The sequence below is a fragment of the Candidatus Phycorickettsia trachydisci genome, from assembly GCF_003015145.1.
GTDB classification, from domain to species: domain Bacteria; phylum Pseudomonadota; class Alphaproteobacteria; order Rickettsiales; family Rickettsiaceae; genus Phycorickettsia; species Phycorickettsia trachydisci.
Genome location: NZ_CP027845.1, coordinates 1,425,515 through 1,472,411, shown reverse-complemented (window position 1 = coordinate 1,472,411; position 46,897 = coordinate 1,425,515). Strand labels below are relative to the sequence as shown.

31 protein-coding genes and 2 pseudogenes (1 of these 33 only partly in view) are annotated in these 46,897 nt (G+C 34.0%); 19 read left to right on the top strand and 14 right to left on the bottom strand.

Translation table 11 applies throughout. The features are described from left to right. The first annotated feature begins 286 nt into the window (after positions 1–286). Positions 287–2,416 carry an ankyrin repeat domain-containing protein gene (locus phytr_RS06355; protein WP_106875020.1) on the top strand — a complete coding sequence of 710 codons (2,130 nt, stop codon included), beginning with the start codon at positions 287–289 and terminating at the stop codon, positions 2,414–2,416. A 65-nt stretch (positions 2,417–2,481) separates the two neighbouring features. Here the strand turns inward: phytr_RS06355 and phytr_RS06350 are convergent, their stop codons facing one another. The 3 genes from phytr_RS06350 to phytr_RS06340 form a co-directional block, all read right to left on the bottom strand. Continuing rightward, entirely contained in the window at positions 2,482–7,353 is a 4,872-nt protein-coding gene (locus phytr_RS06350) for an ankyrin repeat domain-containing protein (RefSeq protein WP_106875019.1), read from the bottom strand. 133 nt (positions 7,354–7,486) lie between these two features. Continuing rightward, a complete protein-coding gene (locus phytr_RS06345) occupies positions 7,487–9,253 on the bottom strand; it encodes an ankyrin repeat domain-containing protein (RefSeq protein WP_106875018.1) in 1,767 nt (588 codons plus the stop codon). Positions 9,254–9,319: 66 nt separating this feature from the next. Beyond that, positions 9,320–10,138, bottom strand: coding sequence for an ankyrin repeat domain-containing protein (locus phytr_RS06340; protein WP_106875017.1), 819 nt, complete (start codon positions 10,136–10,138; stop codon positions 9,320–9,322). A gap of 190 nt (positions 10,139–10,328) precedes the next feature. Between phytr_RS06340 and phytr_RS06335 the strand changes: the two genes are divergently transcribed. Next, the gene (locus tag phytr_RS06335) at positions 10,329–12,848 is read left to right on the top strand and encodes an ankyrin repeat domain-containing protein (protein ID WP_106875016.1); all 2,520 of its coding nucleotides are present in this window, start codon (positions 10,329–10,331) and stop codon (positions 12,846–12,848) included. A 794-nt stretch (positions 12,849–13,642) separates the two neighbouring features. Here the strand turns inward: phytr_RS06335 and phytr_RS06325 are convergent. Both phytr_RS06325 and ltrA read right to left on the bottom strand, forming a co-directional pair. Beyond that, on the bottom strand, positions 13,643–13,894 hold the full coding sequence (locus phytr_RS06325; RefSeq protein ID WP_106875015.1) for a hypothetical protein: 252 nt from the start codon (positions 13,892–13,894) through the stop codon (positions 13,643–13,645). Positions 13,895–14,069: 175 nt separating this feature from the next. Then, entirely contained in the window at positions 14,070–15,308 is a 1,239-nt protein-coding gene (gene ltrA, locus phytr_RS06320; protein WP_106874743.1) for a group II intron reverse transcriptase/maturase, read from the bottom strand. A gap of 723 nt (positions 15,309–16,031) precedes the next feature. Between ltrA and phytr_RS06315 the strand changes: the two genes are divergently transcribed. From phytr_RS06315 to phytr_RS06265, 10 genes are all read left to right on the top strand, one after another. Next, on the top strand, positions 16,032–16,658 hold the full coding sequence (locus tag phytr_RS06315) for a recombinase family protein (RefSeq protein WP_106874744.1): 627 nt from the start codon (positions 16,032–16,034) through the stop codon (positions 16,656–16,658). 1 nt (position 16,659) lies between these two features. After that, positions 16,660–16,968, top strand: a complete 309-nt coding sequence (locus tag phytr_RS06310; RefSeq protein WP_106875014.1) for a hypothetical protein — start codon at positions 16,660–16,662, stop codon at positions 16,966–16,968. 277 nt (positions 16,969–17,245) lie between these two features. Then, entirely contained in the window at positions 17,246–17,659 is a 414-nt protein-coding gene (locus phytr_RS06300) for a hypothetical protein (protein WP_234352493.1), read from the top strand. Between the two features lie 212 nt (positions 17,660–17,871). Then, positions 17,872–18,993, top strand: a complete 1,122-nt coding sequence (locus phytr_RS06295) for a PD-(D/E)XK nuclease family transposase (RefSeq protein WP_158706906.1) — start codon at positions 17,872–17,874, stop codon at positions 18,991–18,993. A gap of 451 nt (positions 18,994–19,444) precedes the next feature. Then, positions 19,445–19,972: a hypothetical protein gene (locus phytr_RS06290; RefSeq protein ID WP_106875010.1), complete on the top strand. Its 528-nt coding sequence runs from the start codon at positions 19,445–19,447 to the stop codon at positions 19,970–19,972. An 80-nt stretch (positions 19,973–20,052) separates the two neighbouring features. Further along, complete coding sequence (locus phytr_RS06285) at positions 20,053–20,643, top strand: hypothetical protein (protein WP_106875009.1); 591 nt, start codon at positions 20,053–20,055, stop codon at positions 20,641–20,643. Further along, entirely contained in the window at positions 20,640–21,746 is a 1,107-nt protein-coding gene (locus tag phytr_RS06280; protein ID WP_106875008.1) for a hypothetical protein, read from the top strand. The genes phytr_RS06285 and phytr_RS06280 overlap by 4 nt, the downstream gene beginning before the upstream one ends. A gap of 204 nt (positions 21,747–21,950) precedes the next feature. Continuing rightward, the gene (locus phytr_RS06555) at positions 21,951–22,055 is read left to right on the top strand and encodes a helix-turn-helix domain-containing protein (protein WP_410519430.1); all 105 of its coding nucleotides are present in this window, start codon (positions 21,951–21,953) and stop codon (positions 22,053–22,055) included. A 75-nt stretch (positions 22,056–22,130) separates the two neighbouring features. Continuing rightward, entirely contained in the window at positions 22,131–22,379 is a 249-nt protein-coding gene (locus phytr_RS06270) for a type II toxin-antitoxin system Phd/YefM family antitoxin (protein ID WP_106875006.1), read from the top strand. Continuing rightward, on the top strand, positions 22,372–22,632 hold the full coding sequence (locus phytr_RS06265; protein WP_106875005.1) for a Txe/YoeB family addiction module toxin: 261 nt from the start codon (positions 22,372–22,374) through the stop codon (positions 22,630–22,632). The genes phytr_RS06270 and phytr_RS06265 overlap by 8 nt, the downstream gene beginning before the upstream one ends. 273 nt (positions 22,633–22,905) lie before the next feature. On the opposite strand, the gene phytr_RS06260 is transcribed toward phytr_RS06265, so the two are convergent. Together phytr_RS06260 and phytr_RS06255 are read right to left on the bottom strand one after the other, a co-directional pair. Then, on the bottom strand, positions 22,906–23,295 hold the full coding sequence (locus phytr_RS06260) for a PIN domain-containing protein (protein ID WP_106875004.1): 390 nt from the start codon (positions 23,293–23,295) through the stop codon (positions 22,906–22,908). After that, positions 23,288–23,557 (bottom strand): AbrB/MazE/SpoVT family DNA-binding domain-containing protein, encoded by a 270-nt coding sequence (locus phytr_RS06255; RefSeq protein WP_106875003.1) that lies wholly within the window; start codon positions 23,555–23,557, stop codon positions 23,288–23,290. The genes phytr_RS06260 and phytr_RS06255 overlap by 8 nt, the downstream gene beginning before the upstream one ends. A gap of 281 nt (positions 23,558–23,838) precedes the next feature. Between phytr_RS06255 and phytr_RS06250 the strand changes: the two genes are divergently transcribed. After that, a complete protein-coding gene (locus phytr_RS06250; protein ID WP_106875002.1) occupies positions 23,839–24,120 on the top strand; it encodes a hypothetical protein in 282 nt (93 codons plus the stop codon). Positions 24,121–24,137: 17 nt separating this feature from the next. Continuing rightward, positions 24,138–24,470 (top strand): ATP-binding cassette domain-containing protein, encoded by a 333-nt coding sequence (locus phytr_RS06245; RefSeq protein ID WP_106875001.1) that lies wholly within the window; start codon positions 24,138–24,140, stop codon positions 24,468–24,470. Between the two features lie 60 nt (positions 24,471–24,530). Here the strand turns inward: phytr_RS06245 and phytr_RS06240 are convergent, their stop codons facing one another. From phytr_RS06240 to phytr_RS06230, 3 genes are all read right to left on the bottom strand, one after another. Continuing rightward, positions 24,531–27,434, bottom strand: a complete 2,904-nt coding sequence (locus phytr_RS06240) for a hypothetical protein (protein WP_106875000.1) — start codon at positions 27,432–27,434, stop codon at positions 24,531–24,533. Positions 27,435–27,609: 175 nt separating this feature from the next. After that, positions 27,610–30,648 (bottom strand): ankyrin repeat domain-containing protein, encoded by a 3,039-nt coding sequence (locus phytr_RS06235; protein WP_106874999.1) that lies wholly within the window; start codon positions 30,646–30,648, stop codon positions 27,610–27,612. 649 nt (positions 30,649–31,297) lie between these two features. Beyond that, positions 31,298–38,551 carry an ankyrin repeat domain-containing protein gene (locus tag phytr_RS06230; RefSeq protein WP_106874998.1) on the bottom strand — a complete coding sequence of 2,418 codons (7,254 nt, stop codon included), beginning with the start codon at positions 38,549–38,551 and terminating at the stop codon, positions 31,298–31,300. A gap of 501 nt (positions 38,552–39,052) precedes the next feature. Between phytr_RS06230 and abiEi the strand changes: the two genes are divergently transcribed. Together abiEi and phytr_RS06220 are read left to right on the top strand one after the other, a co-directional pair. Then, positions 39,053–39,604: a type IV toxin-antitoxin system AbiEi family antitoxin gene (gene abiEi, locus phytr_RS06225; RefSeq protein WP_106874997.1), complete on the top strand. Its 552-nt coding sequence runs from the start codon at positions 39,053–39,055 to the stop codon at positions 39,602–39,604. After that, positions 39,591–40,475, top strand: a complete 885-nt coding sequence (locus tag phytr_RS06220; RefSeq protein WP_106874996.1) for a nucleotidyl transferase AbiEii/AbiGii toxin family protein — start codon at positions 39,591–39,593, stop codon at positions 40,473–40,475. The genes abiEi and phytr_RS06220 overlap by 14 nt, the downstream gene beginning before the upstream one ends. A gap of 35 nt (positions 40,476–40,510) precedes the next feature. Here the strand turns inward: phytr_RS06220 and phytr_RS06215 are convergent, their stop codons facing one another. From phytr_RS06215 to phytr_RS06445, 4 genes and pseudogenes are all read right to left on the bottom strand, one after another. Further along, the gene (locus tag phytr_RS06215) at positions 40,511–40,975 is read right to left on the bottom strand and encodes a methylated-DNA--[protein]-cysteine S-methyltransferase (protein ID WP_234352509.1); all 465 of its coding nucleotides are present in this window, start codon (positions 40,973–40,975) and stop codon (positions 40,511–40,513) included. 349 nt (positions 40,976–41,324) lie between these two features. Continuing rightward, positions 41,325–41,773, bottom strand: a pseudogene (locus tag phytr_RS06210) (recombinase family protein). A gap of 208 nt (positions 41,774–41,981) precedes the next feature. Then, the gene (locus phytr_RS06205; RefSeq protein ID WP_338140608.1) at positions 41,982–44,279 is read right to left on the bottom strand and encodes an ankyrin repeat domain-containing protein; all 2,298 of its coding nucleotides are present in this window, start codon (positions 44,277–44,279) and stop codon (positions 41,982–41,984) included. Positions 44,280–44,299: 20 nt separating this feature from the next. Continuing rightward, positions 44,300–44,440 (bottom strand): hypothetical protein, encoded by a 141-nt coding sequence (locus tag phytr_RS06445; RefSeq protein ID WP_158706905.1) that lies wholly within the window; start codon positions 44,438–44,440, stop codon positions 44,300–44,302. 489 nt (positions 44,441–44,929) lie between these two features. On the opposite strand from phytr_RS06445, the pseudogene phytr_RS06200 reads away from it, so the two are divergent. The 3 genes and pseudogenes from phytr_RS06200 to phytr_RS06190 form a co-directional block, all read left to right on the top strand. After that, positions 44,930–45,640 (top strand): annotated as a pseudogene (locus phytr_RS06200) (IS6 family transposase). Between the two features lie 437 nt (positions 45,641–46,077). Further along, entirely contained in the window at positions 46,078–46,404 is a 327-nt protein-coding gene (locus tag phytr_RS06195) for a PD-(D/E)XK nuclease family transposase (protein WP_106874993.1), read from the top strand. Further along, positions 46,388–46,897, top strand: partial view of a hypothetical protein gene (locus phytr_RS06190; RefSeq protein WP_106874992.1) — the beginning only. It continues 2,223 nt past the right edge of the window; the window shows 510 of its 2,733 coding nt (coding positions 1–510); it begins with the start codon at positions 46,388–46,390; the stop codon falls past the right edge of the window. Before phytr_RS06195 ends, phytr_RS06190 begins: the two co-directional genes overlap by 17 nt.

Below are 46,897 nucleotides of genomic sequence, written 5' to 3'. Positions count from 1 at the left end.
GCCTCTAAGCCCAAAGTTTCTCATATTTTAGCTTTACCTGGTATAACAAATAGCATAATTTTCAAAGTATAATAGTTCTTTAAAGCTAGCGAATAAATATACTACACAATAAATCAACTCCAACTAAGCCTGCATTATTCTAATGCCCCTCCGCTTTATCCAGGACAAAATTTTTCGAACCAAAATTTTGACTGCACGTAACCAGAGTTGCTCTGTAACTTTTCATCGTAGCAACTACCTAATACATTATTCCTCAAAATTGCAGTTTCTTTAATTAGGTGTTATTATGGTCATAAAAGTCATAAACCTAAATGCATTAATACAAAATAAATTAAATATGACAGAAGAAATGAAAAATTTTATCCTCGCTGTGAAAGATGGAAATATAGAAGAGGTACAAAGGCTGCTAGAAGAAGATAACGATTTTATAGCTGCAGAACCTCTAATTGAAAAAGATGAAGATACACAAAATCTGTTAGCAGAAGGTGTTGATATAAGACCAAGCAGTGGATGTCCTTTTTATTTAGCAGCACAATATGGACACCAAAATATCATAGAAGATCTTATAGGCAGAGACATACATAAAGAAGATAACTTTAAAAATGCGTTAACACGAGCATTAATTCCAGCGGTGAAAAATAACTATATAGGGATAGTAAAATATTTAATACAAAATGGTGCTGCATTCAATAAGTATAACCCTTTATTGCCTTTAGCAGCAAAAAACAATAATCTGGACATGTTGAAATACTTACTTAGTCAAGGAGCTGATATGGAGATGCAATTAGATGGTATGGATACGCCATATATCTTTCAAAAATTCAATTTTTCTGCTCTATCCGAACCAATACAGCAATATTTAGAGCAGGTTGAATCTTTTTGCAAGAGTGTATATAAAGGAGATTTAGAAGCTGTTCAAAGTTTTTTAGCAGAAGGTTTTAATCCTAATATTAGTATTATTTACCGAAAAGAAAATCAAACATATAAAAAAAACTTTTATGAAGAGAAAGTCACACCTTTATACTTAGCAGCAGAGCAAGGGGATATAAGTTTAGTAAAGATCCTGATAGGCAATCATGCTGATATTAACTTGAGATTCCCTGGTAGAGATACACCAAATCCCTTACATGGAGCAGCAGAGAAGGGGTATTCTGAGGTAGTAAGACATTTGGTAAAGCAAGGTGCGGACTTTCAACGTACAATTACAATAGAATCATCTGAAAATTTTGAGCCCAGAGAAGTACCTTATCAACCATTGCATTTAGCAGCAATAAATGGGCATTTGAGTATAGTAAAATATTTACATGAAGAAAAAGGAGCTAGATTAGACTTTGATGATGAGTTTGTTAAAGAGCATGGTAGTATAGTTAATGAAATAGCTAAAACAGACCATGTAAATGTAATGCGGTACATGGATCAAAAAGGCTTAAATTGCCAATTAAAGGACTCAAGTGGTTTGACACCCATATTTACATCTATAGATTGTGGTAAAGTAAATATGTTTAAATTTTTGGCAGAATTAGAAGGAAATATTCAGACTAAAATAAATTATTATGGTGATGAAGTAACAATCCTAGATTTGGCTTTAAAGAGAGGTCAAATAGATGTAATATTTGAATTATTAAAGCAAAAATGGTTGAAGCATTTTATCCAGAACCAAGAAGAACTATCTGAGAGAATAGTACATCACGTTCCCAATATAGCATCGAAGATTATTATAATACTGAAGTGTATAGACAATGCTATTGAAATCGAAATGCAGAATCAAAAAGACAAAGATCAATCTTATTATTCTCCCATTTCAGAATATTCTGAATCACGAAGCGATATAGTCCATCAAACAATCCAAAAAGATTATATTCAGGAATTAATAAAAATCTTTAAAGAAACGATTTCCAAGGTTAACGATAATTATAAAAATGTTATTGAAAATCAAAATGAATTACATCAATCACGTTCTTTTGAATCAGAAAGAGTTTTGAATGAATTTTATGACACCTTGAAATCGAAAATGCAGTACATCAAGTACTTAAGATATACAAAAGAATTTCAGCATATACTTAGTGGCTTACTAAGCAAAATAGACAAATTACACTGTCCTCCTAAATATTTTAAAACTGACATTGAAGAATTGGAAGCAGAGCTGAATATAGTTGATACAATAGAACAAGCAGACCAACTAAATACGTCCATTCTACCTGAAAAACGTAGTGCCGACGATTCAAATACAGAAGCTTCAGCATCAAAAAAACAACATACCTCTTCTTCAACAGAATCAGAAAAAGATGATGAGGTAGAAGTATCATATGAAACTGTTTTGGGTGCAGAGCCCTATATAGATGGTGCCTTACCTTTAAACAACGAGTCTCAAGAAACTGGTAATGCGTCGTCTTCAATAAGTGACGATATGGTCTAACGTTGGAAAAAAAATAATTAAAAAAGCTATTGCTATTTCAAACTGTATCTTTGTGTCGTTGGAACCTATTGAGGCGAAGACTCTATAATTTTTGACTCGGTATTGCATCCTACTAATTCAGCTGAAACTCCATCCATTTTGTGGCAATTAATAGGTGCTTCATTTAAAGATTCTTCTAGGTTATAATCATTTTGTTGGTAAGTTGTTGCTTGAGGCGGTCTATTAGCTTTAGCTTGGTCTCCTTCATAACAACCACTATCATTTGTCTGATTAATGACACTGCTATCCTTCTGCACTTGAGCTTGATCTAGTTTATAAGCTTTAAACTCGTCTTCTTTATTGCTATTTACCTCCTGCTGATAGTCTTTTTTGGAATCTGATAAGCTGTCTTTATCTATTTTTTTAACCTGAGATAACAGTTGTAGTATTTCTTGATTACCATTTTTTTCAGCCAATTGCATAGGAGTATTACCATCAGCATCTTTAATTTCTTCTAGATTAAGTTCTTTATCTAAGAAAAGTTTAACCAAATCTATGTTGTTGCTTGATACTGCTAGATGTAAAGTTGTGTCTTGATGTTTAGTAATAGCTTTACAGTCAGCATTGTTGTCCAGTAGTTTTTGCACAACATTAAAGTGGCCTCTTCTCGTAGCTATAAGAAGAGGAGTCCAGCAATCCCTAAGTACAGCTTCGATTTTAGCCTCTTTGCTCAAGAGATACTCGACTACTTCAAGGTGACCCTGTTGTGCTGCAATATGTAATGGAGTATATCCACCTTGAGCCGTAGCCTCAATGTCAGCTTTCTCGTCTACTAGGTATTTTACTACTTCAAGCTGACCCTGGTCTGCTGCAATATGTAAAGGAGTAGCGCCCTTGTAACTTGTAGCCTCAATCTTAGCACCTTTGTCTATTAGGTATTCTACTACTTCAAGCTGACCCTGGTTTGCTGCAATATGCAAAGGTGTCAACCCACCATGAGTTGCAGCCTCAACATTAGCCCCTTTACTTAGAAGATATTCGACTACTTCAAGGCGGCCTTTTCCTGCAGCCATATGCAGAGGAGTAGCGCCGTGTGTTTCTATAGCTTCAATATTAGCTCCTTCGTTCACGAAATACTCGACTATTTCAAGGTGACCATATTGCGCTGCAATATGCAAAGGTGTCAACCCATTCTGAGCCGCAGCATCAATATTAGCTTTTTCTTCTAGCATCCACTTTAGGAGTTCTAATTGTTTATATTTTACAGCTAAATGCATAAGTTGGGTTATATCATCTTTATTTAAAAAGAACTTGCTAGCGATATTTTGCTCGCTTAGCAAAGCATTTCTATCATCATCAATGATAATAAGTGCACGATTCAGAAAACATTCTATTGCCGTGATATTTCCATTAATTGCAGCTAAGTCACAAGGTAAGTACCCTAAGTTATTTTTAACATAAGGGTTAGCGTAACGATACAAAAGCTGCTGTACAACGTATGTTTCACCTTTATCATTCAATAATCCTTTTTGCATAGACAGATGCAAAGCTGTATTTCCGTCTCCATCTTGAGCGTTTATATTAATATGTTTATTTGATAATAACATTTGTATCGTATCTAATTGACCTTTTTGCGTAGCGATATGTAAAGCTGTTTTACCTTCTTTGTTAAGTTGATTAATATCAAGAGTTTCATCTTCTATTAACCTCTTAATCTCCTGAATTTGCTCATTAATTATAGCTTTTTGTAAGCGTGTGTAAGAATTACTATCCGCTTCTTTAAGCACTGTAATTATTTTATTTGCGGCATCTGAGCCTTTAGAAACAAGCTGAATAGGTGTAAGGCCTCGAACATTTTTTGCACTGACCTCAGCACCTTTGTCTACCAAGGCCTCCACTACCGCAGTATGTCCATTTTGTGCAGCAAGATGTAGAGGAGTAGAGCCATCTTGAGCCTTAGCCTCAATATTAGCTTTTGGAGCCAAGAACTTTATGACATCAAGATGACCCTTACATCCAGCCCAATGCAAAGGTGCATATTTGTTTTGATCTTGGGCATCAACATTAGCACCTTTGTCTACCAAAGCCTCCACTACCGCAGTATGTCCATTTGCTGCAGCATGATGTAGAGGAGTAGTGCCATTTTGAGCCCTAGCATCAATATCAGCTTTTGAAGCCAAAAATTTTACGATATCAAGGTGCCCCCTGTATGCAGCCCAATGCAAAGGTGTACATTTGTTTTGATCTTGGGCATCAACATTAGCACCTTTGTCTATTAGGTATTCTACTACTTCAAGATGACCTTTTTGTGTAGCAATATGTAAGGCTGTTTTACCTTCTTTGTTAGGTTGATTAACATCGAGAGTTTCATCTTCTACTAACCTCTTAATCTCCCGAATCTTATTATCAATTATAGCTTTTTGTAAGGATGTATAAAGGTTGGAATCAGAGACAGCGGAGTTTATTTTCATCTTTTTTAAAGGATTACTTTCTGCTTTTTTAAGTATTTCAATGATTTTATGTGGATTATTTAGAACTTTAGGATTAATAAGCTCAACAGGTGTCAAGCCTTCTACATCTTTTAGGCTAACATTAGCACCTCGGGTTACTAAAGTTTTTACTAACGCAGCGTGCCCTTTATATGCAGCGGTATGCAAAGGTGTCCAACCTTCTTTATTTTTTTGGGCGTTAATATCAGCCCCTCTATCTAACAAAACTTGTACTACTGTACCATACCCTCCGTCCACAGCCATATGCAAAGGAGTCCAACCTTCTTCCTTTTGGGCATTAATCTTAGCTCCCCCATCCAACAAAGCTTGCACTACTGTACTATGTCCATTTTGTGCAGCTGTATGCAAAGGGGTAGCTTTTGCACTATCTTGAACATCAACCTCAGCACCATTACCTAGAAGAGTCTTTACTACCTCAACACCTCCATTTTGTGCGGCTATATGTAAAGGTGTGCAACTTTTTAGACCTTTAACACTAACGTAAGCCTCTTTTTCTACAAGAGCCTTTACTACCTCAACATCTCGGTTTTGTGCGGCTAAATGCAAAGGTGTCCAACTTTGCTTCCCTTGGATATTAACATTAGCCCCTCTATCTAACAAAACTTGTACTACTGTACCATACCCTCCGTCCACAGCCATATGCAAAGGAGTCCAACCTCCTGCCTCTTGGGCATTGATATCAGCTCCCCCATCTAATAAAGTTTGTACTACTGTGCTATGCCCTTCTTTTGCAGCGATATGCAAAGGAGTAGATTCTGCATAATTTATAGCATCAACCTTAGCACCATTACCTAGAAGAGCCTTTACTACCTCAACACCTCCATTGTGTGCGGCTATATGTAAAGGTGTTTGTCCTTGTTTGTTTTTTTTGGTATTAACATCAGCCCCCCTATCTAACAAAACTTGTATTACTGTACCATACCCTCCGTCCACAGCCATATACAAAGGAGTCAAACCTTTTTCATCTTTAGAGTTAATATCAGCTCCTCCATCCAACAAAGCTTGCACTACTGTACTATGTCCTTTGTTCGCAGCCCAATGTAAAGGAGCCCAACCTTTTTCATCTTTAGCATCAACCGTAACATGCTTATGTAGAAGAGCCTTTAGAAGAGCATTTACTATCTCAACATGTCCATCTGCTGCAGCGCAATGCAAAGGTGTAAAATTATCCTCGTCTTTAGCATTAACATTAATATCTTTTGTTTCTAGAAGGATCTCTACTATCTTGCTATACCCCTTGAATGAAGCAATATGCAAAGGTGTAGGACCGTACATATTTTCAGCATAAAGATTAATATTTTTCGCTCCTAGAAGAACCTTTATTACCTCGACCTTCCCATATAATACAGCCCAATGCAAAGGTGTAAGACCTTTATTATCGGTAGCATTAATATTAGTATCTTTTGCTTCTAGAAGAGCCTTTATGACCTCGATATGCCCTTTTCTTGCAGCCATATGTAAATATTTGTCCTTTTCAATTTTAGCATCAACTTTAGCACCTTTTTTTAGAAGAGTGTTTACTACATTAAGATGTCCATCTTTTGCAGCGCAATGCAAGGGGGTGGCTTTTCCATAACTTATGGCATCAATTCTAGCATCTTTTTTTAGCAAATCTTGTACTATTGTGTCATACCCTTTTTCTGCAGCTATATGCAAACAAGTCTCACCCCTAATGCCTTGTGTATTAATACATTTAGAATTAATCCTACTATCATCTAATAGTAATTTAATAATCTCCGGATTACTTGCAGGAGATCTAAGAGATACATGTAAAGGCGTTTCATTGTTAGAATTTTTTATGTCAATCCTTGTATCTCTTTGCAATAAAAGCCATTCAATTATTTGGGCATTCCCCTTATAGGCTGCGATATGCAAAGGTGTCCATCCATGGTTATTTGTATCATTTAAATTCGACCCTTTTGCAACTAATACTTGAACTACCTTAAGGTTCTCTTTTAATACGGCTTCATGCAATGGCGTTCTTCCTTCTTTATTTTTACAATTAATATCAATGCTTTGGCTTGCTGATCGAACAACCTCAAGACAATCTTCTTGTATGGCTTTAAATAAGCATTCTCGTTGTGCTTCCTCAAGTAAGTAAGTAATTTCTTGTGCGATTTTAAATGGAGTACCCTGTGCTACTGGCAAAGATTTACCAGGCATGAAACAAGTTATAGGAGTTATTGAAGATCCTATACCGGCTTTAAAAGCTGCAAGAGGGGTTTGACTTTCCTTATCTACAATACTTGCATCGGCTCTACTATCTAATAAAAACTTAACAATTTGTATATTAAGATGATGGGCAGCCTTATGTAATGCCGTAGAACCATTATACTTAATATTGATATTAATACCGTCCTCTAATACTTTCTTAATATCAGTAATATCTCCAAAAGCTGCTAATTCATGAAAAAGTACAACTTTATCCTCCATATAAACATTTTTCATTTTTGATGTTTCTTTTTAATTAATTTATTTACTAAGCCTACCAAAGCTTTAAATATTTCATAGTTTTCATATATTGTCCTTAAAAAGCTACTTTGTTAACGATTTGATCACTGTAGTTTTTAGTCCTCTCATCCTAGTGCATACTACTACCTAAAGTTTCTAACGTATGGTCTGAGCCCATAGCAGCTTGTAAGTTTTGTTCTATTGATCCAGCTGAGTCAGAAGTTAGATTTTCTAAACGAGGTATTTTAGCTTGTCTACCCTCAGCTACTTCCTCTGAAGTTTCTGGCATATATCCTGCAGGAATTTTAGCATACAGTTTATCTATCTCTTCGCTAAACATCCATTCTGCTATATTATTTTGAATTTCCTTAGTATTCAAAGCTTGAACTTTAGAAGACTCTTTGCTAGGATCTCTTGTAATGAAACCAAAAATTATTTTTAAACTTTTGAAATAATTATCTTGCAGCTCTTCAATTTTATTATCAAATACTTGTTCTAAGTTCTCCGAAATATTCATTGTTGATGGTTCTTTTTTAGCTTCAGAAAGACAACCTTTTATTTCTTTGCAGTGATCTAAATGAGTTACTTTATTTAATCGATCTTTAGTTATGTATTCTTTCATATCTTCGCTTTTTTTAATAAACTCCTCATATAAACGTGTACAAAAGGCTGGCGGAGCTATACTTGGTTGCGTTTGAAATGCATCTACTAAACTCGCAAGTACAGTTAATTTTTCTTGCATATCACATTCTTTGAGAATGTCCTTTTTATGCTTTGCTAAATGTATACAAATATCGGGATAATTAACAGGCAGATGCGCTCCTGCAATAATTAAGATTCTCATAACATAAGGAGAATACCTATCACTAGAACCTTGTTCCCTAATATATTTCATAATAGGAGTCAAGCCATCATAATCCTCAGCGTTAACGTTTGCACCTACGTCTATCAAATCTTCAGCTGCTTGTATGCGGTTGTTTGCTAAAACACAATGTAATGGCGTCCAACCTTTATCGCCACCAGGCTGATTAATATCAGCACCATTATCTAATAATGGTCTTAAATCTATACCATACAATGCAGCAACATGGATAGGAGCTAGTCCTGCATTATTTATTGCATTAATATCAGATCCTAAATCCTTAAGTAATTTTATTAACACTTCTCCTTCTATACCATACTTTAAACTTTTAACGGCATAGTGCATAGCGGTATTACCTTCATTATCTTGAGCGGTAAAGTCAGCACCGAGGTCCTTAAGTAGTTTTATTACTTGCATACTACCTGCCTTTACCGCACCATGTAGGACAATTCGTCCTTCTCCATCAGGCTTGTTCACTGCTATTTTTTGTTCTTTAAGCCACTCTATTATTTCGCTTTTCTTTATATTTGGAAGCTCGTATTCTATAGTGATATCATTATAGGGATTAGGTTGGACTCCTCCTACATAATCACGAGGAAAAGGACATTTTTGATGTATGTTTGCATCTGCTTTTTGTAATAATTTAATTATGTCTATATCTTCCTCTTCCAAAGCTAGTCCCATATATTTTTGGGCAGTAATACCTTTCTTAATAAATAACTCTACTATCTGGCTATGATGATTCTTAATGGCTGCTATCATAGCTTCATGTATAACTTGAGCGGAACCAACATCTATACCTGAATTTATAAGATGCTCGATTACCTCCACATTGCCATTTTCTACAGCAAAAGTAGCAATGTTATAACTTCTCAAACTGTTTAATTCAATGAACCATTCATCTATCTCAAAACCTTTTTCTTGAAGGAATCTTATTGCCTCAACCCCTCCTTCCTCTATAGCTCTTGCTACATACTTGCTATCGAATTTTTGCATCATGGCCCATAGACAAGCTTCATTACCCTCTACAGTCACAGAATCAATATCGATATTTTCATCTCTAAATAATTTTATTATCTCATCATTTCTACTACAGACAGCTTATTCAATAGGGATATAACCGTTTTGATCTTTGACCTGGATATCAACTTTGACTTTCAATAATGATCGTATTACCTCAATATTTTCATTTAATATAGTAATATGAATAGGCATTAAACCTTCATCATCTTTCTGGTTTAAGTCAATACCTTTTTCTATAAGTAATTCTACTGCCGCAGATCCAGCTTCTCTTATAGCAGTGTTAATTGACTCAGCATCAAACTGTGAGGCATGTTTTATAAGTACCTTGATGATCTCAAGGTTATTGGTTATCTCAAAAACGTTTTTGTTATAATCCCCAAGAACATCAACATCAGCACCCTGCTGAATAAGGTACTCTACTATTTTTATATCATCACTATAAATTACGCTTCCTAGAAGTGTCCTATGACCATAATAAAGCTTTTCGTTAATACTTACACCTTGCTCGACAAACCATCTTACTACTTCGATATGTGGCTCATATCGAATAACGGAGTTGATAATATCAATTTTTTTCTCCTCTAACTTATCAACACCTATTGCACCCCATAACATTTTAAAGGCTTTTAATTGACCTGCTTTTGCAGCCCAAGTTATAGGATATTCACAAAATTTAGCTCTATATAAAGGGTTGCTTCCATGGTCTAGTAAATATCTTATTACATCGATCAACCCATACCTAGCTGCATAATGCAAAGGAGAAGGACAATTCTCAGAATCATTATCCTCACACAATGGTTGGTTGAGATCTACAAGATTATCTTCCATTAAACTTATTGCTAATGCACTATCTTTATTTTCTATAACACGTATTAATCTTTGCATGTTTCTGTTCATATAAGATACCTATAAAGCTTGATTATTAACTATTTAACAATTATATCATAAAAGTTAAATATAATAGTATATCACAATAAATATTGATATATTGCAACTTATATGCGTGCTGGTTTTACTTTAGGTAAAATTAATGCAATATAAAGATATTAGTACACACATAGGTTTTTAATAGATAAATTAATCAAAAATGAATAATATTCTTAAAGACCTCATTGAGGCACTAAAAAATAATCAACTTCAGAGAGCTATTGAATTAATAAGAAGAATAGATAATACCCCTGAGTTAAAATATAAAGAAAAAAACGATGAGGCACGTGCCTTATATCTTGCTACAGTGTATAGTCGCCTGGAAGTAGTAAGACGCTTAGAGCAAGAACTGAGAGCGGATGTAAATGAAAAAGACACAAATGATTGTACTCCCCTACATGCTGCTGCATCCAAGGGTCAGTTTGAAGTAGTAGAGTTCCTTCTAGATCAAAAAGCTGATATTAATGCCATCGATAATAAGGGGTTTACACCTTTGCATTGGGCCGCAAGAAATGGACATAGCGACATAGTAAAGCGCCTCCTAGAAGCAAAGGATCCTGATTATGCTAAAATTGAAAAGGACAAATATTTACATATGGCTGCAAGAAAAGGGCATATCGAGGTCATAAAGGCTCTTCTAGAAGCAAAAGATACTAATATTAATGCTACCGATAATAAAGGTCTTACACCTTTGCATTGGGCTGTATTATATGGGAAGGTCGAGGTAATAAAGGTTCTTCTAGGAGCGAAAAATATTAATCTTTATGCTGAAAATATGTACGGTCCTACACCTTTGCATATTGCTTCATTCAAGGGGTATAGCAAGATAGTAGAGATCCTTCTAGAAACAAAAGATATTAATGTTAATGCTAAAGACGAGGATAATTTTACACCTTTGCATATTGCTGCATTTAAGGGTTATAGCAACGTAGTAGAGATCCTTCTAAAAGCAAAAGGTGCTGATATTAATGCTACCGATAATAAAGGCTTTACACCTTTGCATTATGCTGTATTATATGGAAAAGGACAGGTAATAAAGGTTATCCTAAAAGCAAAGGATCCTGATTATGCTAAAGCTAAAAAGGATACATATTTGCATTTGGCTGCAAGAAAAGGGCATATCGAGATAATAAAGGCTTTTCTAGAAACAAAAGATATTAATGTTAATGCTAAAGACGAGGATAATTTTACACCTTTGCATTGGGCTGCGGGAAATGGACATAGCGATGTAGTAAAGTGCCTTCTAGGAGCAAAAGATGCTGATGTTAACGTTAAAGACAAGAATAATTTTACACCTTTACATTGTGCCGTATTATACAGGGAGACCGAGGTAATAAGGGTTCTTCTAAAAGCAAAAGATATTAATGTTAATGCTAGAAGTGCGTACGGTACTACACCTCTGCATATTGCTGCATTAAAGGGGCATATCAACGTAGTAAGACTCATTTTAGAAGCAAAAGGTGCTGATATTAATGCTATCGATAATAAAGAGTTTACGCCTTTACATTATGCTGTATTATATGGAAAGAACCAGGTAATAAAGGTTCTTCTAGAAGCAAAAGATCCTGATTATGCTAAAGCTGAAAAGGACACATATTTGCATTTGGCTGCAAGAAAAGGGCATATCGAGGTAATAAAGGCTCTTCTAGAAGCAAAAGATACTAAAGTTAATACTAAAGACAAGGATACCTTTACACCTTTGCATATTGCTGCATTAAAGGGGTATACCAATATAGTAAAGATCCTTCTAAAAGCGAAAGGCGTTGATGTTAATGCTACCGACAATAAAGGGCTTACATCTTTGCATTGGGCTACAGGAAATGGATATAGCGATATAGTAAAGCACCTCCTAGAAGCAGAAGATATTAATGTTAATGTTACCGATAATAACGGGGTTACACCTTTGCATATTGCTGCATTAAAGGGGTATATCGAGGCAATAAAGGCTCTTCTAGAAGCAGAAGGTATTAATGTTAATGCTATCAACAACTATGGCGAAACGCCCATATATTACGCTATAATTGAACAACAGGCGCACGCAACACTGTTACTGTCTAAATATAATGCTAAGATAGATCTTACAAACCCCCAATTACTTCAATGCTTAGAATATACCATTAATCCTGAAAATATTTCTAATGCAAGAGAATGCCAGCTTTTAGAAAAAGTTTTAGGCCTTCTGAATATTTTAAACGTTTTGATGGACTTACAAAATTCAGAAGTTAAAAAGACAATAGAATATATTTCTTTAATAATTTATGAAGCTATTCCAGAAGTGATACAAAAGACATTAAAAGATAACTTACTTAAGTTTAAAAGATCATGTAAGAACTTAGAAGAAAAAGATAATGTAACTCTATTGGATAAATCACTTGTTTTCTCAATAAACAAAGCTTTTAAAAATTTAACCGGTGAAGAATTAATTGAAGAAATTAATATTGCAGATTTAATTCAGATAGGCCGTAATTTTTCTAAACGCTCTCGAGGTACCGAACCAGGGGGTGGAGCAGCTATTATAGTAGATTCCGAAAGTGATATTGAAAATATTCAACCTGCTAAACGTCAAAAATCCTCAGGTGAATCTGATAGAGCAGAATCTAAGCTTTTAAATGAAGAGATACTTGCAACAAGCGATGCAGATAACATTGATCAGGAGGCAAGTTTAAATCTATTAGGGTAAAATGTTATATAAAGGGGTCCAGCGGTGCAAAAGTACAGGGGGTGTCGTGAGATGAAGAGAATTTTATCCTGGACAGAGCTGGGTGATATTAGGCGGAGTGTTACGGAACGTACGACGAGCCGCCACTTTAGACTTTTGCACCGCTGGACCCTGATTTTTGTATATCAAGCAGGAAATACAATAGATTAGGCAATCATCAATAGATTCTAACAAGCACTTTTTACATCGGTGTACTCTAATGTACAAGCATGTACAAACCTTAAATTTCTTATTTGACCAAGTTCGTAAGAATAAAGGTTTTGATCTTTATAGATAGCTTGTAGCTCATTTATAATGGTTTGTTTTATCCCAATATCAAGAGCACTTGTAACGCTGTAGATTCCTTGTAAAAACAGCTTTGGTTGACTTAGAATAGCTACATTTAAGACAATGCATAAAAATACCCTTAAAGTTTATTCTAAGTTAACAATACCAAAAAAAGATTATTTACTTGTAAGCACCGTCATGATCCACAAAGAGATTCAGTATGACTAAATATTCACCATCTCTATATGCAGTGCCTCTATATTTTTTTTGAAAATCTAAAAGAATACAAATTATTACCTTTAGAAGTACTTTTAGAAGCAATCAGCTCCCATTTGATCCCTTTATCGATGTATAAGGCTTCCCAGCTTAATTGCGAGATTTTTTTTAAGAGTATTTAATATAGCTCTCTGCTCAACTTTCTCCAATCCGAAAAGCGACTGTTGAAAAGCTGGATAATTCATGTCTAAAAGTATTCTAGACATCTTTTCCTAATTTATTAACTCAGTTAGGTTAGTCTCTTTTCTAGGAGCGTTTTCAGCCCACTTTATAGCTTGATCTAATTTTTCAATATTATTTTGAGTATAAAGCCACAGCTCATTATCAGGAATAAATTTTCCAGGCTTAATTATTAAAGTCCCATCTGAGAGTTTAGAAATCTGTATTTGCTTTTCAGCATATTCCTTGCCTAAAGAAACTTGGCCGTTTTTACCAACATGTTTAATCTGAGTATTACTTAGCATAAATTACCTAGATGTGGCGGCTTGATTTCTAAATGAGCTCGGCTCGCTTTTATCCGCAAAGACTGGACCAAATTGATTGACTCTATAAATCCAGTTGGGGTGAGTAGGCCAGCAGAACTTCCCCGCTAGCCCCTCGCAGAACAGTGCATGAGCTTCTCAACTCACACTGCTCCCATTAGATAACCACAAATCCTTTGCTTTGATACCAATGTGCAAACAATTTTGGATCATTTTGAGCTATTTTCTCAATGTATTGAATAGCTTTTATTTTATGTCCTTTGAGCCTCAGATACTTTCGCATTGCCCATTTGATTAGAATAGAATTAAAGTATCTTGCAATAGGTTTTAATGCCTCAGGGGAATATTTCCCAAAATAGTTAATCCATCCTCTTAGGACTGAATTAAAGTTTTCAGAGATTCCTTCCAAAGACAAATCGCTACGCAAGTGCCACTTATAACTCTTAATTTCTTGTCGTATTGCTTGAATAGATTTCTTACTTATGGCTGGAGTAAATCCTATAAATAAACAATTGTCTTTACAGTTATTCACCAGCCTTGGTTTGAATGTGTATCCTAGAAAGTCAAAGACCTTGTTAGAATATTCCTTATTCTTTACTTTACAACAGATAATTCTCGTTTTATCTGGATGCAATTCTAACCCACATTCTGCAAAGCGTTGTTGCAAATTTTCCAACAATTTCTCTGCTTCTGCAAGTGTATTGCAGTGTACCAAGCCATCATCAGCATATCTACACCAAGGTAATTGAGGATATTTTCTGCTCATCCATATATCAAATACATAATGAAGAAACAAATTGCTTAAAATAGGGCTTATTACTCCACCTTGTGGGGTGCCTTTGGTTCTAGCATTGCTAGTTCCATCTGGCATCACAATAGGAGCTTTAAGCCATCTTTCAACGTAAAGTATTACCCATTTATCATTCGTATGCAGCTTCACAGCTTTCATCATCAATTCATGAGATATGTTATCAAACAGCCCCTTTATGTCAAACTCTAGTACCCAATCGTACTTCCAGCACCTTTGGCGTGTAATTCCGATTGCATCTAAAGCCGACTTATTAGGCCTATACCCATAAGAATCATTCAAGAAACAAGGTTCTATCTCTGGTTCCAGTATGAGTTTTACGACCATTTGGGCTATTCGATCAGATACAGTTGGTACACCTAATATTCTTTGGCCTCCCGACTTCTTTGGTATGGCTACCGCTTTAACAGGCGGAGGAAAGTAACTTCCCGAAGACAACCTGTTCCATAATTTGTAAAGATTGTCTTTTAGTTTCACCTCAAAATCAGAAATTGATTGCTCATCTAGCCCAGCAGCTCCAGCATTAGCCTTCACATGCTTGTAGGCTTTGAATACCAAATCTTTAGGTATATTAAATGGTTTTGTCATCTCTCAATAATTCCTTCTTGTTACAGTTGATTATCAACATTGACTATCTAACTGAGTCCCTTCGCTCCATTTTCATTACAAAGACTTCAACACTACTACGAACTCATCCGCCCTTGTGCTTTGCATCGGTACTCTCATCCTTGTAATTTTAGTTACTTGGATTTCTCCCTTATCATCAAAACGACAAATTCCCGCAGTTCCATAAGAGAGCCTAAATTAGAATCACGCCTTCTCCACACCGAACACCACCTACCCAACGTCCAGAGTTGCCGATAGGTTTATCCCAAAAGAATGAGCCGCCTTTGGTTTTGATGTTATACTAGCAACCTTACGATGCGTCATCGAAGGTTCACTTACGTTCGTCTTTCTAATCCATACCTCGCCAGCTCATGCTGACTTTCCTCATGCGCTCACGACCATTACTCTTAATAACAGCCGCCCAAGGTGGTTTGAAGGCAATTTCTGGTAATCGACTTCGGCAGACCTACTGCCATCTCTCCCATAGCTTCGCTACGGCACACGCTCACATTAATTGTTCCTATATTTTAATCCGGCTCACCTTGTTTGATTCTGTAGTGTAATAAATTAAAAGAAAAGGAACGTTATTTTCGTCATAAAAATTCAGTAAATAACATTGTTGTTTTTATAGGTATTGTTATAAAATTAAGCTAATAATTAAGTTTTCTTTTAATACTTGATTTTTAGCTTAAAAAATAAACAATTATGACAAAAACAGTAGCATATTTGAGAATATCAACAATTGATCAAAATTTAGAAAAAAATAGAGCAGCTATTTTGCATTTAGCTAACGAGAAAAATTTGGGTAAGGTGCATTTTGTAGAAGAAGTTGCATCTGGTAAGGTGAGTTGGAAAAAGAGGAAAATTGCAGGCATTTTAGATGAGCTACAAAAAGGGGATAAGATTATAGTCAGTGAGCTTTCTCGTTTGGGACGTAGCATGCTTGAGTGCATGGAGATTTTATCCATAGCGACGCAAAAAGGTATAGCTATTTATGCTATTAAGGGCAGTTGGCAATTAGATGATACTATTGCTAGCAAAGTTGTAGCTATGGCGTTTTCTATGGCTGCTGAGATAGAGCGAGAGCTAATTTCTAACCGTACAGCTGAGGCATTAAAGGCTCGTAAGAATGCTGGCATGATCTTAGGAAGACCTAGGGGTATCGGTAAAAGTAAGTTGGATATCTATCGTCCAGAGATTGAGGCTTTGCTTAGTAATGGTGCGACTCAGAAGTTTATAGCTGAGCGTTACGGTAGTACGGAAGCAAATTTGCATTACTGGATGAAGAAAAGGAGCATTGCTAAGCCTAATAATTTTAAAGAGGTAGCATAATATGATGCGCAAGCTTATTCCTACAGAGGTGATAGAGGGGTTATATTATGAGCTTGCTAATTTATCGCCTAGGCATCCAGCTAGACGAAGCTTGATTGAAAACACAGCAAAGGCTTTTAATGTATCGCTTGCTACGGTACGAAGAGCTATAAAGAAGTATCGTCATCCTTATAACATTGGACGTTCTGATTACAACACGCCTAGAAAGATCAGTAAGGAGCAAATGTTAAATTATTGTGAATTGATTGCTGCCTTAAAAATGCGCTCTACTATAAAAAAGGTAAGTAATTATCTACACCAAGAGCAATAGAGATATTAGAAAATCATGGAGTAGATGTGGAAGGAAGAAGAGTAATCCCTTGTAAAGGTTTGTTAAAAAAGGCTACCATTAATCGCTACTTGAAGCGTTTTGGGCTAAATTCTAAAAACTTTAATTGTCAGCCTTTAGCAGTACGTTTTCAAGCGACCAAAAGTAATGAATGCTGGCAACTTGATTTTACCCCTTCAGATTTAAACATATCAAAGATAATTTCGGTAAAGATAAGCAAGTAATACTTGCAAGCGTAGTAGATGATAGGAGTGGCGCGATGTATCAGGAATACCATTTAAGTGAAGGAGAGAATGTTTTGATGTCACTGAAGTTTTTGTTTAATGCTATGTCAGCCAAATCAGAGAAGAGCTTGCCATTCCAAGGTATTCCTGCAATGATTTATACGGATAATGGCCCAGTTGCTAAAAGTTTAGTATTTCAGAGAGTATGCAAACAATTAGGTATAACATTGCGCACTCACATGCCAGCGGGTAGTGATGGAAGAAGAGTGACAGCTAGATCTAAAGGGAAAGTAGAAAGAGCCTTTAACACGGTACAAAATCAGCTGGAATCTTTATATCATTTTCAAAAACCTTCCTCGATTGAAGAAGCTAATAGTTGGCTCAAGCATTACCTTAGGTATTACAAACACTCAAAATCTACACAAAATTTATATGCTAGTTTTGGATAAGAAAAAGAGTCTCTTTCCAACCTTGCAGAGCAGCTTTTGAGGTAATGAGTTTATCCAGGTTTCTTTCTGCTTCAAACCACACTTTTGCAGAGCTTGGCATGTAAAAGAAAAGCCAAATTAGACCAAAAGCTCCTAAAGATGTAATAAAGCAGCTAGAAAAAATTTAGATTTTTAACTATCATATGAACAATAAAATTCTAAAAACTAAATTTATGACTAATAAAAGGAATGCTGAAGAAGCCGGTTTAGACGAGAAAAACTTGTCTGAATCTAAGATTTTTGCCGATCCAACATATGATAAAACATTTAAAATGATTTTTAAAAAAGGAAATGAGCAGCTAATAATTCACTTTTTAAATAGTCTACTAAATTTTGAAGGGGATAATCTAATAGTATCTTTAGAAGTCATAGATCCAGCTATAAATCACGATGATGTTGAAGGAGTTAAAAGCACTGTAGATGTTAGATGTACTACTAAAGAAGGTAAAGAGATAGCTATAGAAATGCAAAGAGGTTATAAGCGATATTTTCTGCCTCGTACTCAAGAGTACATGGCTAAAATCATAGCTGGACAAGTTAAAGAGGGAGAATCCGCTTTATATCATTTGAAAATGAGAGATACATATATTTTAGTTATCGCTAAGGAGGATTTATTTATTCGTGATTATTCTTTAGAACAGCTTATAGATAAACCAGATAAAGAATATGAGAAGACTGTAGTACCATATATTGAAGAATTAAATCAAAAAATGCCTGGAAATAAGATGCATTGGAAATTTTTTGAACTTCAACGTTTTAAAAATTATAGAAATGAAATCTCTGAGCAAAAGAAGTCAAAATGCAAATTTCAAATCGAGTGGTTGGACTTTTTTAATAATTGCAATAAAATGGAAGGGATACCGCAAGATGTTCATCCAAAAATTCAAGAGGCTTATAAGATTATGGAAATGTCAAATTGGACTCATGACCAAAAGTTAGAGTACTGGGCTATTAAGAGCGTAGAAGCTGAAGAAGCTAAAGAGCGCGAAAGGGAAAAGCAAGCTCATCAAAAAGAATTGAAAGAAGCTAAAGAAGCAGCTAAATTAGAAGGTAAATTAGAAGGTAAATTGGAAGGTAAAATAAAAGGAGAAATATCTCAAATAAAAACATTGATAGGACTAAATATTCCTAAGGATAAAATCATTCCAAACCTCAAATTTCTAACTGATCCAAAAATAATCGATAAATTAGACAATAATCTAGGATATATACAAGAGCATATAAGCGATACTGAGAGCGTGATATGTGATGAACTGGGTTTATGTGAGGCGTTAATGCCTACAGACAATGGGTAATAATTTAAGGGTTCTAAACAGAAAAGCTATACCCCTTAAATGTCTGTTGTAAGAGCAATTAAGCTAAGTTAATCCATCAAAAATCCATTTACTTTTTTTATGTTAAAAACCCTTGCAATTTCACAAAAATCTTATAGATCAGGGCTAACTTATTGAATTAAGAAGGATTTATTTACCAGATTATAATTTACTTTATAATTTTTGTGTATCATTTAAGGCTATTTTTGGCATATAAAATGTATGCTAAAAGCACTTATTTAAGGTATATAAAACCTTATTTATCCCTTTTCAAAAGCCAATAACTAGATTATTCCATCTTACATAAAAAATAAAGATTTTTATTATCCTATCAAAAGTCTTCTTTTTACCTTGCCTTTCACCTTTTGAATCAATTAGTTTATCCAAGTTGCTTTCTGCTTCGAACCCCACACTTGTTTCGCTCAAAAGACTTATGGAACTTGTTTATAGCAATGATTGTAAGTTAGCTGTTATACTTGCTGGTCACCCTAAATTATCTAACGACCTTAAACGTCCTTCTATGGAACAGATAGGCGCAAGATCTCAGATCTTTTACCTTAATCATTGGGTAGAAAATAAGCTGCATTATGGCTCATGGTTGTTTGAACAATGCTGCAACAAAGATGTAACTCAAGGTGACATCATTACTGCTGAAGCTATGGAGCTTTTGATAAACAGCCTAGTAACACCTTTGCAAATCAGCCATTACCTTTCTCGAAGCTTAGAACAAGGGTATACAGTAGGTGTCAAACCAATTACTCCTGATATTATTCAATCAGTACTTGTAACTGATTTAAACAGTCCTGCTGCTGAATTATCTCGTCATGGCTACAACATACAAGCACTATGCGAGATCCTAAACGCCAGACCAGCTGAAATCAGGACCTACCTCCAAGGCCATCTTAACCCTAACAGAGCTCAAGATTTTGCTAAAGAAATCCACAAACTCGGCATTATATAATCCCTTACTCCAATCCCTCTCTATTTGTAACCTGAAAGTATGATATAATCAACTTATAAAGCAATTGAAAGGTAATATTTATGATCAGATACAAAGAACTAGCTGACAAATACCAGGAAATTAAAGATTACTTTGACATAAAATTCACTCCTATTCCCGAATCCCTTCTACCTGTAAAAGAAGCTATAGACACATTCGAATTTCCTAAAAAATTAGATGTAAATATGTGGGATAGACTAAAATCTTTACAGATGGTATTTGATCAGGCTTTACCTAAAATACAAAAATATATTAAAGAAACCGATAATAATGGGCGTAATAAGATAGTGCTTGATGCAAAAGTTGCAGAGATTTATATAGTACGTTATCAACAGGATTTAGATAACTCTTTTCGAGATACTTTGAGGCGATTCTTTAATACCTATATAGATGAAAGCAATTACAAACAACTGGATAATTTATATACTAATTATATTCTCCTAAAAGGAATAGACGATGAAGTTAAAATTACTAAAGATATAGCTATGAAAATGTTTGATTCTCAGTTTAAAGCAGAATACAACATTGAAGGTCAAACTGTTCGAAATATTCTTAGCGGAACATTGGATAAATTAGAAGATTTAGGAGAAGATACAACTGATATTATAGGACATTTAAGTGAATTAGTATGAGTTATATAGTTTGTTCCAAGCGTGACCATCGATATCAATTTAATTATCACAGCAGGATTTTAGATGCCTTGGCTAGTTGTTTCCACATTACCACAGCTTGTACCGCTACTTTTAAGTATAAAGACATATTGTATATTTCTTATAATAGCCAAATCACGAAACAGAATAAGCCTCTGTTAAATATACAGCTGCAGTTAATATTTGAAGCTATAACGACTAACCAAGTAGAGAATACTTTAGCTTTATATTTGTTATTGAATAGGGATTTTAAAGATTTTGTCATCAATCAAGAAGTACATGAGCAAAACGAAGAATTTAAAAGAGAGATAAAATTATTTATAGATACACGTTCTAATTTAAGACTAAATTTTTTTGAACATATTGAAAATCAACCTCTACAAGAAATTTATAACAGCATATTAGACTCATATAATGGTTTAATTAATTCTCTTAAAAAATATACTCAGCTAGCCCATTCTACCAAAGCTAAAGATATAGAAATTAAGGAACTGCTTCTAAGGCCTTTACAAGATGTTAATAAAGTATTATATAAAACATTAAATGAATATAGGATAGAGAATTACGTAGTATTAGATAATAAAGAGAATTTGCACGCAGAATACAATATCAGCTTATATTTTCCAAAAGTGGGTTTAGTAGACAGTTATTATATAGGTGTTTCCAAACTGCCTTGCGGATTTTGCCATACATATCTTAAATTACAAGGTTATGAAATTCGAGGCACCCATGGCGTATGTGCTCCAAATAAATGGACAATGAATCTTAGCCCTCAATCCAAAGATTTTAAAGATCAAATTTTACTTGGTTTATCAGAAATAGAAGATGAAGATGCTCCTTTACAATATCGCAGGTTGTCTATAGATAGTTTTGAAAGAAAAAAATTACAAGAATTATATCAACTAAAACGTGATTTAGGGTTAAATAGAGACTGCAATTCTGCCATCTTAGATTTTTTTGATTCCCTAGGATCATCGATAAATTACTGTTGCAGCAAGTTTGTTAATATTATTTCAGGTCAATATACCGAAATAAGTGATTCATCTCAAAGTGAGCAGGATTTAACTGGAGTGACTGAAGCTTAAATGTATTTATTACATTATAAAATCAAATAAACTGAGCCGGGTTAAAATATAGGAGCAGTTAATTTGAGCCGGAAATTTTTCACGATCATTTAATTCGAGCCCAACTGAATTTATAGAATCAATAAATCTGAGCCAGTTTGTGGGGATAAAAGCGGGCCGACCTCTTTATGAAATCAATCCGCTACGAGTACAGATCCAAAAGTCTTGACAGCTAAAAAAATGCACAAAAACCACGGAATCAGCATTGACGATATTTGTAAAACCCTTAACATTTCTCGAGCTATCTTTTATCGCTACCTTACTCTTTGATCTTTTTTATTTTATATGATTAATTGCTTGACTATACGTACGTAATATTGTACGCTATAATAAAAAGAATATTTTATGAAATTACTTACCGCAACACAAGCTAGAGCAAACCTCTACAAAATAATTGACGAGGTGGCAATATCTCATGAGCCAGTCTATGTCAAAAGCAAAAGAAATGATGTAGTGCTTATTACTAAAGAAGATTACGAAGCAATGCAAGAGACCTTATATCTTCAATCTATACCTGGTTTAGTAGACTCAATTAAAAAAGCATCTAAAGAGGATTTGAATGAATGCATAGAACTAAAAGACCTAGATGTATAAAGTCCTTCTGACCAAAGAATCCCAAAAAGATTATATAAATATAAAAAAAGCTGCCCTAGACCACAAAGTTAAAAAGTTATTGCTATTAATACAAGAAAATCCCTTCAAACCTCCTGTGAAAAAATTATATGGTGAACTGAAAGGCTTTTATTCTTTAAGGATAACTATTAAGCATAGATTGGTTTTTGAAGTTATTGAGGATCTTAAAATAATTAAAGTTTTGAAGATGTGGACCCATTATGGCGATAATTAAGTCTAGCAACTTTTGAGAGAACTTGTTCTTCATATATCTCTTCACAACCAGCTTTTTCTAACTCTTGTTTTCAATCTTTAAAATTAGGGACGTAACGATAAAATACCTATCAAAACTTAAAAAGTATTTGCGTGACAGTTATTTTTGGCATATCCAGAGACTATCACTAGACCTTGATCTATTGATAGTAACATTAATACATAAAATAGCTTTCTTTTATAGAAAGAGCATAATAAGTATTTATTGCCATTTTTTATTTTAATGACATTTGATTTAGCGTATCAACCTAATATCAACACCATTTAAATTTAAATCAGTCCAAGCATTATCTGCCGTATATATTGGAGCTTTTAGCTTCATTCCTAAAGCAATACAAGTTCGATCTCCTAAAGATAATCCCTTATGTTTAACTTGAGGATATAAATCAGCGACATATAATGCCTGTTCCATATCAAAAGGAATAACGTCAGCTACTATTTCATTAATTAGCAAAGATGCTTCGTTGGAAGGAATATTAATACGTTGTAAAGCAGTTAAAGACTCAGCTACATTTACTGTAGACATAACTGCCTTTCTAATTAATGGTTTAAGCTTTTCAGCTCCCCTTTCCTCTTGCACCAAAGCTAATAATGCAGATGCATCTAATACTACACTATTACTCATCTTCGGAACGTCTTATAGATACTAATTCATCAACTAAAGAAATATTTTGATTTATTGATTGTAAGTTATTCCTTACCTTAGCTTGTAGCTTTTGTAAAGCTTGATATGGCGTAGTGATGTTTATAGAATTACTATCCATTTGTAAAATCACCTCATCTCCTACTGCTAGATGCAAATTCTGGCGAAAGGCTAGAGGTATAATCACCCTACCTCCTTCACCTAATTTTGTACGCATTAATGTCTTTTCAACTTTATTTTTCATAAAAATTTTTAACTATAATATTTAATATAAAATCTATCTTATTCAGATAATGCCACTTTTTTTATATAATGTCAATATAAAATACTATGATATAATTATAAAAATTTACAGATCCATACAATTCTATACATAAACTTAGATAATTGGGGAAAAAGATACCGTCTGAAATAGCAATAATTTTATAACTATTTTTCTATTCGATTTAGAATGTTAAAGTCAAAATATGTCTTGCTTTTCAAAACTTTGTTGCAGCAAAAGGTAGTCCAGAAATACTAAAAATATTGATTGAAGATTTTAGTGCAAACGTTGACCAAAATACTATAGGTTTTTATACTCCGGCTCAATTAGCCCCAGAAAATGGTAACATTCCATGCTTAATTGAATTAATAAAGCATAATGCAGACCTATCTTTATCAAATCTTTGTGGTAAAGACGTAATGTATTTTTTATCTGAGAGTAATTCTGAACTAAAAGATATTATAAACCACCCCGAGGCTCATCTTGAAGTTAAAGATGGACATCTACAAGTTATAGGAGGTGAATATTACATTGAAGTAAGCTAGTAATTAATAAAAATTTAATGCAAATCTTCTTTATATCCCTTCCTTTTGACTCATTGCATTCAGGAGATTATGACTATTCTGCTACTTTAGTTAATGAGCTTAAGCACAAAGGAATTGATGCACACTACGTTACAGGACAGAACTTACCAGAATTTGATAGCAAGCGCACCAAAAGCTTAATAGAAATTTTATTAGAAAGCAAAAATGCGACAGAAGTATTTGATCTAATTAAAAACATTGCTAAACAAACTAATACAGGATTTGTAATTGCAACTCATAATCTTGGACTTGCTGAGCAAAGTGACAAAATTTTCAGATTACAAGACCAGGAATTAGAGCAAATAGGATGAAGCAAATTTCAACAACTTTTCAGCTTTTATAAAACAAATCATCCATAATTCACAACAGCTTCACCCGCTAAGTATATACTCTATATCTTCAACAGATTCATCTGTATCTACGTTACCATAACCAAGATCATAATCTGCTTGAGATAACTTTTCGTCTTTGTCTGTTGGAGATAAATTAGAATAAGTAATCGTATCTACTATTTTACCGGTACGTTTTAATTTTACTAAATTTTCAATGCCTTCATGGTCTGTCTGATGATCAACTATTAATAATACTGCTTTAGTTATCACATCAATATCTTTGGATTTTACGGCCCATCTTATGAGCAAATTACATTTAAGTTCCCATACAAGTTTTTGGACTAACTTAAATCCATTAGAACCTTTAAATCTCGTAGCGTACCCTTTATAAAAGGCATTTTCACATTGTTCACGTATTTTTTTAGACATACTTGATAACAGTTGGGGGGATATTATTGCATAAATATTGTCCCAAATACCTACTACCTCAGGACTAGTCGAGGTATACTTTTGTCCATCTATAGACCAAGATGGAATAATTTCATGCCATATAGCTTTTTTAGCTTCTTTACTTTTTTGAAAAATTTGTTGGAGATGATATGCAATTTCATTTGATTTAGCTTTAATAGCTATAGCAGCATGATCTATCTTTACAAAAGAAGCATTTTGTGCTTGTGATTGGGTTGGAGTTGCTTTATTTGTAATTAATTCAAAATTCTTAATCTTATGTTGACTCACTTGTGGTGTTGCATCTTGTGTTTGTGCAATTTCACTTGAGCCATTAACATCTTCAACAGATTCTGTTAAAGGTAATAATAAAGCTTCTTCCTGTTGTAGTAAAAGCTTTGACTCAGCTATTTCTTTATTAAATTCGTCTCTTAAAGATTTGCTCAGCTTCGATATAGAGTTATTTTGAGCTACCTTCGATACTAGATCAACAAAATCAATTTGGCTCTTATATTCTTCAATATCAGCAACAAGTCTTTTGAAATTATATATATCTGCAATTAAAGACTGGTTTTTAGTAATTCTTGAAACTTTTTCAATGTACACCATGTATTCTTGATAATCTAGGCCGTATTTAATTGCTAAGATAGCCATGGCTTGATTGTCTCGCACATTAGTTTCATTTATTTCAAACTCACGAAATCGACTTTCTAAATGTGCTGCATTAATTGCTCGCAAATCTTTCAATGCTTTATTGAAATATTTAATAGCCTTATCTTGGTGGGAGATTCTATTGGATAGTTCTCGATAAATAAAACACATGATGTAATTTTCCTGAAATTTTTGATTTTGATCTTCGGTTTGAGAATCTCCAAAATTTATAGAATCTACAATAGTACATACTGCAGGATCTATTGTTGTAATTTCTTGATTTTCCAGTAGTGCGGATACCAAGTTTGCCTTAACAACGTTTAAACTAGTATTACCTATTGATGGGCATTCTTCAACTTCGTCCAATGAATCTTGGAGCCTAATGATATCATTGTTGTAAGCATAAAACATTGCTTGAGAGGCTGTAAACTTTTCTTTCATTAATATAAAAAGTAAGCTAGACTGAGGCAAGGATTCTAAAATTTCATTTGTATTACTTTTGTATACACTCAATACTCCTCTTTCATTAGATTTTTGGACTTGTCTATTTAATATAAACCAGTCTAATAACTTATCTTTTTCCATGTGGTGAATCGCAATACGGTTTATGGGCGCGTGAAGAGAAAAAACACCTGGATTTATCAATAAATCTAATAATAAGTAAGGCTCTAGTAATTTTATACACTTTTCTAATAAGTGCTTTTTTCTTAAGGAAATTAGGTCATCAGCACCGTGGCTTCTGAATAAAGTTAAAGCTATTAGTATGGCATCTTCAGTTGAAACAGTTTCATTGCCCGACATTTCGAATGATATAGATTTTAATTCTAGGCATATGCCATTGAAATGTTTTTCAAAACAAAAACGCTCCAAATTTCCTGATATATTTTTGACTAACGTTACAAGGTTTAGATCAATTTCTTGCGGCGGAATTTTATCAACAGTATTTTTTATATCAACTATTAAATCTCTTAAAAGTTCTAATTTTATCGGAGATAAATAACTCTTCAAAACAGCTTCGGTATTATGATTATCCAGAAGAAGAATTTTGTTTTTTAATAAAAATGGATAATCTTTGATGCAAGTAGGATGACGTGTTACTATATTCGTAAATTTTTGAAGTTCATCTATAGAATCAACCAATTGCCAATATATCATAGCATCATTCAAAATTCTTTTCTGAATTTGTTTCTCTTGGTCTGGATTTAGCTTAGAAGCTAAGTTAGGTATATCAAATAACCTTTCAATTTCATAATTTCTTAAAGCTTGGCCTATCAGAAGTTTATGTAACATATCAGCTAAATATTGATCTGTAAAACATGGGGCTTGAGCTGTAAACGTATTAGGATTATATTTGCTATCATTGATATTTATTCCCTTACATTTTTTAGCACAATAGTTCCTATAACTAACTTTGTTAATTAAAATTCTCTCTAAAAAATACTCTGGTTCTATTCCAATCTGAATACCTAAAAATTCGTATGCACATTCAACGCTTAAAAATTTAAATAAAAGTTTAAATTTTTCGAGACTGACAGAAAAACCTACAGGTCGGCTATTATTTATCATACTACAAATTTCATCAGTAGCTTGTCTTAATGAGATTCTTAAATTTTCTGCTATCGACTTCTTGACTTCCATCGACAAAATCCCTTCTTGCTCCAGATTGACTTGGAAAAAGTTAAGTATTGCTTTAACTGTTTCAAGATAAGATTGGTCCTGAATTGAATGAACTAATAAGAGGCGTAAAGCTCCTATTAAAAGGTTATGATTAGTTTTTAGGTCTGATGTTACTCTATTATGCAATTTAAGATTTTGTATCATTTTTTGTTGTTTAGGTTTAAGCATAAACTAATTAAATATTATAAGATTATAAATTTCATTATAGCATTAATCGCAAAGTAGTGCTTAGTTAGGTTTTAGATATTCATGTTCATATGCTCGTAAAATCAAATTTTTGAGTATGATATTGCAGATCTAAATACTAAAGGACCATCACTGCATCAGATAGGGCAAAACAGATCTAATTTTGGATATCATAATCAAGAACAGCACCTGAGGATGCGTGCGTGTTACCTAACAGATGTAAACTTGATCCTTGATCTACATTACCTGAATCATTTAATGCATAAACTGCTTCACATGAAAGGATAGAGTCTGCACTAACAGATTGGTCCAAGAATTTTTGACGTTTAGAAGCTTGAATATCTTCATCATTTTCGACTGCCTCACCGCACAATTCACTATGTCTAGAGCGTTTAGAAGAGTGATTATCTAAATCTTCAGCTTTTGTGAACTTAAATGCAAGGAGCAGGCTCCCTTGATCTTTTAGACCTAGAAAAGAAGTTATATTTTCTACTGCACCATCAGCATTACTAACATCAAACAATTTTGATTGTTGAATTGCAGATTTGGAAGTTTCATTAAGCTTTGCTGTAAAACCTTCTGCAGCTTTTTTCAGTGAGTTACAATGTAGCTTAAGAACGTTTTTTTCTAGGGCTTTCGCTAAAATAAAAGATTTCTGTAATTTGTCCAAACATCCAGGTGATAGATTATCCAATAAACTTTTTACATTTTCTTTTTTTTCCAAGCTTTCATGCAGTCTTTTAAGCTTAAGCAAATTGTCATTTTCTTTAAGTATAGGTAAAATATCTTTTTGTGGTGGGATTGCTTGTTGTAGTAAATTATCTTCTTCGAGCCTTATTTCTTCAATAGATTCTTGAATTATTGGAGTAATAGATTCTTGAATTATTAACACTAGTTTTGCACCAATAATTCCTCTTATTTCTCCTGCAAATGCTTTATCTGATTCCGTTAAAGCATCTAGCACGTTTAATAATCCCATAGCTTTTTCTAAAGGATTGCAGCTTTCTACATTGATAAGGGAATTAATATTATTTCTTAGCTTAGATAAGTTTAAGTCATTCAAATTTATTGCACCTTCTTCGCTGGACAGAATTAAAATAGACGCTGATTTTTCTTCCAGGATAGTATAATCCAAAGCAGTACTGCCATCTTGGTTTTGCGTATTAACATCTGCTTTAGCTTTTAACAAATAACGCATTGTCTTACACATTTCACCATCATTACTACCGCGTGCAGCTAAGATCAAAGAAGTGTTGCCATAATTATCTATGGAGTCAACTTTTGCCTTATTATCCAAAAGACATTTTACTACTTCATGGTGACATTGAACCGAAGCAAGGTGTAAAGGGGTGTGATTATTTATTGTTTTAACATCAACATTTGCCTTATAGTTCAATAGAAACTTGACTACTTTAATGTACCCTTTTTGTGCTGCAATATGCAAAGAAGTAAAGCCATCTTCTGTTGAAGCATCAATTTTTGCTCCTTGATTTAAAAGAAATTCTATCACTCCAAAGTGACCATTTTGTACAGCAACGTGCAAAGCAGTCTTACCACTCATCGTGGATGCATCAATTGCTGCTCCTCGATTTAAAAGAAGCTCTACCACTTCAAGATGTCCATTTCGGGCAGCGATATACAAAGCTGCTTTGCTATTTGATGCGGTATCATCAACTTTTACTCCATTATCCAAAAGTATTCTTACTACTTTTTCATACCCCATCCCAGCAGCATAATGAATTGGCATCTCACCTCGATTATCTCTCGCATCACCCCTCGCCCCCTTTTCTAGCAATAGCTCCATTATCTCTATCCCTCCCATTTGAGCAGCCATATGCATTGGAGTTTTACCATAATTATCTCTAGCATCAAGGTTTACTCCTTTATCCAGAAGGATTTTTACCACTTCCGTATCGTCTTTTTTTATAGCCCAATGTAAAAGAGTATCGCTATCACGAAGCGTAACTTCGGTATTTGCCCCCGCATGCAATAGAAGCTTCACCATTTCTGCATCATTCCTGTCTACAGCCCAAAGCAAAGGTGTTTTATCACAGCTATCTATAGCATCAACATTTGCCCCCTTGTCCAATAAAAACCTTGCTGCTTTATGATAACCACTTTTAACAGCCATATGTAATGCAGATTCACCGTCTTCCATAGCGTTAATATCAGCACCACGATCCAGCAAAAGCTCTGCTACTTCATAGTTGTCGCTCAATGTAGCCAAATACAGGAGAGTTGCGCTATCATTATCAATACTTGCTCCGTTATCCAATAGAAGCTTTATTACCCCTAAGCACGGATTCCAATCTAGAGCACGAACTAAGGGAGTACGACCCTCACAATCTAAAGCTTCAGTGTCTGCCCCTTTATCCAAAAGTAGCTCAACTATTTCATGATCAGCACCTACTACAGCTAAGTGTAAAGGGGTATTGCCATCCTTATCCGTAACATCCATGTTTGCTCCGTTATCTAGTAGCAACTTTACCAACCTAGCACTGCCTTGTTCTTCTATGGCTAAAAACAACAGAGTATTACCGCTCTCGTTTGTAGCATCTACATTTGCTCCCTTTTCCAATAGAAGCTTTAAGGTTTCAGAGTCATCTCTTTCCATAGCCCAAAGTAAAGGAGTATATCCTTCACAATTTTTAACCTCAATTTCTGCTCCGTTATCTAGCAGAAGCCTTACTACTTCAGAATGACCATTTTCAGCAGCCCAAAGTAAAGGAGTTGTCTCATTACCAGTTTTAGCTTCAATATTTGCTCCTTTCTTCAAGAAATATTTTACTACTTCATAATGACCACCTGCTGCAGCTCGATGTAAAGGCGTTACGCCTTCTTGTGCAGCTTCAATATCTGCTCGATTGTCCAAAAGATACTTCACTACTTCGTGGTGGCCCTTTTCTGCAGCCAGATGTAAAGCAGTATCGCCATCTATGGTCACAAGATCTGTCTTTGCATCTTTACTTAAAAGATACTCTACTACCCCTTTATGACCATTTTGTGAAGCTATACAAAGAGGGGTATTACCATCTTTGTCCTGCAGATCTATATTAATTCCCTGGTTTACTATAAGTTTCAGTGTTTCAATATCTCCTGCTTTTGCAGAAGCATGTATATCCATATTATATGGCACGTCCATTTGACCACTGTTGTTTTCTTGAGATGTTGTTTCAGTTTCAAAAGTTGGTTGCATATGTAAAACATATTAAAATCTTTCTAAATACATTGTGCATTACTTAGGTTCTTTAACCAACATATAAAATAACAACTAAAACCTAATAATATTTCCCGAAGATGTAAAAATATTCTCTTTATCAATTTTATGTATAACAAACGTTCCTTTTTTATACTTTTTATCTTCAATCAAAATGTCATTTTCAAAAGTCGATTGCTGTAACGCGCAGAAATAAATTGCGTTATTTGTGCATAATTATTTTGCGTACCCAATACATTCCCCTGGACCTTAGACCTCTAAGCTTTAAAAATATCTTAATTCACGGTACTTAGCACTTTTTGGAATAAAATATCTCTTGGCTTTGTATTTATCAAAGTCTTAAATATGGTACTTGCTTGATACAACCTTGGCTTCAGCGGCTCAAAGGTATGGAACGCGCAGTAGAATTTTGAAAATTTAATATAATTGATATATTTTGATTAAACTTTTGCTTCATAGCTATTCATATCTGATTATGATCCAAAGGTTTATTTTTATTGCTAAAATTAGGCCTCATGCAATAGCTTTGGTAGGTAAAATTTCGCATGAATCTCTCATTTTTTCTTCCGAAAAATCATACTCTCCAAGCATATTGATATGTGCCCATGACATTGGAAGCATGCCTGTATCAAGGAGAAGGAGGCTCCATAGGATTACTAGGTTCTGCTATATTGCCCATAACTAGTGCCGTTGAGGTCATTTCATCATCTACTGATCCTAATAATTCTTGCATTCCGTAACTTGTACTTAGCTTACCTATGGCTTCTGTGTCTGAGCTTGCTATATGAGTATCTTTTTGTTTGAAATTTTTTAGTATCTGCTGCCCACGATCACCCGCTAGCTTTATGGTATTATAGCCAATATTACTTACAGCCTCGATGTTAGCCTTATAGTTTAGTAGTTCCTCCACAACATCTTGGTACTCATGGTACCTAGCCACAAAAAGAGGAGTGTAACCACTATTATTTATAGCCTCAATGTTGGCGCCTTTGTCTAGTAGAAGCTTCACGGTTGCTGCATGGCCATTTCCTGCAGCTAAATGCAATGGTGTATTACCCATTTGTGTTGTAGTCTCAAGGTAAGCTTTTTTGTCTAGCAAACACTCTACAGTTTTTGTATGGCCATTTTCTGCAGCATAGTGTAAGGGAGTATCACCAGCTTGTGTTGCAGCCTCAATATTAGCTCCTTCATTAAGAAGAAGTTGTACCACTTGACAATGACCTCTTTGTGCAGCTTTAAGCAAAGGAGTCCAACCACCCTTATTTGTAGCCTCGATGTTAGCCTTATAGTCTAGTAATTTCTTTACAATATCAAGATGGCCTTCTTGTGCAGCGATATGCAGAGAGGTATCGCCATTCTTATTTCTAACCTCAATAATATTAGGTTTATAGTTTAATAGCTCTTCTATACCACTGAGGTCCTTACATGTAACATATAAAAATGGATTTATAGCTTCAAGTTTAGTTGCCTTGTATAGCAAACTCTCTACGGTTTTTGTATGGCCATTTTTTGCAGCACAGTGTAAGGGAGTATCACCAGTTTGTGTTGTAGCCTCAAAGTTAGCTCCTTTATCAAGAAGAAGTTGTGCTATCTGACAGTGACCATTACATACCGCTTCAAATAAGGGAGTCATGCCATCCTTATTTGCGGCCTCAATATTAGCCTTATTATTTAGCAGTTCTTTTACAATATCAAGGTGTCCCCCTCGTGCAGCCATAAGAATAGGGGTGTAGCCATCCTCAGTTGTAGCTTCGATGTTAGCTTTATAGTTTAGTAGTTCCTTTACAATATCAAGATGGCCTCCTTGTACAGCTGCAAGAATAGGGGTGTAGCCATCCTCAGTTGTAGCTTCGATGTTAGCTTTATAGTTTAGTAGTTCCTTTACAATGTCAAAATGTCCACGCAATGCAGCTACAAGTAAAGGAGGCCAGACATTTTGAGTTACAGCATCGGTTTTAGCTTTGTAATTTAGTAGTTCCTTTACAACATAAAGGTGACCATAGTGTGTAGCCCAGAGCAAAGGAGTCCAGCCATATTCGTCTGCATCTTCAAAACTAACTTCCTTATCTAGTAAAAATTTTACAGTTTCTGTATAGCCGTTTCTCGCAGCATAGTGTATAGGAGTCCAACCATAATGACTTTTGACCTCAAGGTTAGCTCCTTTGCTTACTAAAAGCTTCACAATTTCTGTATAGCCATTTCTTGCGGCTAAATGCAATGGGGTATTGCCCTCTCTTGTTGTGGCTTCAATGTTAATTCTTTTGTATAGAAGAAACTCTACAGCTCCTATATGATCATTCTCTACGGCGTAGTGCAAAAGAGTTCTCCCCTCCTTATTATCTTTAACTTCAAGATCAGCTCCTTTATCAAGAAGAAGTTGTGCTATCTGAAAGTGACCATTACATACCGCTTCAAATAAGGAGGTCATGCCATCCTTATTTGCGACCTCAATATTAGCCTTATTATTTAGCAGTTCTTTTATAATATCAAGACGCCCCTCTCGCGCAGCCATAAGAATAGGGGTATAGCCATCCTTAGTGATAGCCTCAATGTTAGCTTTATAGTTTAGTAGTTCCTTTACAATATTAAGGTGACCATAGTGTGTAGCACAGGTTAAGGGAGTCCAACCATATTCATCTGCATTTTCGAGGCTAGCTCCCTTGTCTAGTAAAAATTTCACAGTTTCTGTATGGCCATTTCTCACAGCATAGTGCAAAGAAGTCCAGCCATAATGACTTCTAACATTAAGGTTAGCCCCCTTGTTGAATAAAATTTTCACGGTTTCTATATGACCATTGTATGCAGCGTGGTTTAAAGGAGTATTACCTTTATTATCTTTAATCTCAAGTTTAGCTTCTTTATCAAGAAGGATTTCCACTACCTCATCATATCCCCATAGCGCACTTAAGTGTAAAGGAGTACTTCCCTGACTATTTTGAACATTAGGATTTGCCTTTTTTTCTATCAGCAATTTTATTACTTCTTTATGACCATTATATGTAGCTAAATGTAAAGGAGTATTTCTATCATTATCTATAGCATCTATATCTATATATATCGTACCATTATCTATTGCTTTTGTTATAAGTTGCATTGCTTCAATATTGTCACTCCACGCGGCCCAATGAAGCGCGGTCCATCCGTCACGATCCGAATATCTAAGATCCGCAAGAGGAATAAGAAGATCTATAGTACTTAAATAATCATTTTGTATGGCTAGGTGTAAAGGGGTAAAGCCATTGTTATCTTGAGCATTGATGATTGTCTTCTGCTGAGACAGTAGACTTACTGCCTTCACACAATTGTTCAAGACGGCGTGGTGCAAGAAAGTTTGGCCATTTTCATCTTTGATATCAAGTTCTTTACACTCATTAATCCATTGCTGCATATCTTCGAAAAAAAGGTCAGAATATATTTCTTCAAAACGTTTTATCTTAGATTTATCTTTAATATGCAACGATTTTCTTAGCTCTGGTAAACCTACTACAATAATTTGGGTATCCTCCAAATTTCCTTTACACTTAAATATACAAAATGGCTGTTTAGATGTTGTCTGCATCTCTCTTATTTCTGATAAAGCTTCTGGATATTCCTCAGGTAGTATATATGGAGTTCCTTCAATTTTTATAGGTTCAGGTAGCGGGACAAAAGGAATATTTGCATCACCCTCCAGTTGAATTTGATTAGGATCTACTTTGAAGATATCAACGAAATTTTCTTTTATTTCATCGGTTTTTGATGTTAAATCCTTAGTTACGTATATTTTATAGTTTACTGTGTAACCATAAGCATAATTAAACCGATCTGTATTTAAATTTTCTATTATTGTTTCAAGCGCTATTAGATTTTCATACTCATGCATATTAATCTCCTCACCTTGTTTGATAAGTTTAACTCTACATCCAGTAGATTCTTCAAGCGTTTTACATAATAATTTTAATTTCTCTAAGATTTTTTCTATTTTAATTTCTCTGTACTTATCGATTATATACTTCTCAATGAGTCTTTTCTCTTTAAGACCTCCTATTTGATCCAAATTGTAAAATTCGCTGTAATTGCTAAAATCATTAATAAACTTATATTTTTCTCCGGTATCTTGGAGCTTTTGAGTAATTATTTCTGCATTCTTAAGAGCAAAAACATCGCAAACTGATTTATTGTCTTTTTGTTCGTTTGTTGTTGAATATATAAACCGAGCTATTCCAAGATCTAGTAATTCTGATTGTAAATCCTTATTGTCTTTCCCATATGAGTCTTTATATAAAGCTACCCTGTCACTTTTATCATCTATTACTAGGGCAATAACAACCCAATGTAAATTATTGACATTATAAATACATATTACTGGTGACTCTCCTCGATTAAAGCGGTTAACTATAGACTCTAAACTTCTCTCCTTCTCTGGATGAGATAGCTTATCCAGACCTGTAGATCCCCCCCCACTATTGCTAAAGATATCACCTATTATGTATGTCAAACTACATAATATTGAGATTGTCTGATTATCCTTTTGGGATTCTTGACCATAGTAAGTTGTATCAGCAACTCTTTCAAGGATCGTATAATCATCTAAGTTTAAGGAGGATATATTTACTTCTTCTCTTTCAATATACTTAACCTCGCTTCTGAACTTTATAGTGGTTTTGGATAATTCTCGTACAAATCTGGTCCATTCAGGTTTACTACTAATGGCAGAAGATATCTTGCTTATTTTTGGTTTTTCCCATTTAACCTGAATTTCCCATTCAGCATATGGACTAAATATTGCATTTTCCTCTAAAGAACATTCAAGCATACGCTTAAATGTGTGGCTAAGAATTTGATAATTTTCCTTAGCAAATCCGTCAAATTCTTCTCCGTATGAGACTTTAGAACTTAGCTTAAATTTTAATTTAAATGGATTATGTTTGACTCGGTATATGTTTTGGTCTGTGTGCTTATAATTTGATACGCCTTTATGGGATAATGTTATTTCTCCTTCATTCAGATATCGTTGAAAATATTTATTTGAAGAATTTTCAATTTGAATGTTTATTTTTCTACACTTAATTATGTAGCGGTATTCGTCTTTTGGGATTTTAGTCTCCAAATGTATTAATGCTCCTTCCAATAAATTCCTTAGCTTATTTGAGTCTTGATCGTCTTCATAGGTAATAACATAGGAAGCGTCATATGTATAATTCGGAACTATTTTATCGATACTGTTTCTTGCTGCTGCGATTAAAGATTTGGTATTTTCTATGTAGTCTGTATGTGAGTTAAAATTTTCTAAAATTTCTTTCATAAAAGGAAATGACCAACATTCCAGTATAGAATGTATTTTTTGGTGCATTTCTAAGGTTTTATTTTGTAATAGTAATGTATGCCATTCAACTATTTTATCTTGAAGTGATATATCGTCAGTTAACATATATACTCTCTTATTAGCATCTGTATCTTTTTCTCTCAAGTCTTTCTGATCCTTAAGATGTTTTTTCAACTCTTCGCATATTTTCGTTACAGTAGAATGTATACTCCCTATATGTTTTATTGCATCCTTAAATTTACTTTGATAATCAGATCTTTTTATGTTAACTTCAATTTCTTTTAGAATATTAATAAGGTGGCTTGTAACTTCCAATTTACCCAGTTCTAATGCAACACTAGATTTATTAGCCGAATTTTTAATTTCAACTTTTATCTCGTTAATTGTCTCTCTTAAATATCTTTTGAAATACTTAATTATATTTTCTCTATTTTCTGCTAAGCGCTTTAATAACTCGTTTAAATTGTGAATAATTTCTTTTGGTTTTATATTTTCTTTGTCTTTATAGCTGTTAAATATTGTTTTACATGAATTAACAAGAGAGTCAAATTCTGATTCTTCATTTTTTTTCTCTGCATGCAAGTGTTTTTGTTCAGAATATTGCTTTGCCAAAGTCTCGAACGAATTTATTATTTCTCCAGTACTAAAAGTTGGTTTTTTGATTAACTCAGTGCAGTTACTAATTAGACAAAAGATTGGTACAGAAGGTGGAAACCAAATACCCACTATAAGACCAGTGATTTGTGCAGTAATTTGTATAGTTCTTAGTACTGCATTTTTAATACTCTCTTTCTCAAGCTTTTGTTTTGTTAATAACAAATTTATTATATTATCCATAGCATCTGCCATATCTCTATCTATTTGTTCCAGGTATGGTATTTCGTCCAATATATTTACAATAGAATCAATATTTTTTGTCAATTTAATAATAGATACTCGCCCTTCCTGAATCTCTATTTCTTTCTGTTTAATTTCTTTATCAATGTTTTGATGATATATTGAATTAAGGTATTTTTGTTCTAGATCATTAGTACTTTTTTCAGCTTTTGCTAAAAATTTTTCTATGTCCCTTTCAAAAAATTTTTCTACATTTATTTCTATGCTTATATCTTCAATAAGAGCATCAAGATGGTTAATATTACTTAAGAAGTAACTAATGAGTTCTCTTTTCTCCGTTGAAATGTTTGTAAATTTTTGGCAACAAGAATTAAATAAACTGTGATTTACGGCATGTTGGGCAAAAATATGATAATCTAGTAAGCTAATTATAGAGTTTGGAGCTTTAATATCTGAAGGCTTTTCTTGGTTTATATAATTTTTTTCTGCTGGTATTGCACCTTCAAGATTGATAGGATAATAGGGACAAGTTATATCATCTCCGTTGATAGTTATGGTACCTGGTGGGCCCGCTATACCATGATCAGCATCACTACCGTTTTTTCCACTTTCATTTATTACTTTACAGTTCAAAGTTTCTTGGCCTAGAAGTATTATATCGCATGTACCTGATTTTCCCCCAATCCCACCTTTACCTCCTTTACTTGCATTTCCCCCTGAACATATATCTGGTATTACAAGAAATGAAAGATGTTCAAATGTAGAATACAGATCTGTTGCTTTGTTTGATTGGGAGGAAAAATGAGAAAAAGAAGGTTTTGTTATTGCATTGTAAAAACTATTAAATTTTTTTTGATACAGCGTTTTAGGTAGTTCTGACTCTAAAGCAAGGGCCTTAACAATTCTAGCCTTTTCGTACTTAATGGCTTTAATTGTATTTGCAAGCTTCCTATCATAACTTGGACCTAAGAGTGATACGAGTTTCTCAGAGGAAATTGTACTTTTTAATGTATCTATTTTTTTTATTAATTGAGGGATCCCATATTTTACCCACTCAAGTAGTTCTATGTTATCTTTTGTCTGGGGTATATCTTTATCTTGACCTTTAGCGCCATTACCTCCCTTTTGTCCATTACCACCTTTACCGCCACTAACATTTATGGTTAACTTCTCTAAGTTAATAAATTTTGTCCCCATACCCCAAAAATTACCACCACTTCCTCCTGCTAGCCCAGGTTCCCCATCTCTGCCCGGATCACCAGGATCTTTTCCATTTGATGCGACGAAGTCAGTATGTTCCTTTGCATCTTGGCCTCTTAGATTAATAGAATAATCGCCTGTTACTATCCACTTAGGAGCTATAATCGTAACATTACAGCCTGCTAATTTATCATCTATTAAATTTCCATCTATTATAATTTCTTTAATAGAAAAAATTTTTAAATGCTTGATTGATTGAATCAATAATTGAGCCTCTCCTTTCGTTTCTTTACATCCACCTTGAAGTGCATTTTTTTGAATTTGACTGTTAATATCTATTATGACTTGTGAAACCTTCACTAAGCGGTCTATATAAGTAACTTCAATTTCTCCATCTCCTTGTGTGTTAACGATTATGTTTGGATAGCCACAATACTCTGTAACATCGAGTGTTGCTTCTTGATTTTGGGGTTCGGATTGATTGGTAGAAATTGCAAAACTTGAAAGATTAGTTTTATGGTGTGATATTTTTGCGCGCATATGATCCTTGGTGATTTAAGGCTAATTAATAGTTAGATTGGTTCATTCAAAGGATTTTGACTCAATTTCTTATCGCATTACTAACACATATAGTTAAATAATAACATTCAATTAATAAAATTAAAAATAATTTTTTAATATATTTACATTTAGTTACTATATGGCCCAACGTGACGGAACTCGTGAAAAGCGAAAAAATAGTGTCAATGCCTCTTAGATAAGTTTATTGTGGCCAATCCATTAAGGTATGAGCTTCTTCCTTAAGGCTTCTTTGATTCAGGTTTCATGGTTTTTTACTAATATTTTCTGATTCTTTAAAAAGTTCTGTTAGGCCGTATGAGGCCAACTGTGTTTATAGAGCATTTTTAGGACAAGGTGTTCCTTTTACGTCTTATAGTTGTCACTATGCCTAACTTTGTTGCATAAATAATTAAGATATTACTTGCATCATCCTGTACATTAGGTTACATTTAATGTAACTTACTGTAGAATAACTCAATTATGCAACCAAGTAAATATTTAAACAATTGGCTTATGAAAAACACTAATCCAGGACGCTATTTATTTACTTCTAAAGATTTAAGACCTTTATTTCTTAATTTATCCGATAACGCTTTTAAGACATTACTTTCTAGAGCAGTAAAATCAGGATGTTTAACAAGGATCTGTAGAAACATATACGCTTATAGTTATCTAATTGCACAAAGTAGCGGACTTATATTATTTCATGTAGCAAGTTTATTACGATCTAACGAGTTTAACTATATTAGCCTAGAAACTGTCCTAAGCGATGCTGGAATCATTTCACAAATTCCCATTAATCAGGTTTTTATTATGTCTTCAGGCAGAAGCAGCACAATCTCATGCTGTCATTTTGGAACAATAGAGTTTATACATACCAATAGAAAGCCAATTGAAGTAATGAGTAAGCTTAACTATGATAACAACGCTAAGTTATGGCGTGCTAACATTGAATTAGCTTTAGAAGATATGAAAAGAACTCATCGTAGTCTTGATTTAATTGATTGGAATGTAGCAAATGAATTTATTTGATCAGCTAGTAACAGAAGCATTAAGAAATCAACCTCAGTTATCTTCACTTAGAACAGTAGTAGAAAAGGAGCTTCTACATCATGATATCTTAAGAATTTTAAGTCAGATGAATTTACTAACAAGCTTAACTTTCATAGGAGGAACATGTCTAAGATGCTGCTATGGAGGTATTAGATTAAGCGAGGATTTAGATTTTACTGGTGGTTTTGAATTTACAAGAGATAATTTATCTTCAATGGGAAAAATACTTGCCTCTAGTCTTGAAGAAAAATATGGATTAGTAGTTCAAGTAAGCGAGCCACAAGAAGATAAACAAAATGTAGACACTTGGAAGATAAAAGTTGAAACAAGACCTGAGCAAAAGCATTTACCAGCTCAGCGTATTAATATAGATATTTGTTCGATACTTTCATATGAAAAACGTCCGATGGTCCTATTAAATCCCTACATGGTTGATATGGGTACCAGTGGCTTAATCATTCAAGCTCAAAGTCTTGAAGAAATTTATGCAGACAAACTGCTTGCTTTTGCCTTCAGACCTAATCGTTTAAAATATCGTGACCTGTGGGATATATTATGGCTTCATCAAAAAGGAATTAAACCTAGATTATCATTACTTCCTAGTAAAATTATGGACCACAATCGCACCTTCAAAGACTTCTTAGAGTCATTTAATGAACGAAGAAATTCATTAACAAGCAATTCTCAAATAGCTAGAGAATTTAAAGGGGAAATGTTACGTTTTCTTCCAGCTGAACAAAGGTCAACTTTAGAACAACCTAATTTATGGGATTTTATTGCATACTTAATAGCAGACTTAGCAAAACAAATCCACGCAGCTTCGTTAATGAAATCAAGCATCCAGCATTAGAGATTTGTTACCACTACCTAAGATTCAACAACCTATCATCTATAAGTTTTTTCATGTTCAATTAACCACTTTTTACGTCTAACACCACCTGTATATCCTCCCAGTTTACCATTGCTATTGATAACCCGATGGCATGGAATAACAATTGCAATCTGGTTGACACCATTTGCATTAGCAACAGCGCGACAAGCTGTTGGCTTTTCTATAGATGCGGCTTGCTCAGAGTATGTCCATGTCTGCCCATATGGAATATCACATAGCTTTTTCCAAACCAATTTTTGGAATGGACTGCCCAATGGATGAATTGCTGTTGTAAATTTTCTAAGCTTACCGTTAAAGTAAGCTTTGAGTTCATCTTCGACTGATCTGATGGAATCAGTGATGCCTGGAATTATATGAGCTTTTAGCCTTATCTGAAGTCTTACAATTTTATGTTCTAAACCAGGTCTATCCATGAATTCTAAAAGATAAAGACCATGATTATCGCTAATAGCAATCATCTGACCAAGTGCTGTATTTAAGGAATATGTCTTAAGAATTTTGGAGTTTTTATCAAATGTTTTAGTCTCTATTCCGGAGATTATTGATAATACATCTTCGAAATCACTACCTGATCTACATCCGATACTGACTTGAGGGGCAATAAATGTATTTTCTCTGTGTACCTGATTCATTAAAATCTCCATACTATGATACTAATTTACTGAATTATTCGCTTCCTTCTCATTATCTTCGATAGCACTACGCACCCAGGTAAGTACTGACAAAGAGTAGCTGGACTAATTTTAAAATGCTTAGCAGCTTCCTTTACTGTAATCTTTTTATCTTTCAATAAAGCCTTAGCATAAGTTACGTTTCAGGATTTAATAAAGAGGGTCGCCCCCCTACCATACCCATTTCTTTAGCAGCCTTAAATCCAGCCATAGTTCTTTCTTTAATAATATGACGCTCAAATTCAGCTAGAGCGCCAAATATATAAAATGTTAACTCACCTCCTGAGCTGGTAGTATCAATGCTTTCAGTAATAGACTTAAACCCTATACCTTCCTTGTCTAAATGCTCTACTGTATCTAATAATTGTCTTAAAGATCTTGCAAGCCTATCAAGCTTCCATAGTACCAATATATCATTATTATGAGACCCGATATACTCAAGAGCATTTTTTAATCCTGGTCTATCACGATTTGCACCAGATGCTTTCTCTGTAAATATTTTTTACACCCAGCTTCTTGCAAAGCTTTTATTTGTAAATCTAAATTTTGTTCTTGAGTAGAAACTCTAGCATAACCTACTAACATAGTTCTTTTTTCCTTATATTTTTCTCATAACTCATAAATATAGATTTTTAGGTCTTTTTTAGCAAGAGACAGTTTTAAGATAAAAATAGTATTTTTAAAGGTAATTTTTGCTTATTTTTTACTCTAGAAATGAGAAATCTCAAAAAGGATCTTTTTTGCAAGACATCTGACCAGTAAATAATTTATAAACTTTTTGTAATAAATAGTTTTAAGTTATAGAGTCATCTATTTCAGCAGCGCCGCCTCCAGCCAATTTAGTTGCATCATCAGATATATTTGAATCAGATTTCATCATTTCTGCTTGAGGTACCATGGTGTTATTCTTATAAGCTATAAAAGCGTTTTTAGTAAATATAGCAAAAGGATTTTGTGGCGAAGCTTGAAATAAATCAGCTACATTTCCTATATTTAAAAAAGATACTATATTTGATATTGGTCCATCACTTAGGGCATCTTCGTCTTCACCTTCTTCTTCAGATTGATGCTTAAGATACTGAAAGGGAGATGTAATTTCTGCTATTTTATTTATCCCTCTAATTTCTTCATCAAATTGGTCAATTAATCTTTTATACAGATCATATAGGCTTTGGTCTGGTCCTTGCTCATTCCTTATATACTCCTTCAATTCCTTTAAGGACATAATAATTTGGGTAGCTAGCTTATGGTCGCTATACTTTTGCGGTGAATATTTAACTATATTAACAGGTTCATATTGATTGTCGTCATTTATAATTATATATTCTTGAATCTTTTTTCTTACTCTCTCTAAGACATACTCTATTTCATGAGACATATGTTCTTTTAACTGAGATACGTTTTGAGCAGCTTTGTCAAAATTTGATAATTCAAAAGAGGTATGTAATAAGCGTATCATTGAACATAAAGTCTCAAGAGGATTATAAAAGTCTTTATTAGACACTTGATCAATACTTAAATTACAAAAAGCATCAGGAGTAATTTTGGCCCCGGCAACAATAATTAACCTGGCTGCATTAAAATCACTTACTTCAATTGCTACTTCAAGTGCAGTTTTTTTCTCTAATGTATTTTGGTTAACCTTTGTTATATCTGGATTAGCGTCTCGTTCAAGCAGAATTTTGGTGGTACTTAACTTCTTATCTTTTACCGCTATATATAAAGGTGTTTCTGAATTTGAATTTTTAGCATCAATTTGAGCTCCCCTTTGAATTAGCATTTTAACCACTGTATTATTACCTACACTCGCGGCCATATGTAAGGGTGTATAACCTTCGTCATGTTTTACATTGGGATCGGCTTTAGCCTTAAGAAGCATCTCAACAATTTTGTCTTTATCACTTTCGTAGTAATCACCGTTGGAGCATAGGTGTAATGGGTTCTGGAGATATCTATCTGGTATGTTTACATCTGCCCCTTTATCGATTAAGGCTTGAACTATATTTACATTTTTACTTTTTGCAGCTATGAATAAAGGCGTGTAAGAATCTTCATTTTTATCATTAATGTCAGGATTATTGCTAAGCAGAATTTGGACTGCAGCGATATGTCGTTCTGAAGCATAATGCAAAGGTGTATTACCTAGTTTATCCTTTAAATTTACTTGAGCACCAGCTTCAATTAAGTATTTCACGCTTTGACCTTCTGTGTCTTCGTCATTTAATGCTGTCCTGTCGGCAGCTAAATGCAATGCTGTCCTGTCTTTATTATCTACTGCGTTAATAATTTGGGGGGTTTTGTCAACTAAAAGTTTAATTATATCTGTTTTATTTAAAGGACCTTCGGCTGCCATGTGCAAAGGAATCATCCCAGAATCATCTATTGGGTTTAGCTCAATTTCTTCAGCGCTTATAAGAGCTTTAAATACATCCAAGCTGCCACCTCCCGCCGCCAGATGTAATGGAGTCCTTGACATGTTATCTCGTGAATTTAGATTAACTACTTTTATTCCTATCAAAGCATTAACTGCCTCTAGATGCCCGTTTTCTGCGGCTAAGTGAAGAGCAGTTTTTTCTTCTTTATTTCCTAAATTAATCTTGGGGTGCTTTTCAATTAAAAGATTAATTATATCAGTATACCCCCCTTTCGCAGCAAAGTGTAAAGCCGTATTTCCATTATACTCTAGAGAACCAATTTTAGCTCCTCCTTTAATTAAGGCTTTGACAGCATCGATTTTTCCATTTTCTGCTGCTAAGTGCAACGGTCTTTGTCGGTTATTATCCATTGCGTTAACTTTAGCTTTGCTCTTTACAAGAACTTCAATCGCTTCTACCTGTCCGTTTTCTGCTGCTAAGTGCAGAGGTGTTTGGAGACGATCATTTTCTACATCAACTTTAGCTCTAGCCTCTAATAAAGCTTCAATTGTCTTTATACATCCTTCCTTTGCAGCTAGATGCAATGGAGTCTGAGAGTTATTTGGGAAATTTGCATCAGCTCCCTTTGTAACTAATTCTGCAATAAGTTCACAGCACCCATATTTAGCAGCTAAACTAAGAGCCAAATTAAGAGACTCCTTATCTTCTGCTACTATTTTTGCTTTTATTAAAAATTTTAATGCTTCTCTGGAACGATGTTCATAGGCGTATAGTCAAAAGATACCTTATGGCTAGGAACATAATGCCTGTAAAAACTTTCTACGGATGGTAAATGCTGATTTTCAATAGCTTTTTTAAAGGCTTTAACGTAAAACATACTACTTTTTTTATCTCTAGCATAACCTGGGTTGTTTTTTCCCTTATGCCATTCGTCTAAAACAAGTTCTAATATTTCATTATTAGCTGCGGCAATATCAAAAATACTAAAACCTTCTTCGTCAGTAACTTTAAAGTTGATTGTCTTGTTTTGAATAAACTTTTCTAACGAATCTAAGTTGCCTTCCTTTAAAATTTCAAATATTTCATCTGCTTGACTAGATTTTTGTTTTTTAGTGTTATTGCTAGATGTTTCGTCTTTGTCTTCTAGTGCCCTTTTTTCATTTTAATTGATTGATTAAGATATAATTAATTTATTAAGAAAATGATACTTGATCAAAATATTATAGTCAATATTTTGTTAATTACTTTAACAATAGACTTCTTGCATAACCTAAGATAAAAATACGATAAAACCTAAAAAGTTTTGGTTCTGTCGCATCTGTTGAACGTGAAAAAAATAGTGCCATAATGCTGAAAAAAGATAATTATGCCGTTCCATATTTCAGCAAAATTACGCAAATATTTTAAGGGCTTTTGTTCTTCTCCAGAAATAATAATGCTATTTGTGTATATGAAGTGTAGTTTTTTTTTAGTTATAGTGATTTAGAAGAAATGGCTATCATCCGGGGTATAAAGATAGATCATGCTACATTGCAAAGGCAGGTAATCAGGTTTGCTAGCCTAATCGATATGCGGTTTAGGAGAAGCAAAAAACCAGTCAGTAGTAGTTGAAGAATGGATGAGACTTACATAAAGGTGAAAGGCGCCTGGGTATATTTATATAGAGTTGTTGATTCATCAGGCAATACAATTGAATTCTTGCTTAGAGAAAAAGGGATGTAGAGGGTGCAAAAGCGTTCTTTCTTAAAGCATTCAAAAATAACAACAATCCAGAAAATTGCTATTGATAAAAGTGGCAGCAATATATCAGCACTTAACTATACCCATGATATTCTACCAGAAGATCAACAGACAGAAATCCGACAAAAAAATAAGTACCTTAATAATGTAGTGGAACAGGACCACGGATTTATCAAAAAAGCCAGCCAAGCCTATGTTGGGCTTTAAAAGCTTTGATTCAGCAGAGGTGAATATAACAGGAATTGAAAATGTTCGTATGATACAGAAAAATCAAATTATTGGTTCCGATAATAATATTTCTACTTTCGAGAATTTTGCTATGTTAATGGCAGCATAGAAACCTAAATTCTGTAGCAAAATTCAAAGCTCAAAATAGATGCGACAGAACCATTTATCCCAAAGGTATGGTCCGCTCTTGGTTTTGATGTTGTACTAGCAACTTTACGATGCGTCATCACAGGTTCACTTACGTTCGTCTTTCTAATTCATACCTCACCAGCTTAAGCTGATTTTCTTCACGTACTCACGACCGTTACTCTTAATAACAGACGCCTGAGGCGGTTTGAAGACAATTTCTGGTGACCGACTTAGGCAGACCTACTGCCATCTCTCCCATAACTTCGCTACGGCACACGACCATATTAACTACTCCTATCTTTTAATTTTGCTCTATTGATTTGATTTTATAATATAATAAAAATTTTTCGTTTTTTGCAAATATAAAACAACTGTAGTACAATAAATATTGAAAATAAAGAATATTTTTGATTAAAAATGAAAAGAGACCAAGATCAAATCAGTAATAGCAATATAATAAGTCCTTCATCACGACAACCTAGTAAAGATATTCATGAACCTATTGAGCAAAAAATCGCTGCCAACAAACCACCTCAAAAGGTAAAGAAACAAGACTATGAACCAGATGTGCCAGAAATATTTGGCGATCCTACCTATGATGTGACTTTTAAAATGCTGTTTGGTACTGAACACAACAAAGATATATCGGTCAGTTTGCTTAATAGTTTATTAGGTTTTACGGGGGGTAAAGAAATAGGAGAGGTACAAATAAATACTAATAAATTTTATGGGCAAAAAGCATAAAAAACCTACAAAACATAGCAAACAAAGCATTACTGCACAAGACTCAAAAACTCTTGAACCTTTAGTAAATGAGATACAGCAAGATGATCTATACTTTATACAACTAGATCCTTCAACGCACGATATAGAAGGGGTATTAGGTGAAGCACTCTTAAATCTTATATCATTTGGTTTAGAAGATCCAAAATTTCTAGAAACAGCAGGTTACATAATCGATTTCTTAAAACCTGACATGTCATCCGCTCGGATGAGGGAAATAATCGAGATGAGCGTAAATTGTATTGCCACCCTGCTAAATCAGAAAAAAGGGTTACAATTTAAGCTAGTATTTAAGTTTTTTATAGAAAAACTCAACATTGATATTTCAAATGATGTATTAAAGCAAATCAAACCAGACAAAGGTGTAAAAAAGCTTATAGAAAAAATTGTAGAAAAAAAAGAAATTTATTTTGCTATGCCCGATGAATACCAGCAAAAAGCAACCGAAATAATT

Bases quoted from the DNA above. Each gene is read 5' to 3' on its own strand.
- phytr_RS06355 (WP_106875020.1), top strand. From the start codon at position 287: ATGGTCATAAAAGTCATAAACCTAAATGCATTAATACAAAATAAATTA.
- phytr_RS06260 (WP_106875004.1), bottom strand. From the start codon at position 23,295: ATGAGTAATAGTGTAGTATTAGATGCATCTGCATTATTAGCTTTGGTG.
- phytr_RS06335 (WP_106875016.1), top strand. From the start codon at position 10,329: ATGAATAATATTCTTAAAGACCTCATTGAGGCACTAAAAAATAATCAA.
- phytr_RS06300 (WP_234352493.1), top strand. From the start codon at position 17,246: ATGTATCAGGAATACCATTTAAGTGAAGGAGAGAATGTTTTGATGTCA.
- phytr_RS06290 (WP_106875010.1), top strand. From the start codon at position 19,445: ATGGAACTTGTTTATAGCAATGATTGTAAGTTAGCTGTTATACTTGCT.
- phytr_RS06285 (WP_106875009.1), top strand. From the start codon at position 20,053: ATGATCAGATACAAAGAACTAGCTGACAAATACCAGGAAATTAAAGAT.
- phytr_RS06195 (WP_106874993.1), top strand. From the start codon at position 46,078: ATGAAAAGAGACCAAGATCAAATCAGTAATAGCAATATAATAAGTCCT.
- phytr_RS06220 (WP_106874996.1), top strand. From the start codon at position 39,591: ATGAATTTATTTGATCAGCTAGTAACAGAAGCATTAAGAAATCAACCT.
- phytr_RS06255 (WP_106875003.1), bottom strand. From the start codon at position 23,557: ATGAAAAATAAAGTTGAAAAGACATTAATGCGTACAAAATTAGGTGAA.
- phytr_RS06350 (WP_106875019.1), bottom strand. From the start codon at position 7,353: ATGAAAAATGTTTATATGGAGGATAAAGTTGTACTTTTTCATGAATTA.
- phytr_RS06315 (WP_106874744.1), top strand. From the start codon at position 16,032: ATGACAAAAACAGTAGCATATTTGAGAATATCAACAATTGATCAAAAT.
- phytr_RS06245 (WP_106875001.1), top strand. From the start codon at position 24,138: ATGCAAATCTTCTTTATATCCCTTCCTTTTGACTCATTGCATTCAGGA.
- phytr_RS06240 (WP_106875000.1), bottom strand. From the start codon at position 27,434: ATGCTTAAACCTAAACAACAAAAAATGATACAAAATCTTAAATTGCAT.
- abiEi (WP_106874997.1), top strand. From the start codon at position 39,053: ATGCAACCAAGTAAATATTTAAACAATTGGCTTATGAAAAACACTAAT.
- phytr_RS06325 (WP_106875015.1), bottom strand. From the start codon at position 13,894: ATGCTAAGTAATACTCAGATTAAACATGTTGGTAAAAACGGCCAAGTT.
- phytr_RS06230 (WP_106874998.1), bottom strand. From the start codon at position 38,551: ATGCGCGCAAAAATATCACACCATAAAACTAATCTTTCAAGTTTTGCA.
- phytr_RS06445 (WP_158706905.1), bottom strand. From the start codon at position 44,440: ATGTTTTACGTTAAAGCCTTTAAAAAAGCTATTGAAAATCAGCATTTA.
- ltrA (WP_106874743.1), bottom strand. From the start codon at position 15,308: ATGACAAAACCATTTAATATACCTAAAGATTTGGTATTCAAAGCCTAC.
- phytr_RS06340 (WP_106875017.1), bottom strand. From the start codon at position 10,138: ATGAACAGAAACATGCAAAGATTAATACGTGTTATAGAAAATAAAGAT.
- phytr_RS06310 (WP_106875014.1), top strand. From the start codon at position 16,660: ATGATGCGCAAGCTTATTCCTACAGAGGTGATAGAGGGGTTATATTAT.
- phytr_RS06270 (WP_106875006.1), top strand. From the start codon at position 22,131: ATGAAATTACTTACCGCAACACAAGCTAGAGCAAACCTCTACAAAATA.
- phytr_RS06295 (WP_158706906.1), top strand. From the start codon at position 17,872: ATGACTAATAAAAGGAATGCTGAAGAAGCCGGTTTAGACGAGAAAAAC.
- phytr_RS06265 (WP_106875005.1), top strand. From the start codon at position 22,372: ATGTATAAAGTCCTTCTGACCAAAGAATCCCAAAAAGATTATATAAAT.
- phytr_RS06235 (WP_106874999.1), bottom strand. From the start codon at position 30,648: ATGCAACCAACTTTTGAAACTGAAACAACATCTCAAGAAAACAACAGT.
- phytr_RS06215 (WP_234352509.1), bottom strand. From the start codon at position 40,975: ATGATTGCTATTAGCGATAATCATGGTCTTTATCTTTTAGAATTCATG.
- phytr_RS06280 (WP_106875008.1), top strand. From the start codon at position 20,640: ATGAGTTATATAGTTTGTTCCAAGCGTGACCATCGATATCAATTTAAT.